53 protein-coding genes, 1 tRNA gene, 1 pseudogene and 2 riboswitches (2 of these 57 only partly in view) are annotated in these 55,528 nt (G+C 72.8%); of the genes and pseudogenes, 21 read left to right on the top strand and 34 right to left on the bottom strand.

The annotated features are described in order from the left end of the window. From KSED_RS01950 to KSED_RS01920, 7 genes are all read left to right on the top strand, one after another. A protein-coding gene (locus tag KSED_RS01950) for a response regulator (protein WP_012801896.1) crosses the window boundary here: on the top strand, positions 1 to 665 show its 3' portion. Its footprint begins 7 nt before the window's first position; 665 of the gene's 672 nt are visible here — the last part of the coding sequence; its start codon lies off the left edge, out of view; it ends in the stop codon at positions 663 to 665. 239 nt (positions 666 to 904) lie between these two features. Continuing rightward, the gene (locus KSED_RS01945) at positions 905 to 2,698 is read left to right on the top strand and encodes a BCCT family transporter (RefSeq protein ID WP_041291095.1); all 1,794 of its coding nucleotides are present in this window, start codon (positions 905 to 907) and stop codon (positions 2,696 to 2,698) included. 54 nt (positions 2,699 to 2,752) lie between these two features. After that, the gene (locus KSED_RS01940) at positions 2,753 to 4,399 is read left to right on the top strand and encodes an ABC transporter substrate-binding protein (RefSeq protein WP_012801894.1); all 1,647 of its coding nucleotides are present in this window, start codon (positions 2,753 to 2,755) and stop codon (positions 4,397 to 4,399) included. A 4-nt stretch (positions 4,400 to 4,403) separates the two neighbouring features. After that, positions 4,404 to 5,381, top strand: coding sequence for an ABC transporter permease (locus KSED_RS01935; protein WP_012801893.1), 978 nt, complete (start codon positions 4,404 to 4,406; stop codon positions 5,379 to 5,381). Continuing rightward, a complete protein-coding gene (locus KSED_RS15010) occupies positions 5,374 to 6,207 on the top strand; it encodes an ABC transporter permease (RefSeq protein ID WP_012801892.1) in 834 nt (277 codons plus the stop codon). The genes KSED_RS01935 and KSED_RS15010 overlap by 8 nt, the downstream gene beginning before the upstream one ends. Next, the gene (locus KSED_RS15005; protein ID WP_012801891.1) at positions 6,204 to 7,190 is read left to right on the top strand and encodes an ATP-binding cassette domain-containing protein; all 987 of its coding nucleotides are present in this window, start codon (positions 6,204 to 6,206) and stop codon (positions 7,188 to 7,190) included. The genes KSED_RS15010 and KSED_RS15005 overlap by 4 nt, the downstream gene beginning before the upstream one ends. Continuing rightward, complete coding sequence (locus KSED_RS01920) at positions 7,187 to 7,873, top strand: ABC transporter ATP-binding protein (protein WP_012801890.1); 687 nt, start codon at positions 7,187 to 7,189, stop codon at positions 7,871 to 7,873. Before KSED_RS15005 ends, KSED_RS01920 begins: the two co-directional genes overlap by 4 nt. Before the next feature lie 54 nt (positions 7,874 to 7,927). Here KSED_RS01920 and KSED_RS01915 read toward each other — a convergent pair. After that, positions 7,928 to 8,206, bottom strand: a pseudogene (locus KSED_RS01915) (FAD-dependent oxidoreductase); the annotation flags it as partial. Positions 8,207 to 8,228: 22 nt separating this feature from the next. After that, positions 8,229 to 9,473 carry an MFS transporter gene (locus KSED_RS01910; RefSeq protein ID WP_169307766.1) on the bottom strand — a complete coding sequence of 415 codons (1,245 nt, stop codon included), beginning with the start codon at positions 9,471 to 9,473 and terminating at the stop codon, positions 8,229 to 8,231. A gap of 46 nt (positions 9,474 to 9,519) precedes the next feature. On the opposite strand from KSED_RS01910, the gene KSED_RS01905 reads away from it, so the two are divergent. After that, a complete protein-coding gene (locus tag KSED_RS01905) occupies positions 9,520 to 9,816 on the top strand; it encodes an ArsR/SmtB family transcription factor (RefSeq protein ID WP_012801887.1) in 297 nt (98 codons plus the stop codon). A 4-nt stretch (positions 9,817 to 9,820) separates the two neighbouring features. Here KSED_RS01905 and KSED_RS01900 read toward each other — a convergent pair whose 3' ends face one another. From KSED_RS01900 to KSED_RS01890, 3 genes are read right to left on the bottom strand one after another with little or no spacing between them, the layout of a single operon-like run. After that, positions 9,821 to 11,221: a glucose-6-phosphate dehydrogenase gene (locus KSED_RS01900; RefSeq protein WP_012801886.1), complete on the bottom strand. Its 1,401-nt coding sequence runs from the start codon at positions 11,219 to 11,221 to the stop codon at positions 9,821 to 9,823. Positions 11,222 to 11,226: 5 nt separating this feature from the next. Then, positions 11,227 to 11,622 carry a thioredoxin family protein gene (locus KSED_RS01895; protein ID WP_143827325.1) on the bottom strand — a complete coding sequence of 132 codons (396 nt, stop codon included), beginning with the start codon at positions 11,620 to 11,622 and terminating at the stop codon, positions 11,227 to 11,229. Next, a complete protein-coding gene (locus KSED_RS01890) occupies positions 11,619 to 12,263 on the bottom strand; it encodes an MBL fold metallo-hydrolase (RefSeq protein WP_012801884.1) in 645 nt (214 codons plus the stop codon). The genes KSED_RS01895 and KSED_RS01890 overlap by 4 nt, the downstream gene beginning before the upstream one ends. Before the next feature lie 47 nt (positions 12,264 to 12,310). Between KSED_RS01890 and KSED_RS01885 the strand changes: the two genes are divergently transcribed. Together KSED_RS01885 and KSED_RS01880 are read left to right on the top strand one after the other, a co-directional pair. Continuing rightward, the gene (locus KSED_RS01885) at positions 12,311 to 12,958 is read left to right on the top strand and encodes an SDR family oxidoreductase (protein ID WP_012801883.1); all 648 of its coding nucleotides are present in this window, start codon (positions 12,311 to 12,313) and stop codon (positions 12,956 to 12,958) included. Next, the gene (locus KSED_RS01880) at positions 12,955 to 13,986 is read left to right on the top strand and encodes an LLM class flavin-dependent oxidoreductase (protein WP_012801882.1); all 1,032 of its coding nucleotides are present in this window, start codon (positions 12,955 to 12,957) and stop codon (positions 13,984 to 13,986) included. Before KSED_RS01885 ends, KSED_RS01880 begins: the two co-directional genes overlap by 4 nt. 95 nt (positions 13,987 to 14,081) lie before the next feature. Here KSED_RS01880 and KSED_RS01875 read toward each other — a convergent pair. The 4 genes from KSED_RS01875 to KSED_RS13360 form a co-directional block, all read right to left on the bottom strand. Beyond that, positions 14,082 to 14,157: transfer RNA gene (locus KSED_RS01875), tRNA-Thr, on the bottom strand. Between the two features lie 91 nt (positions 14,158 to 14,248). Continuing rightward, positions 14,249 to 15,073, bottom strand: coding sequence for a transglycosylase family protein (locus tag KSED_RS15615; protein ID WP_012801881.1), 825 nt, complete (start codon positions 15,071 to 15,073; stop codon positions 14,249 to 14,251). 6 nt (positions 15,074 to 15,079) lie between these two features. After that, positions 15,080 to 15,233: riboswitch (cyclic di-AMP (ydaO/yuaA leader) on the bottom strand. A 261-nt stretch (positions 15,234 to 15,494) separates the two neighbouring features. Further along, the gene (locus tag KSED_RS13365) at positions 15,495 to 16,421 is read right to left on the bottom strand and encodes a transglycosylase family protein (protein ID WP_012801880.1); all 927 of its coding nucleotides are present in this window, start codon (positions 16,419 to 16,421) and stop codon (positions 15,495 to 15,497) included. 6 nt (positions 16,422 to 16,427) lie between these two features. After that, positions 16,428 to 16,584: riboswitch (cyclic di-AMP (ydaO/yuaA leader) on the bottom strand. Between the two features lie 168 nt (positions 16,585 to 16,752). Next, positions 16,753 to 18,708 carry a serine/threonine-protein kinase gene (locus tag KSED_RS13360; protein ID WP_012801879.1) on the bottom strand — a complete coding sequence of 652 codons (1,956 nt, stop codon included), beginning with the start codon at positions 18,706 to 18,708 and terminating at the stop codon, positions 16,753 to 16,755. A 134-nt stretch (positions 18,709 to 18,842) separates the two neighbouring features. Here KSED_RS13360 and KSED_RS01855 point away from each other — a divergent pair, with 134 nt between their 5' ends. Both KSED_RS01855 and otsB read left to right on the top strand, forming a co-directional pair. Continuing rightward, on the top strand, positions 18,843 to 20,333 hold the full coding sequence (locus tag KSED_RS01855; protein ID WP_041290829.1) for an alpha,alpha-trehalose-phosphate synthase (UDP-forming): 1,491 nt from the start codon (positions 18,843 to 18,845) through the stop codon (positions 20,331 to 20,333). Then, on the top strand, positions 20,330 to 21,196 hold the full coding sequence (gene otsB, locus KSED_RS01850; RefSeq protein WP_012801877.1) for a trehalose-phosphatase: 867 nt from the start codon (positions 20,330 to 20,332) through the stop codon (positions 21,194 to 21,196). Before KSED_RS01855 ends, otsB begins: the two co-directional genes overlap by 4 nt. A gap of 4 nt (positions 21,197 to 21,200) precedes the next feature. Here otsB and KSED_RS01845 read toward each other — a convergent pair whose 3' ends face one another. The 4 genes from KSED_RS01845 to KSED_RS01830 form a co-directional block, all read right to left on the bottom strand. Further along, on the bottom strand, positions 21,201 to 22,202 hold the full coding sequence (locus tag KSED_RS01845) for a LacI family DNA-binding transcriptional regulator (protein ID WP_012801876.1): 1,002 nt from the start codon (positions 22,200 to 22,202) through the stop codon (positions 21,201 to 21,203). Next, positions 22,202 to 23,161, bottom strand: coding sequence for a sugar ABC transporter permease (locus KSED_RS01840; protein WP_012801875.1), 960 nt, complete (start codon positions 23,159 to 23,161; stop codon positions 22,202 to 22,204). Before KSED_RS01840 ends, KSED_RS01845 begins: the two co-directional genes overlap by 1 nt. Position 23,162: 1 nt before the next feature. Then, positions 23,163 to 24,740, bottom strand: a complete 1,578-nt coding sequence (locus KSED_RS01835; RefSeq protein WP_012801874.1) for an ABC transporter permease subunit — start codon at positions 24,738 to 24,740, stop codon at positions 23,163 to 23,165. A gap of 109 nt (positions 24,741 to 24,849) precedes the next feature. After that, entirely contained in the window at positions 24,850 to 26,253 is a 1,404-nt protein-coding gene (locus KSED_RS01830; protein ID WP_012801873.1) for a sugar ABC transporter substrate-binding protein, read from the bottom strand. 177 nt (positions 26,254 to 26,430) lie between these two features. Here KSED_RS01830 and KSED_RS01825 point away from each other — a divergent pair, with 177 nt between their 5' ends. Then, entirely contained in the window at positions 26,431 to 27,702 is a 1,272-nt protein-coding gene (locus KSED_RS01825) for a DUF4032 domain-containing protein (RefSeq protein ID WP_012801872.1), read from the top strand. Positions 27,703 to 27,882: 180 nt separating this feature from the next. Here KSED_RS01825 and rlmB read toward each other — a convergent pair whose 3' ends face one another. From rlmB to KSED_RS01795, 6 genes are all read right to left on the bottom strand, one after another. Then, on the bottom strand, positions 27,883 to 28,854 hold the full coding sequence (rlmB, locus tag KSED_RS01820; protein ID WP_012801871.1) for a 23S rRNA (guanosine(2251)-2'-O)-methyltransferase RlmB: 972 nt from the start codon (positions 28,852 to 28,854) through the stop codon (positions 27,883 to 27,885). Between the two features lies 1 nt (position 28,855). Next, a complete protein-coding gene (cysS, locus tag KSED_RS01815; protein ID WP_012801870.1) occupies positions 28,856 to 30,358 on the bottom strand; it encodes a cysteine--tRNA ligase in 1,503 nt (500 codons plus the stop codon). 79 nt (positions 30,359 to 30,437) lie between these two features. Beyond that, positions 30,438 to 31,124 (bottom strand): MBL fold metallo-hydrolase, encoded by a 687-nt coding sequence (locus KSED_RS01810; protein ID WP_012801869.1) that lies wholly within the window; start codon positions 31,122 to 31,124, stop codon positions 30,438 to 30,440. Beyond that, positions 31,121 to 32,212, bottom strand: a complete 1,092-nt coding sequence (locus tag KSED_RS01805; protein ID WP_012801868.1) for an S-(hydroxymethyl)mycothiol dehydrogenase — start codon at positions 32,210 to 32,212, stop codon at positions 31,121 to 31,123. Before KSED_RS01805 ends, KSED_RS01810 begins: the two co-directional genes overlap by 4 nt. Positions 32,213 to 32,297: 85 nt before the next feature. Beyond that, positions 32,298 to 33,563 carry a 2-C-methyl-D-erythritol 4-phosphate cytidylyltransferase gene (ispD, locus tag KSED_RS01800; RefSeq protein WP_012801867.1) on the bottom strand — a complete coding sequence of 422 codons (1,266 nt, stop codon included), beginning with the start codon at positions 33,561 to 33,563 and terminating at the stop codon, positions 32,298 to 32,300. Positions 33,564 to 33,585: 22 nt separating this feature from the next. Then, positions 33,586 to 34,068 (bottom strand): CarD family transcriptional regulator, encoded by a 483-nt coding sequence (locus tag KSED_RS01795; protein WP_012801866.1) that lies wholly within the window; start codon positions 34,066 to 34,068, stop codon positions 33,586 to 33,588. Positions 34,069 to 34,156: 88 nt separating this feature from the next. Here KSED_RS01795 and KSED_RS13355 point away from each other — a divergent pair, with 88 nt between their 5' ends. After that, positions 34,157 to 34,693, top strand: a complete 537-nt coding sequence (locus KSED_RS13355; RefSeq protein ID WP_012801865.1) for a hypothetical protein — start codon at positions 34,157 to 34,159, stop codon at positions 34,691 to 34,693. A gap of 48 nt (positions 34,694 to 34,741) precedes the next feature. Here the strand turns inward: KSED_RS13355 and KSED_RS01785 are convergent, their stop codons facing one another. Then, a complete protein-coding gene (locus KSED_RS01785; protein ID WP_012801864.1) occupies positions 34,742 to 35,422 on the bottom strand; it encodes a response regulator in 681 nt (226 codons plus the stop codon). A 29-nt stretch (positions 35,423 to 35,451) separates the two neighbouring features. Then, the gene (locus tag KSED_RS01780) at positions 35,452 to 36,663 is read right to left on the bottom strand and encodes a sensor histidine kinase (RefSeq protein ID WP_041291082.1); all 1,212 of its coding nucleotides are present in this window, start codon (positions 36,661 to 36,663) and stop codon (positions 35,452 to 35,454) included. Positions 36,664 to 36,799: 136 nt separating this feature from the next. Between KSED_RS01780 and phoU the strand changes: the two genes are divergently transcribed. Next, a complete protein-coding gene (phoU, locus tag KSED_RS01775) occupies positions 36,800 to 37,480 on the top strand; it encodes a phosphate signaling complex protein PhoU (protein WP_012801862.1) in 681 nt (226 codons plus the stop codon). Between the two features lie 61 nt (positions 37,481 to 37,541). On the opposite strand, the gene KSED_RS01770 is transcribed toward phoU, so the two are convergent. The 3 genes from KSED_RS01770 to KSED_RS01760 are packed head-to-tail and all read right to left on the bottom strand — an operon-like array spanning position 37,542 to position 40,116. Continuing rightward, positions 37,542 to 38,297 carry a phosphoglyceromutase gene (locus KSED_RS01770; RefSeq protein ID WP_012801861.1) on the bottom strand — a complete coding sequence of 252 codons (756 nt, stop codon included), beginning with the start codon at positions 38,295 to 38,297 and terminating at the stop codon, positions 37,542 to 37,544. A gap of 20 nt (positions 38,298 to 38,317) precedes the next feature. Continuing rightward, positions 38,318 to 38,923, bottom strand: coding sequence for a type III secretion system chaperone family protein (locus KSED_RS01765; RefSeq protein WP_012801860.1), 606 nt, complete (start codon positions 38,921 to 38,923; stop codon positions 38,318 to 38,320). Next, complete coding sequence (locus tag KSED_RS01760; RefSeq protein ID WP_143827324.1) at positions 38,920 to 40,116, bottom strand: glycosyltransferase; 1,197 nt, start codon at positions 40,114 to 40,116, stop codon at positions 38,920 to 38,922. Before KSED_RS01760 ends, KSED_RS01765 begins: the two co-directional genes overlap by 4 nt. A 95-nt stretch (positions 40,117 to 40,211) precedes the next feature. On the opposite strand from KSED_RS01760, the gene KSED_RS01755 reads away from it, so the two are divergent. Continuing rightward, positions 40,212 to 40,988, top strand: a complete 777-nt coding sequence (locus KSED_RS01755; protein WP_012801858.1) for a hypothetical protein — start codon at positions 40,212 to 40,214, stop codon at positions 40,986 to 40,988. Positions 40,989 to 41,054: 66 nt separating this feature from the next. Here the strand turns inward: KSED_RS01755 and KSED_RS01750 are convergent, their stop codons facing one another. From KSED_RS01750 to ygfZ, 5 genes are all read right to left on the bottom strand, one after another. After that, positions 41,055 to 41,909: an alpha/beta fold hydrolase gene (locus tag KSED_RS01750; RefSeq protein WP_012801857.1), complete on the bottom strand. Its 855-nt coding sequence runs from the start codon at positions 41,907 to 41,909 to the stop codon at positions 41,055 to 41,057. Next, entirely contained in the window at positions 41,906 to 42,274 is a 369-nt protein-coding gene (locus KSED_RS13350) for a DUF2516 family protein (protein WP_012801856.1), read from the bottom strand. Before KSED_RS13350 ends, KSED_RS01750 begins: the two co-directional genes overlap by 4 nt. Beyond that, positions 42,274 to 43,284 carry an asparaginase gene (locus tag KSED_RS01740; protein WP_012801855.1) on the bottom strand — a complete coding sequence of 337 codons (1,011 nt, stop codon included), beginning with the start codon at positions 43,282 to 43,284 and terminating at the stop codon, positions 42,274 to 42,276. The genes KSED_RS13350 and KSED_RS01740 overlap by 1 nt, the downstream gene beginning before the upstream one ends. A gap of 116 nt (positions 43,285 to 43,400) precedes the next feature. Continuing rightward, the gene (locus tag KSED_RS01735) at positions 43,401 to 44,543 is read right to left on the bottom strand and encodes a DUF2382 domain-containing protein (RefSeq protein ID WP_012801854.1); all 1,143 of its coding nucleotides are present in this window, start codon (positions 44,541 to 44,543) and stop codon (positions 43,401 to 43,403) included. Positions 44,544 to 44,672: 129 nt separating this feature from the next. Continuing rightward, positions 44,673 to 45,782, bottom strand: coding sequence for a CAF17-like 4Fe-4S cluster assembly/insertion protein YgfZ (gene ygfZ, locus KSED_RS01730; RefSeq protein ID WP_049758284.1), 1,110 nt, complete (start codon positions 45,780 to 45,782; stop codon positions 44,673 to 44,675). A 134-nt stretch (positions 45,783 to 45,916) separates the two neighbouring features. Here ygfZ and KSED_RS15610 point away from each other — a divergent pair, with 134 nt between their 5' ends. Further along, the gene (locus KSED_RS15610) at positions 45,917 to 47,254 is read left to right on the top strand and encodes an LCP family protein (RefSeq protein ID WP_143827323.1); all 1,338 of its coding nucleotides are present in this window, start codon (positions 45,917 to 45,919) and stop codon (positions 47,252 to 47,254) included. A 72-nt stretch (positions 47,255 to 47,326) separates the two neighbouring features. Here the strand turns inward: KSED_RS15610 and KSED_RS01720 are convergent, their stop codons facing one another. After that, positions 47,327 to 47,836 (bottom strand): heme-binding beta-barrel domain-containing protein, encoded by a 510-nt coding sequence (locus KSED_RS01720; protein WP_012801851.1) that lies wholly within the window; start codon positions 47,834 to 47,836, stop codon positions 47,327 to 47,329. Between the two features lie 34 nt (positions 47,837 to 47,870). After that, positions 47,871 to 48,689 carry a hypothetical protein gene (locus tag KSED_RS01715; RefSeq protein WP_012801850.1) on the bottom strand — a complete coding sequence of 273 codons (819 nt, stop codon included), beginning with the start codon at positions 48,687 to 48,689 and terminating at the stop codon, positions 47,871 to 47,873. Between the two features lie 66 nt (positions 48,690 to 48,755). On the opposite strand from KSED_RS01715, the gene KSED_RS15605 reads away from it, so the two are divergent. The 4 genes from KSED_RS15605 (at position 48,756) to KSED_RS01695 (ending at position 53,795) form a co-directional block, all read left to right on the top strand. After that, positions 48,756 to 49,541 (top strand): winged helix-turn-helix domain-containing protein, encoded by a 786-nt coding sequence (locus tag KSED_RS15605; RefSeq protein WP_012801849.1) that lies wholly within the window; start codon positions 48,756 to 48,758, stop codon positions 49,539 to 49,541. Between the two features lie 25 nt (positions 49,542 to 49,566). Beyond that, entirely contained in the window at positions 49,567 to 50,457 is an 891-nt protein-coding gene (mshD, locus tag KSED_RS01705; RefSeq protein WP_012801848.1) for a mycothiol synthase, read from the top strand. 102 nt (positions 50,458 to 50,559) lie between these two features. Then, positions 50,560 to 52,872, top strand: a complete 2,313-nt coding sequence (locus KSED_RS01700) for an RNA degradosome polyphosphate kinase (protein ID WP_012801847.1) — start codon at positions 50,560 to 50,562, stop codon at positions 52,870 to 52,872. Beyond that, positions 52,869 to 53,795 carry an NUDIX hydrolase gene (locus KSED_RS01695; protein WP_012801846.1) on the top strand — a complete coding sequence of 309 codons (927 nt, stop codon included), beginning with the start codon at positions 52,869 to 52,871 and terminating at the stop codon, positions 53,793 to 53,795. Before KSED_RS01700 ends, KSED_RS01695 begins: the two co-directional genes overlap by 4 nt. 8 nt (positions 53,796 to 53,803) lie before the next feature. On the opposite strand, the gene pth is transcribed toward KSED_RS01695, so the two are convergent. The 3 genes from pth to KSED_RS01680 all read right to left on the bottom strand — a co-directional run. Continuing rightward, complete coding sequence (gene pth / locus KSED_RS01690) at positions 53,804 to 54,412, bottom strand: aminoacyl-tRNA hydrolase (protein ID WP_012801845.1); 609 nt, start codon at positions 54,410 to 54,412, stop codon at positions 53,804 to 53,806. Positions 54,413 to 54,569: 157 nt separating this feature from the next. Then, positions 54,570 to 55,250, bottom strand: a complete 681-nt coding sequence (locus tag KSED_RS01685; protein WP_012801844.1) for a 50S ribosomal protein L25/general stress protein Ctc — start codon at positions 55,248 to 55,250, stop codon at positions 54,570 to 54,572. A gap of 248 nt (positions 55,251 to 55,498) precedes the next feature. Continuing rightward, a protein-coding gene (locus KSED_RS01680; protein WP_012801843.1) for a ribose-phosphate diphosphokinase crosses the window boundary here: on the bottom strand, positions 55,499 to 55,528 show its end. It continues 975 nt past the right edge of the window; the window shows 30 of its 1,005 coding nt (coding positions 976-1,005); its start codon lies off the right edge, out of view; the stop codon is at positions 55,499 to 55,501.

Below are 55,528 nucleotides of genomic sequence, written 5' to 3'. Positions count from 1 at the left end.
CCCGCGACGCCCCGCTGCAGGTGGTGCTCGTCGACGACCACCCGGTTGTGCGCGCCGGCTTGACGGCGGTGCTCAGCGCCACCGGGGACATCGAGGTCGCCGCCCAGGCCGGGTCCCACGGCGAGGCGCTCGCCCTGCTGACCGGGGCCGGGGGCCCGCTGGGCGGGGTCGCCGTGGACGTGGTGGTGGTGGACCTCCACCTCGGGTCCGGACCCGACGGGGCCGCCCTGATCCAGGACCTGCGCGGGCTGGGGGTGGCCACGCCGATGCTGGTGCTCACCGCCCACGACGACGGGGACGACGTCCTGCAGGCGGTGGAGGCGGGCGCCTCGGGCTACCTTCTGAAGGACGCCCCGCCGACGAGCCTCCGCGACGGGGTGGCCCGGGCCGCCGCGGGCGAGACGGTCCTGGCACCGGCGGCGGCAGCGCACCTGGTGACCGGCGCCCGTGCCACCACCGCCGAGGCGGCACCGCGCGTCACGGACCGGGAGCTCCAGGTGCTGCGTGGGGTGGCCCGGGGGCAGACCAACCGCCAGGTGGCACGCGAGCTGGGCATCGGCGAGGCCACGGTGAAGACCCACCTGGTGCACGTGTTCACCACGCTGGGGGTCACGAACCGCACAGCCGCGGTGGGGCGCGCACGGGAGCTCGGCCTGCTCGACTGACGCGCCGGGGAAGCGGGGTGCCCCGTCCGCGGGGTGCCGGTCAGGGTGAAGCTGGTGGGCGGGTCCACCACGCCGGCCGCTGCCCCCGGGGCCTCGTGTCCCTTGCCCCGGCCGACGACGGCGTTATGGTGAAACCGGACTGACGCGGCTGGGTGCCGACGGGCGAGTGTGTCGAGACCCGGCTCAGTCAGGAGCACGGCTGCGTGACCACACACACCGACCACGATCGAGGCACCCACATGTTGCAGAAACTGCACGACGCGATGGGTCTGCGGACCTCACCGACGATCTTCTTCGGCTCGTTCGCCGTCGCGATCGTCTTCATCGTCATCACGTTGTCCTTCCCCGGGACGATGGCCAACACCTTCGAGTCCGGGTCGGACTGGCTGCTGGGCAACCTCGGCTGGTTCTACATCCTCGGCGTGACCGTCTTCCTGATCTACCTGATCGTCACGGCCATGAGCCGTTTCGGACGCATCCGGCTCTCCCCCCACGACGAGGCGCCCGACCACTCCTTCCCGGCGTGGTTCGCCATGCTGTTCGCGGCGGGTATCGGCACCATCCTGATGTTCTGGGGTGTGGCCGAGCCGGTGAACCACTTCGCCAACCCGCCGATGGCGGACGTGGAGCCCGAGAGCGTGGACGCCGCCCGCGAGGCCATGAGCTTCACGCTCTACCACTTCGGGCTGCACACCTGGACGATCTTCGCCCTGCCGTCGCTGGCCTTCGCGTACTTCATCTACCAGCGCAACCTGCCCCCGCGCGTGTCCTCCCTCTTCCACCCGCTGCTGGGTGACAAGGGCATCCACGGCCCCATCGGCAAGACCATCGACATCGTCGCGATCGTCGGAACGCTGTTCGGTGTGGCCGTCTCCATCGCGCTGGGCACGCTGCAGATCAACGCCGGCCTGAGCGCCGTGCTGGGCATCGACCAGTCCACGCTCAGCATCCTGCTCATCGTCGGCGTGGTGACGGTCCTGGCCCTGTGCTCGGTGATCGCCGGCCTGGACAAGGGCATCAAGGTGCTGTCGAACGCCAACATCCTGGCCGCCGTGGGCCTGATGGTGTTCGTCCTGATCTCGGGCCCGACGCTGCACCTGCTGCGCGGCACCATCGAGGGCGTGGGCCTGTACGCCCAGAACCTGCCCTACCTGGCCTTCTGGAACGACTCGTTCGACGACAACCCCGGCTGGCAGGACGGCTGGACCATCTTCTACTGGGCCTGGACCATCACCTGGTCGCCCTTCGTCGGCATCTTCATCGCCCGCATCTCCCGCGGTCGCACCATCCGCCAGTTCATCGTCGGCGTGCTCGCCGCCCCGGTGAGCTTCTCCATCATCTGGTACGGCATCTTCGGCTTCGCCAGCTTCGACATCATCCGCAACCAGGAGGGTGGCGGCCAGCTGGTCGACTCCGTGCTCAACGACGGTGCCGAGGTGGCGCTGTTCGAGTTCCTGGAGCACTTCCCGTTCACCACGTTCATGTCGGTCTTCTCGATCGCCATCGTGGCCATCTTCTTCGTGACCTCGATGGACTCGGCCTCGCTGGTGATGGACTCCATGGCCCGCGGTCACGACGAGGACGAGCGGGTGCCGGTCCTCCAGCGGATCATCTGGGCCATCACCGTCGGTGCCATCGCGGCGGTGCTGCTGACCTTCTCGCCGGATGCCGGCATCTCGGCCCTGGAGGACGTCATCACGATCGTGGGCCTGCCCTTCTTCGTGATGGGGTACCTCATGATCTGGGCGCTGAACCGGGCCATGAAGGAGGACGCCGGTGAGCTCCTCCCGCTGGCCACGCGCCGGTACCGCAAGGTGCTGCCGCCCGAGGAGGTCGAGCGTCGCCGCGCCGAGGGCGACGAGGCGTGGTCCGACACGGCCCTCGAGCAGGACCCGCACTACATGGACAGCGAGGGACACGTCATCGCGGCCCCCGAGACCGCGGCCTACGAGCAGCACGAGCTGTACGAGGCCGGGGAGGACCGTCCCTCCGAGGAGGTGACCGGCTCCAGCCGGTTGAACGGCACCGCCTGAGGCGCCGCGTGGAGGCCATCCGCATCTGATTAGTTGATCAGATAACATGCGCGGGTGACTTCCACCCCGATCCCGCGCCGTCGCCTGATCGCCACCTCCTTGGCCATCACGGCCACCGCCCTCGCCGGGTGTGGACTCACCACACCGGGCGGGGGCGGCGGCACGTCCGCAGGCGAGGAGGGTGGCTCCGGGGAGGGGAACGAACACCCTGCCTTGGTGGTGGCCGGCACCGAGGAGCTCGGCGCCTTCAACCCCGTCTCCGGCTACGGCGAGCAGGGTGGCACCCCGGTGTACGAGGGGCTGCTGCGCCTGCGGAGCACCGACCCGGAGCAGCTCCCCGAGCTCGAGCCCGCCTTGGCCGCCGAGGCCCCGACGGCCTCGGAGGACCTCACCACCTGGCGCGTGCCCGTGCGCGACGGGGTGAGCTTCCACGACGGGTCCCAGCTCGGCCCCGAGGACGTGGTGGCCACCTACGAGGCGGTGCTGGACCCCGCATCGGCCAGCGAGGTCGCGTGGGCCTACGACATGGTCGAGTCGGTGGAGGCCGAGGGCGACGAGGTGGTCTTCCACCTGACGGATGCCTACGCCGACTTCCCCAGCCGGTTGCTGCTCGGCATCGCGCCTCAGGAGAAGCTGACCGGCGGGCCGGCGACGGAGTCGAGCCTCAACCGCGAGCCCGTGGGGACCGGCCCGATGCGGCTGACCTCCCTGGAGCCCACCGAGGCCACCTTCGAGCGCTTCGACGACTACTGGGGTGAGCCCGGCGCCGTGCCGAAGCTGACCATCACCCGCGTGCCCGATGAGGGGACCCGCGCCCAGCAGGCCCGCACCGGGGAGGTCGACGGCACCATCCTGCCGCCCAAGCTGGCCGAGTCCACCGCCGAGGCGTCCGAGCATCTGGAGCTCGTCACCGCCAGCACGGCGGACTGGCGCGGGGTGAGCTTCCCGGCCACCGCGGCCATCGCGCAGGACGCCGCCACCCGCATCGCCATGAACCACGCCGTGGACCGGCAGGCGATGATCGACACCGTGCTCGGCGGCCACGGCACCCCGGCCGCCACCCCGGTCTCGTCCATCTACGGCGAGGCGTACGCGGACCTCACGTTCGAGCACGACCCCGACCGGGCCGAGCAGATGCTGGACGAGGCCGGCTGGACGACGGGCGAGGACGGCATCCGCACCAAGGACGGCGAGCGCGCCGAGTTCACCGTGGCCTACGACCCGAAGGACTCCGTGCGCCGGGACCTGGCGACGGCCTTCGCCGAGGACCTCAAGGACGTCGGCATCGACGTCTCCACGCGGGCCATGACCTGGGACGAGATCGAGCCGCAGTACCAGGACCTCGCGATCCTGCTGGGCGGTGGCGACAAGCCGTACAGCATCGACAGCCAGGTGTTCAGCGCCGTGCACACCCCGCTGGAGGGGGCGGCCTTCTACTACAACCCCGGCGGCCAGGGCAGCGAGGAGCTCGACCGCCTGCTCGAGCAGACGCGCACCGAGACCGACCCCGCGGCGCGCAACGCGCTCTACCGCCAGGTGCAGGAGCAGGTCGTGCAGGACCCCAACGGGGTGTACCTGGCCTTCCTGGAACACACCTACGTGCACGACGCCCACGGGTACTCCACCGGCAACCTGGTGGTCGAGCCGCACGCGCACGGTGTGGCCTGGGGCCCGTGGTGGAACGTGGGGGCTTGGGAGTGACCGCGTGGAGCTGACCCGCATCGGCCGGATGACGGTGCGGCGCCTGGCGTGGGCGGTCCCGGTGACCCTGGTGGTCTCGCTGGCGGTCTTCGCGCTGGCGTCTGCCAGCCCGCTGGACCCCCTGGAGGCGATGCTGGGCGACCGCTACCAGCGCCTCACCCCCGAGCAGCGCGCGGTGATCGGCCGGGCCGCCGGCACGGACGCGCCCTGGTGGCAGGCATGGTGGTGGTGGCTGACCGACCTGCTGCGGGGCGACCTCGGCTTCTCCCGCGTGTTCCGCCAGCCCGTCGCCGAGGTGCTGCTCGAGCGCGTGGGGTGGACGGTACTGCTCACGCTGCCCGCGATGGCCCTGGCCCTGGTGCTGGGGCTGGCCGGCGGCGTGGCGGCCGGGCTGCGGCCCCGCTCCTGGTGGGGCCGGCTGGTCACCGGCACGGCGCTGGTGCTGCAGGCGCTGCCCCCCTACGTGCTGGCCATGGTGGCCATCCTGCTGTTCGCCGTGGCCTGGGGGCTGCTGCCCTCGGGCGGCCTGGGGCGCCCGGGTGAGGAGGTCACCGCATCGGGCCTGCTGCGCCACGCGACGCTGCCGGTCGTCGTGCTGGCCCTCTCCCAGCTGCCCTGGCTGGTGCTCGCCGCGCGCGAGTCGGTGGCTGAGACGATGACCTCCGATGCGGTGCGCGGCGCCCGGGCGCGTGGACTCTCGGCCCGCACCATCCGCCGCGGCCACGTGGTGCCGCCGGCCCTCGTGCCGGTGGCCACCCTGGTCGGGCTGCGCCTGCCCGAGCTGGTGGTGGGCGCGGTGATCGTGGAGGAGGTGTTCGCGTGGCCGGGGGTGGCCAGCGCGATGGTGGACGCCGCCCTGGAGCTGGACTTCCCGCTGCTCGCCGCGCTCACCACGCTGACCACCGTGCTGGTGCTGGTGGGTTCGTGGCTCGCGGACGTGGTGCACCTGGCCCTGGACCCGAGGGTGGAGATCGATGCGTGAGCTGACCCGCACCACCGCCGGGCGCCTCGCCGTGGGCACCCTGGCCGCCCTGGTGCTCTTCGCCGTGGCCGGGCCGTGGGTGATCGGCTCCGGGGTCGACCTCTCCCGCGCCCTGCAGGCCCCCTCGGGTGCGCACTGGGCCGGCACCGACCACGCCGGGCGCGACCTCCTCGTCCGGGTGGCTCAGGGCCTACGCGTCAGCCTGGCGATCGCGGTGCTCGCGGCACTGGGCAGCGTCCTCATCGGGGTGCTCGTGGGCGCGGCCGCAGCCTCCCTGGGCGGGTGGGCCGACGCCCTGTTGATGCGCTCGGGCGATGCGGTGGCCGCGCTGCCGCACCTCGTGCTGGGCCTGGTGGTGGTGGCCATGTACCCCGGTTCGGTGGTGGCGATCGTGGCCTCCATCGCACTGACGCACTGGCCCACCGTGGCCCGGCTGGTGCGCGCGGAGGCGCTGGCCGTGCGGCGCTCGCAGTACGTGGACGCCGCCCGCCTGGCCGGTGCCACGCGCTGGCAGGTGCTGCGGCGCCACCTGGTGCCGGCCGCCCTGCCGCAGGCCCTGGTCGCGGTGATGCTGCTGCTGCCGCACGCGGTGTTCCACGAGTCCACGCTGAGCTTCTTCGGGGTCGGCCTGCAGCCCACCGAGGCCTCCCTAGGCACGCTGCTGGCCCAGGCCCGCTCGGACGTGCTGCTGGGGGCCTGGTGGTCCCTGGTCGCCCCCGGTGCCGCGCTGGCCCTGACCACGCTGGCGGTCGGCGGGGTGGGCCGGGCGCTGACGGACGCGATGCGCTCGGTGGACGCCCCCGAGCGGGCGGAGGTGCCGGCATGAGCGCGGCCGCCCGCGTGGCCGGGCTCTCGGTCCGCCTGCCCGTCTCCGGGGGGCGGTCCTGGGTGCACGCGGCCCACGCCGTGGACCTGGAGCTCCACACGGGTCGGGTGCATGCCCTGGTGGGCGAGTCCGGGTGCGGCAAGTCCATCCTGGCCAGCGTCCTCATCGGCCTGCTGCCCGCCGGCACGCAGGTGGCCGGCGCCCTCGAGATCGCCGGCCACACCCTCGACCCCACGGACGAGGCCCCCTGGCAGCACCTGCGCGGCCACCACGTCGGCCTGGTGCCGCAGTCCGCGGCCACGCTGCTGACGCCGACCCGACGGGTGGGGCCGCAGGTGGCCGAGACGCTGCGCGCGCTCTCCCCCGAGGCCCACGGGCTGCGGGGCCGGTCGCTCGATGCGCTGGTGGCCCGCCACCTGAAGCGGGTGGGGCTCACGGCCCGGGTGGCGCGGTTGTACCCGCACCAGCTCTCCGGCGGCATGGCCGCCCGGGTGGCCTACGTGCTGGCCACGGCCGGCCGCCCGGCGGTGCTGCTGGCCGACGAGCCCACCGCCAGCCTGGACGCCGAGAGCCGCGAGGCCGTGCTCGACCTGCTGCGGTCGGCCGCGGACGGCGGCGCCGCCGTGCTGCTGATCACCCACGACCTCGCGTCGCTCGGCGCCCGGACCGGACGGGTGGACGAGGTCTCGGTGATGTACGCCGGGCAGGTGGTCGACCACGGCCCGGCCGAGAGGCTGCTGGCCCCGCCCGGTCCCCCGCAGGCGCCGGACGACACCACGGGCCCGGACCCGGTGGCGCGCCACGCCTACACCCGCGCCCTGGTGTCCGCCCTGCCCCGGTACGGACTGCACCCCCTCGGGGGCGCGCCGCCCTCCCTGCTCGATGCGGTGACTCCCCCCTCCGTCGACGACCGCCTCGCAGCGGGCATGGGCCCGCACCCCGGCACCACCGGCACGACGGACCGCCCAGGAGGTGCCCGATGATGCAGCCGATGGTGCGCCTGGACGGTGTGACCGCTGCCCCCGAACGTGGCGCACCCCCCGTGCTGCGCGACCTGTCCCTGGCCCTGGAGGCGGGGACGACCACGGCGGTGACCGGGCCCAACGGCGCCGGCAAGTCCACCCTGTGCCGGGTGGTCGCCGGCCTGGTGGCGCCGGCCCGGGGAACCGTCGAGGTGGCCGGTCGCCCGGTCGTGCCCGGTCACCCGGCGCACGGCGTGGCCATGCTGTTCCAGTCGCCGCGCCGCTCGGTGAGCCCGCGCATGACCCTGCGGCAGGCCATCGCGGAGCCGTTGGAGCTCCGTCGCCGGCCGGCGGCCCGCACCCGGCGAACGGTGGACGCGATGGCCGATGCGGTGGGCCTCACCCCGGACCTGCTGCGCCGGCGCCCGGCGGCGGTCTCCGACGGCCAGCTGCAGCGCGCTGCCCTGGGGCGCGCCCTCATCGGCGAGCCGCAGGTGCTGCTGGCCGACGAGGTGACGGCCATGCTCGACCCGGCGACCACCGCCTCGGTGGTCGCGCTGCTGCGGGAGCGCGTGGAGGAGGGGCTGACCGTGCTGACCATCAGCCACGATGCGGAGCTGCTCGCGCGCTGGTGCGACCGGCCGAGTGACCGGGTGCTGGCGCTCGCGGACCTGACCGGCGACGCCGGGGACGGGGCGGCGTGACCGGGGCCCACCCCATCGGGGCAGGTCGGGACGGACTCAGCCACCGGTGACCACCCCGGCGGTGCGCTGCCAGTCCGCCCAGGCGAGCTCCAGGGAGTCGCGCACCCGCAGCCGGCGCTGCTCGGGGCTGTCCACCAGGAACAGCCCGCCGAAGGACCACCAGGCCTGGCCACCGAGGTCCTGCGGGCCCTCCGCGTCGAGCAGGGTGACGTGACGGCCGGCGGCCAGCAGCTCGGCCGCCGTGACGAGGCCGGCCAGGCCGTGCCCGACCACGAGGACGTCGGCGGACTCGCCGGTGGGCGCGGGGCGGTGGTCGTCCGGTGCAGGGGTCACGCGGCCATCATGCCCCGGGAGGTCACCCCGCCGCGGTGCGTCGGGCGCGCGCCTCGGAGACCCCGAGGGCCAGCGCCACCGGCAGGGTCACCAGCGCCACCCCGCCCAGCACGCCGAACCCGCCGGCCAGCCCGGTGGCCCCCGCCATCGTCCCGACCACGATGGGGCCTAGGCCGGTGCCGGCGTCGTAGCCGACGTTCCACACGGTCGAGGCCGTGCCCAGGCGGGCGGCCCCGGCGCGCTCGATCATCAGCACGAAGGTGTCGTTCTGCAGGGCACCGAAGCCGATGCCGAAGAGCGCGGCCCCCAGCACGGCCGTCTGGTCGGCGGCCAGCACCTCGGGCAGCCACCCCGGCAGGTCGGCCGGCTCGGTCATGGCGGTGGCCATCGCGGCGATGCCGGCCGCGGACAGCGCGGTCATCGGCGCCAGCAGGGCACCCACCCCGCGGCGGTCGCTGAAGGCACCGGCCCACGCGCGGCCCACCATCTGGCCGGCCGAGACCACCAGCAGGGCCCAGAAGACGGCCGCCGCGTCCTGCAGGCCGATGCCCAGGAAGGTGCCCACGGCGCCGTAGGCCAGCGAGGTCGCCAGGAGCACCAACGCCGGGGTGGGCCACGGGCGGGAGCGGTCCGTCACCGGCGCGCCCGCGCCCTCGGCGGGTGCGCCGTCCGCATCGCCGGCTGCCTCGCGGATGCCGGCAGCCACCGGGGCGACCAGCACGGCCACCGCGCCGGCCAGGAGGAAGACCGAGGTCCAGCCGACGGAGTGCGTCAACGGGATGCCGGCCGGGAGCGCCGGGATCTGTGCGGCCGCGATGGCCACGCCGTACATGCCCACCGCGCGGCCACGCAGTCGCGGCGGGGCCAGGGAGGCCGCAAGCGCCGAGCCGGCCACCACCACGGCACCGAAACCGAGGCCGCGCACCGCCTGGATGGCGTAGACGGCCTCGAGTGCCGAGGCCCACGGCAGCAGCAGCGCCGGGGCGCCCATGAACACCAGGCCGGCAACGTAGGGCTTCACGAAGCCGAACCTCCGCAGCAGCCAGGGCATGCCCACCTGGCCCAGCACGCACGCCGCCATCATGACCGTGGTCGTGGCCCCGACGCCGGTCGAGGAGGCGCCGAGGCGCTCGGCCCAGGCCGGGACGACCGGCAGCAGCAGGGCAAAGTTGAGGAACGCGCCGACGATGCCCACCAGCATCAGGACGTAGGAACGGCTGAACAGTCCGGGGGCGCGGGGGCTCTGGCGGTCGGTGGAGTGGGGCACGCCGCGAGGGTACTTGGCTCGCGGGCCGGTGTGGGATTCTCGGGGCATGGCCACCGACCGTCACAACCAGTGGGCGCAGCGCTTCGACCTGCTCGGGGACACCACCCGGCTGCGCCTGCTGGACCGGATGCACCACCACCCCGGCTCGTCGGTGGCCGAGCTCGCCGAGGCCGCGGGCATCAGCCAGGCCACGGCCTCCCAGGCGCTGCGGACCCTGCGCTCGCAGGGCTGGGTGGAGGCGACCCGGGACGGACGCTCGATGCGCTACCGGCTGGTGGACGAGACGGCCCACCGGCTGCTGCACGTGATGGGCGCCGACCACGAGCCGGGTGACGCCGGCTGACCCCTCAGCGCCGGGCGGGGCCCTCCGGCCCCACGTCCCAGCCCGCGGGCCCGGCGGACCCGGCGGCGTACTCCTCCAGCGGCACCTCGTCGCACTCCCAGGCGCCGAGCACCTGCTCGATGATCCGCCAGGACTGCACCGCGTTGTCACCCCGCACGGTCAGCAGCGGGTCGCCGTCGAGGATGCCGGCCAGCACCTCGCCGTAGGGCAGCAGCTCGGGCTCCCCCACAGTGGTGGTCAGCACCTTCTGCTCGATGCGGGTGGGGTCGGTCGCGTTCATGGTCAGGTGCAGCTCGACCGGTCCAGGCTTGAGGCTCACCACCAGCTGGTCGGGGCCCTGCTGACCGGTCAGGCCCGCGGGGAGGTGGCGCACGTCGCGGAAGGTGATGCGCACCTCCTTGGCCTTCTCCCCCAGCGCCTTGCCGCTGCGCAGCACGAACGGCACCCCGGTCCAGCGGTTGGTCTGCACCTCGACGACGACCTGCGCCAGGGTCTCGGTCCCGCGCGAGGGGTCCACCCCCTCCTCGGCGGTGTAGTCCGGCACCTCGCGGTCGCCGATCACCCCGGCCGTGTACCGCGCCCGGCGGGAGGCCACCACCGGGTCGTCGCCCCACAGCCGGGTGGCGTTCAGCACGTGCGCCTTGAGGTCGCGCAGCTCGTCGGCGTCGATGCGGGCCGGCGGCTCCATCGCGACGATCGCGAGCACCTGCAGCAGGTGGCTCTGGAGCATGTCGCGCAGCGCCCCAGCGGTGTCGTAGTAACCCGCACGCCCCTCCAGGGCGAGGTCCTCGTCGTAGGTGATCTCCACCATCGCGATGTCCTCGGCGTTCCAGACCTTCTCCAGGATGCGGTTGGAGAAGCGCATGCCGATGAAGTTCAGCAGCGTCGCCACCCCCAGGAAGTGGTCCACCCGGAAGATCTGGTTCTCCGGGACCAGCTGCAGCAGCTGGGCGTTGAACTCCGCGGCGCTCTCGGCCCCCTCGGCGAAGGGCTTCTCCAGCGCCAGCCGCAGGTCGCTGGGCAGGTCGGCGCCGCGCAGCTGCTCGCACGCGGCCATGGTGACCGCCGGCGGCAGCGCGAAGTAGAGCACCACCGGCCCCTCGAGCCCCCCGACGAGATCCGCCAGCTGCGTGCCCTGGAGCAGGTCCACCTGCTCGAAGCGCAGGTCGGCCAGCACCCGCTCGACGGTGGCGGCGGGCACCTCCTGCTCCTCGAGGCGGGTGCGCACCAGCTCGGCCCACTCGGCACCCCGGTCCTCGCGGTCCACCCCGATGAGGGTGAGCCCTCGCTCCGGCTGGGTCGCCAGGAGCGTCCCGATGCCGGGCAGCAGCAGCCGCTGCGTCAGGTCACCGGAGGCCCCCAGGATCACGAGCGTGGGGTGGGCGGGCGAGGACGGAGCGCTCATGGGGCTCACTGTGCCACGGTCGGTCCCGCCCCGGCAGTGCCGCCGGCCGAGACCCGCCGCCGCAGCTCCCGCGCGGTCACCACCCCGTTGATCCGGTCGACCACCACCCCGTCCCGCAGCACCACCACGGTGGGCACTGTCTGGATGGCGTAGGCCGTCGCCAGGGCCGGCAGCTCCTGGGTGTCCACGAGCGCGAACGCCCGTTCCGGGTCGGCCAGCTCACCGGCCACGGCCTCGAAGGTCGGCTCGAACAGCGAGCAGCTGCCGCACCAGGACCCGCTGAAGCAGACCACCACGGTCCGGCCGCGCTCCCCCATCAGGCCCGAGAGGTCCTCCACCCGGCGCACCCGCGCCAGGGGTTCCGCGACACCGGGGGGATCCGCGGTGCCGCTGGTGCTCACCACCCGCGCTCGGCCCACTCGTCGAGCTGCGGGCGCTCCTGGCCCAGCGTGGTCGGGTCGCCGTGGCCGGGGTGCACGTGGGCCTCGTCGTCGAAGGCGTCGAACAACTGCGAGCGGACGTCCCCCAGGAGCTGCTCGAAGTCGGCCCGACCCGAGGTCTTGCCCACCCCGCCGGGGAAGAGCGAGTCGCCGGTGAACAGGTGCACCTCGCCGCCGTCGACGAGGGCGAGCGCCACCGACCCGGGCGTGTGCCCGCGCAGCGAGATCACCTGCAGCTCGATGTCCTCCACCTGCACGGCCTCGCCATGCTCGAGCGGGCGGACGCTCCCGGCCGCGAGCCCGGCCTCCTCCTCGATGGCGGCCGCGTCGGCCTCGCCGCCGAGGAGCTCCACCCCGTCCGTGGCCAGCTCCGCGAGGGCCCGCACGTGGTCCCAGTGGCGGTGGGTGGTGACGATGGCGCGCAGGTCCGGCTCGCCCACCGCGGCCTCGGCCAGCAGACCCTGCAGGGCGGGCGCGTCCGCGGCGGCGTCGACGAGGACCTGCGCCCCCGTGCCCCGGGAGGTGATGACGTAGCACCGGTTGTCCATCTCGGAGACGCTGGTGCGGTGGACGGTCACGGCTGACAGCTCGGCGATCAACATGCCCCCAGTGTGACAACCGGTCGGGGCCCTGCGAGAGAGTGGGGGACATGACTGACATCCTGATCATCGGAGGACACGGCAAGATCGCCCTGCAGGCCGCCCGGCTGCTGGCCGAGCGCGGGGACCGGGTGACGAGCGTCATCCGCAAGCCCGAGCAGCAGGACGACGTGGCCGCCACCGGTGCCACGCCACTGGTGCTCGACGTCGAGCACGCCCAGCACGCCGACCTGGTGCAGGCGATGCGGGGCAAGGACGCCGTGGTGTGGTCGGCTGGCGCCGGTGGCGGCGACCTGGCCCGCACCTACGGGGTCGACCAGAAGGCCGCCATCGCATCCATGAAGGCCGCCCGCGACGCCGGGGTCCCCCGCTACGTCATGGTCAGCTTCTTCGGTGCCCAGCTGGACCACCCGCTGCCCTTCGACATGGGCTTCTTCCACTACACCCAGGCCAAGGCCGTGGCCGACGCCTACCTGCGGGAGAGCTCCCTGGCGTGGACGATCCTCGCCCCCAGCAAGCTCACCGAGGACGCCGGCACCGGCCGCGTGGACACCACCGCCGCCGAGGCCACGGAGGTGCCGCGCGCCGACGTCGCCGCGGCGATCGCGCACGTGTTGGGCGAGGGTGCCCACGCGTCGCTGCGCCGCACCATCACCCTGAACACCGGTGGGACGCCGCTGGCCGAGGCGATCGCGTGACCGCCCCAGCCTCCCGCGTCCGGCTCTCGGTGCTGGACCTGGTGCCCCGGTCGGAGGGCATGACCCCGGCCGAAGCCATCGCCGCCTCCCGCACCTACGCCGAGCGGCTGGACGAGCTCGGTTACCACCGGCTGTGGATCGCCGAGCACCACAACACCGGCACCTTCATGTCCTCGGCGACCGCGCTCCTCATCGCGCACCTGGGGCACGACACCCGCCGGATCCGCCTCGGGTCCGGCGGGGTGATGCTGCCCAACCACTCCCCGCTGATGGTGGCCGAGTACTACGGCACCTTGGCCACGCTCTTCCCCGACCGCATCGACCTCGGTCTGGGTCGCGCGCCGGGCACCGACCCGATGACGGCCTCGGCCTTGGCTCGGCGCTCCGCCGAGCTGGACGACGTGGCCAGCGACGTCGCGATGCTGTCGCGCTGGCTCGGCGACGAGCCGGAGAATGCGGTGGGCTCGGTGCGCGCCGTCCCCGGCGGCGGCACCGGGGTGCCGCTATGGATGCTCGGGTCGTCCACGGGCGGGGCCGCCGTGGCCGCCGCGCTGGGTCTGCCCTTCAGCTTCGCCTCGCACTTCGCGCCGGCCCAGCTGCGTCAGGCCCTGGACCTCTACCGGCAGAACTTCACCGCCGACGCGCCGACCGCCCAGGTGGACGCCCCGTACGTGATGGCCGGGGTGAACGCCCTGGTGGCGCCCACCACCGAGGAAGCCGAGCACCTGTTCACGACCTCCCAGCAGATGGCTGCTGCCATCCGCTCCGGGCGGCCGCAGGCGCTGCAGCCCCCGGTCGAGGACATCACCCGGGTGGTGCCCGAGGAGTTGTTGCGCATGGCCGACGGGCACGGGGTGCGCATGGTCGGCGACCCCGCGCAGGTGACCGACCAGTTGCAGGCCTTCGTGGACGAGTACGCGCTCGACGAGGTGATCACGACGACCTACACCTTCGACCCGGCGATGCGGGTGCGTTCCGCCGAGCTGCTGGCCGACGCGTGGGGGCTCACCCCGGCCGCGGAGGGCTGACCGACCAGGACAGCCGACGCGCTCGGGGTGCGGCCCCGGGCCCGTGAGAGAACAAGAAGCCGGCCACCCCGTGTGGGGTGGCCGGCAGCTTGGTGTGGAGCCCCCGACAGGAGTCGAACCCGCGACCTGCTGTTTACAAGACAGCTGCTCTACCAACTGAGCTACAGGGGCGTGCGGTCAGACAGTGTAGGTGCCACCAGGCCCCCGCCGGGCAGGTGCCGGGCGGGGGCCTGGTGGTGAGCGGACCTGGTCCGCGGTGAGATCAGTTCGCGGTGCCGAAGGTGTGCCAGAAGTAGCCGCGGTCGGTCTTGACCCAGCCGCTGGAGAGCTTCTCACCGGCGACCGTGGCCCCGGCGGAGTACTGGCCCAGGATGGAGTAGGACATGCCCGGACCGGAGCGCACGTTCACGCCACGCTTGATGGTGTAGGTGCCCGGGTCGGGGGTGTCGACCGAGTCCGTGGTGCCGAAGCTGTGCCAGAAGTACTTGCCCTCGGTGGTCTTGACCCAGCCGCTGGCGAGCTTCGTGCCCTCGATGGTGGTGCCCGGCAGGAGCTTGCCAGTGACCGCGTGCGACATGCCCGGACCGGAGCGGTAGTTCACCCGGTCGGTGATGGTCCAGGTGTCGGTGTCCGGGGTGGGGTCCGGCGTCGGGGGGGTCGGCGGCTCCGGGGGCGTCGGGGGCGTGGGGTCGCCGGGCATGGCCCAGCGGTCGGCGCCACCGTTGTCGCGCGTCAGGCCGGCGTACTTGCTGCACATCGGCCAGGCGCCGGGGCCCTGCAGGGACAGCAGGCGGCGGGCCGCGGCGATCTGCTCGCTCTTGGTGGCCAGGTCGGCGCGCGGCGCGAAGTCGAGGCCGCCGACACCCTTCCAGGAAATCTGGTGGAACTGGAGACCGCCGTAGTAGCCGTTGCCGGTGTTGATCGACCAGTTGCCACGGGACTCGCAGTGGGCCACGCGGTCCCACACGGTCGCGTCGTAGGCAGCGCTGGCGGGGGCCGCGGTGGCGAAGCCAGCGACCACGAAGGCACCGGCCATACCGGCTGCGGCAGTACCGCGGGCCTTCACGGTGGAGGGGATCTGGGACATGGGTTTCCTTCCTGACGGCACCGCCGGTGGGGTGAGCTGTCGGGTTCGGGACGTCAGGTGTCCCGGCCTCTTGAACGACAGAGGCTTCACCCCGAGCCGGCACGATGCAGTCACCGGCGGGAACCTGGGTTCCCCACGTTCGCCATGGCCCGGGAGCTTCCCGGCAGAGGCGCGTCGGTGGCGAACTTGGGCGGCGGACGCGCGCATGAGGGGTATGTGTGATGGAGGTGGAACAGGCACTGCACATCCAACTGGAGGGGGATGCGGCTCCAAGGGTAGCGACGGGGGGCCAGCCGTCAAGTGCTGCGCGAGGAACCGCTGGATACGGAGTAGGAGAGCCCGTACACGCACCGCGCCCCCGCACCTGGAGGGTGCGGGGGCGCGGTGATCACTCGGCCGGGGGCCGGGTGGGAGGGCTGTCTCAGCCGTTGAAGGTACCGAAGGTGTGCCAGAAGTAGCCGCGGTCGGTCTTGACCCAGCCGTTGGCCAGCTTCTCGCCCTCGACGGTGGAACCCTTGAGGTACATGCCCAGCGGGCTGTTGTCCATGCCGACGGCCGGACGCACGTTCACACCGTGGTGGATGGTGTAGGTGCCGGACTCGACGACCTCGAGGTCACCGGTGGTGCCGAACGTGTGCCAGAAGTAGCCCTCGTCGGTCTTCACCCAGCCGCTGTCGAGCTTGACGCCCTCAACGGTGGTGCCGGCGGTCAGGACGTCCTTCGGGGTGTTGTCCATCCCGGCGGCCGGACGCAGGTTGACGCCGCGCTCGATCGTCCAGGTGGTGGCCTCGGGGGCCGGCTCAGCCTTGGGTGCCGGCTCGGGCTTGGGCTCCGGCTTCGGCTCGGGCTTGGGCTCCGGCTTCGGCTCCGGCTTCGGCTCGGGCTTGGGCTCGGGCTTCGGCTCGGGCTTGGGCTCCGGCTTCGGCTCGGGCTTCGGGGCCGGGGCGGAGTCGCCCGGCATCGCGTTGCGGTCAGCACCACCGTTGGCCGAGGTCAGACCGGCCTTGACGGAGCACAGCGGCCAGGCGCCGGGGCCCTGGATGGCCAGCAGGCGCTGCGCGGCAGCGATCTGCTCGGCCTTGGTCGCGAGGTCGGCACGGGGGGCGAACTCGAGGCCGCCCACGCCCTGCCAGGAAGTGTTGGAGAACTGCACGCCACCGTAGTAGCCGTTGCCGGTGTTGATCGACCAGTTACCGTTGGACTCACACTGGGCGACGCGGTCCCACACGGAGGCGTCGTAGGACGAGGCGTTGGCCGGGGAGGCGGCGGCGAAGCCGGCGACGATGAAGGCGCCGGAGACGCCAGCGGCGCCGAGGGTACGAGGGGTCTTGAGGGGAGAACGGGACATCGGGATCCTTCCTGACTGCACCGCCGGTGGAGTGAGCTGTCGGGTTCGGAACGTCAGGTGTCCCGGCCTCGCGCGTTGCGCAGGGCTTCACCCCGAGCGAAGGGATCCTCCGCGTACTGCTGTGGGTCCCCCACACCCGCCATGGTCCCGGGACGGTCCCGGTCAAGCGCACCCGTGGCGGGATTGGGCGGCAGGTGCGCGAATGCTGTTCTGAATGGGTGTTTCTGCTGTGCAGCGTGTCGGCCTTGGGCCAGACACAGGGCGCAACGATAGCGAGATGAGTGGTGAGGTCAAGTCCTGCTTGTGGACAGGCCCCCCTCGCGGAGGCCGTTCACCGCCACGGCGCAAGGGTTGTGGGCCACCCCTGTGAGAGCCCCCACAGCACGCAGGCGATGGCCGTCGCCCCCAGGACGAGGGCCACCACGACCTCCGCCGCCGTGGTCCGCAGGGCACCTCCCAGGGTGAGGCGCGTACCCCGCCGCAGGGACGCACTGTCGATGCCCCACCACAGGCAGACCACCGTCACGAACGCGCCGGCGCCCCAGGCCAGTGCGTTGTCCAGCCCGGTGGCCGTTCCGGCGCCGGAGGCGGTGAACGACCGCAGCGGGTCGTAGCCCAGCGCGAAGTTCACCGCGACCACCGTCGCACCGCCCAGCAACGCCGGGGCGATCAGCGATGCGGTGCCGCGCACCATGGCCGTCACCAGGTGCCAGGGCGCCCCGGTGACGATCCGCCAGGTGTCCCCGGTGCGGCGCCCGCGTGCGAACAGCCGCTTGAGGTGGGCCATCGCCACGTGGTCGGCCCACCGGGCGACCAGGATCCACGCCACGACCACGACCCCGGTCGCGACGGGCCAGAGCATCGTGGCTGTGACCGCCAGCACCGATCCCATGAGGACCACCCAGCTGTGCCGGGGCAGCCGGGTCCGGGGGTCGTAGGGGTGCAGCTGGGAACGGCGGGGCATGCGGACCGCCCCGGAGTCCTGGTGGCGCGGCGGCACCGGCTGCGGCTCGCCGGCTGCCGGCCCCCACCCTGCGGGGGGCCCCTCCGGCCGGTAGCCGGCGGACGGCGGGCCCGGCTGGTACCCGGCGGACGGCGGGCCGCCCTGGTACCCCGCAGCCGACGGCCCGGGCTGCTGACCCGCCACCGGGGGACCGGCCGCCCCCGGGGCACCCCAGGTGGGGGCCTCGGGCTCCCGCAACCGTCCGGCGGGCTGGTCACGGTGCTGGGCGGGCGGCTGCAGGAAGCCCTCCGTCGCGGGCGGCGGCACGGGCTGCGCACCCCGGGAGGCCGCCGCCCGCGGGAGGGGACGGGTGGCCGCGCGGTCCACCGGCTGCGTCGCGTCCGGGTCGGGCCCGCCGCCCTCGCCCGGCAGGCGGGAGGTCGCACGACCCACGGGCTGGGTGGCGCCCGTCGCGGTGCCCGCGACGGGCACGGTGGCCTCCCCCATCGGGCCCTGCACTCCCAGCGGCTGGGTGGCCTGACGCTCCGGAAGCGACCCCCCGCCCCGGGCGATCACCTCACGCACCTCGGCGACCGTCGGCCGGTCCCCCGGGTCGACCGCGAGGCAGGCCTCGGCCAGCGGACGCCACTGCGGGTCCATGGAGCGCAGGTCGTGCTCACCGCGGCGGATGCGGGCCAGGATCGCCTCGTTCGGCCCCCCTCCGTAGGGGTTCCGCCCAGTGGCCGCGAAGGCCAGGACCGCGCCGAGGCCCCACCAGTCCGTGGAGACGGTGGGCTGCCCGCCCTCGATGAGCTCCGGGGCCAGGTAGCCGGGCGTGCCCATGACCAGCCCGGTGGCGGTGAGCCGGCTCTCCTCCCCGATGTGGGCGATGCCGAAGTCGATGATGACGGGGTCACCCGAGCGGTCGACCATCACGTTGCCGGGCTTCAGGTCGCGGTGCACCACCCCGACCGCGTGGATGGCGCGCAGCGCCTCGTGCACACCGGCGACGAACCGGTGGAGCGCCTCACCGTCCAGCGGGCCGTCCACGGCGACGCGCTCGTCCAGGGGCATGCCGGGCACGAACTCGGTGACGATGTACGGGAACTGCCCGTCCACGTCCGCGTCCAGGAAGCTCGCGACGCGGGGGTGCCGGACCCGGGCGAGGGTGGAGACCTCCCGCTCCAGGCGGGTGCGCGATGACACGTCGAAGGCGATGTGCGGGTGCAGCACCTTCACGGCCACGGCCCGGCCAAACCGGTCCGTGGCACGGTGCACGGTGCCCATGCCGCCGTGCCCGAGCCGTTCCTCCAGCCGGTACGGCCCCACCTGCGTCATCTCCATGCCCTCGAGGGTAGGGGGACAGTGCCCGCGGGGGCCTGCGACCCGCGACGGATCAAGGAGGCCACCCGTCGTTTGCGAGCCCCACCGGCGTGTGGTGAGGTGGCCGTGAGGGGCCCCTGCGCCCCACCGGGAGGATGACCGTGACCCAGCCCAGCAGCTCCGACACCTTCGACTTCGTGGTGGTGGCGAACCGACTGCCGGTGGACCGCGTGGTGGACAGCGACGGCACCACGCAGTGGCGCACCTCCCCCGGCGGCCTGGTCACCGCGATGGAGGCCGTCATGCGCGTCACCGACGGCGCGTGGGTGGGGTGGGCCGGGGAGGCCGGCGAGGCCCCCGACCCCTTCGACGACGACGACATCCACCTGCACCCGGTGCCGCTGACCGCCGAGGAGGTCCGGGACTACTACGAGGGCTTCTGCAACGACACCATCTGGCCCATCTACCACGACGTGATCGTCTCGGCGGGCTTCCACCGTGAGTGGTGGGCCAGCTACCGCCGCGTCAACGAGCGCTTCGCCCGGGCTGCCGCCGAGGTGGCCGCCGAGGGCGCGACGGTGTGGGTGCAGGACTACCAGCTGCAGCTGGTCCCGCAGATGCTGCGCGACCTGCGCCCCGACCTGCGGATCGGGTGGTTCAACCACATCCCCTTCCCCCCGATGGAGCTCTTCGCCCAGCTCCCGTGGCGCCGGGAGATCCTCCGCGGCCTGATGGGGGCCGACTTCCTCGGCTTCCAGCGGGACGACGACGCCGGCAACTTCCGCCGGTCCGCGGCCCGCCTGACCGGCGTGACCCAGGAGGGCGAGGTCCTCACCCTGACGGCCGACGACGGTCGCCGGGTCCGCGCCGCCGCGGTGCCGATCAGCGTGGACTCGCGACAGCTGGACGAGATGGCCCGCACGACCTCCGTGCAGGAACGCGCCGTCGAGCTGCGTCACTCCCTTGGTGACCCCGAGTGTCTCATCCTAGGCATCGACCGCCTCGACTACACCAAGGGCATTCGCCACCGCCTCAAGGCCTACGGCGAGCTGCTCGATGAGGGGAAGGTCGCCCCGCCGCAGACCACCTTCGTCCAGATCGCCACCCCCAGCCGCGAGCGCGTGGAGGCCTACCGCAACCTCCGCGAGCAGGTGGAGGGGACGGTGGGCCACCTCAACGGCGACCACTCCCCCATCGGGGCCACGGCGATCCACTACATCCACCGCTCCCACCCCCGGCAGGACATGGCGGCCCTCTTCCTGGCCGCGGACGTCATGCTGGTCACCCCCCTTCGCGACGGCATGAATTTGGTGGCCAAGGAGTACGTGGCCTGCCAGGTGGACGGCGGTGGCGCACTGGTGCTCAGCGAGTTCACCGGCGCGGCGGAGGAGCTCCACGACGCCTACCTGTGCAATCCCCACGACATCGAGGGACTGAAGCAGACCATCCTGCGGGCGATGACCGACGACGAGGCCGAGAAGCGGCGGCGCATGGAGTCCCTCCGGCAGGTGGTGCTGGACTCCGACGTCCACACCTGGAGCCGCACCTTCCTGCTGGCCCTCGAGCACGCCCCCGCCGAGCCGCCGCGGGACGAGCACGAGCCGGCGGTCATCACCGACGCCGAGGACACCCAGGAGGGCCGATGACGGACACCACCCGCACCCCCGAACCGGCCGCGAGCGCCGGGGCGCCGCTCCCGCCCCCGGACCAGGCGCACCTGGCGCGGACCCCGTGGCTGGTGGTCGCGACCGACTTCGACGGCACCCTGGCCCCCTTCCAGGACGACCCGATGGCCGTCGTCCCCCACCCCGACTCCATCGCCGCCCTGCGTCGGCTGGCCGCCCTGCCGACCACCCAGGTGGTCCTGGTGAGCGGCCGTGACGTCACCACCCTTCACCAGCTCAGCGGGCTGGGCCCGCAGGACGGTGTCTCCCTGCTCGGGTCCCACGGCGGCGAGCAGTGGCGGGTGGGCCAGGACGCCCCCACCGGCCTGGACGAGGACGAGGTGGCCCAGCGGGACATGCTGATCGCCGGCGCCCGCGGACTGGTGGCCGAGCACCCCGGGACCACGCTGGAGGTGAAGGCCGCCGGCGTGGTGGTGCACACCCGGCGAGCGACCCCGGAGGTGGCCCTCGCGGCACGCGGTGCCGTGCGACGGCTGGGCCGCCGCTGCGGCGTGGAACCCCTGCTGGGCAAGGACGTGCTCGAGCTGAGCGTGCTGCGCACCACCAAGGGCGAGGCTCTCGCGGAGCTCGTGCACCGCCTGGGGCAGGACCGCTGGAACCGGCGCAGCCACCGCGAGCGCACTCCCGGGTACACCCTGTGGTTCGCCGGCGACGACGTCACCGACGAGACGGTGTTCCGGGCGTTCGCCGACGAGGCCGGCGCGGTGCTGGTCAAGGTGGGGCCGGAGCCCACCTGTGCGAGCTCCCGCGTGGACGGCATCGACGACGTCGCCCGGTTGCTGACCGAGCTCGCCGACGCCCGGGAGGCCGCCGCAGCAGGCTGATCCCTCAGCCGACGGCGGCCGTGGTCCCGCGCACCACCAGCTCGGGGGCGAAGAGCACCTCGCCGTGGCGCGGGGGCTCCTGCCCCTGGAGCTGCCACTGCAGCCGGTCGACCGTGGCCCGCGCGAGGGCCTCCACCGGCTGGCGCACGGTGGTCAGCGGGGGGTTCGTGAACTGCATCAGGATGGAGTCGTCGAACCCGACCACCGACAGCTCCCCCGGGACCTGGACCCCGCGGGCCACGGCCTCGCGGATGGCCCCCAGAGCCATCAGGTCGCTGGCCGCCACGACCGCGGTGGCGCCCCGGTCCAGCAGGGCCGTGCCGGCCGCCGCGCCGCCCTCGACGGTGTAGAAGGTGTGCTCCACGTCCACCTGCACCCCCAGCCGCTCCCCGACGGCACGCAGTGCGCGGACCTTGCGGCGCACCGGCACGAAGTGGCGCGGCCCCACCGCCAGGCCGATCCGGCGGTGCCCCAGGCTCACCAGGTGCTCCAGGGCCATCTCCACGCCGAGGGCGTCGTCGCAGGCCAGGCAGTGGTCGGCCACCTCATCGCGCGTGCCGTTGATGAGCACCAGCGGCAGCCCGCGGTCGATGAGGCGCTGGTAGCGCTCGGTGCTGTTGCGCGTGTCGGCGTGCGTCCCGGAGGCCACCACCAGCGCCGCGACGTCGCGCTGGAGCAGCAGCTCGACGTAGTCCTCCTCGCTCACGCCCCCGACGGCCTGGGTGCACAGCACCGCCGTGTACCCGCTGGGCGCCAGCCGGGTCTCGATGGCCTGGGCCAGCGCGGGGAAGATCGGGTTGGACAGCTCCGGGGTGATCAGCCCCACCAGGCCGCCGCGCCGCGGCTGCAGGTGCGCCGGGCGGTCCAGGCCCAGCGCGTCCAGGGCGCGCACCACCGCATCGGAGGAGGCGGGGCGGACGCTGTGCCCGTTGAGCACCCGGCTGACGGTCGCCTGGGAGACACCGGCGCGCGCGGCAAGGTCCTGCAGGCGCGTCGGCCGCAACATCACTTCACCGAGCCGGAGGTGAGACCGCTGACGAGCTGGCGCTGGAAGACCAGGTACAGCACGACGACCGGGATGGACGCCAGCAGCGCGCCGGCCGCGAACTCGCCGAACTGGGCGTTCTTCTCGTTGCCCTGCTGCATCTGCCACAGGCCGACGCCCAGGGTCTGCGCATCGGCGTCCTTGAGGAAGATGCTCGCGAGCATGAACTCGCCCCAGAACTGCACGAACGCGAGCATCGCGACCGTGACCAGGATGGGGGCCACCAGACGCAGCGTCATGGTGAAGAAGATGCGGGCGTGGGAGGCGCCGTCGATGGTCGCGGCCTCGTCCAGCTCACGGGGCACGGTGTCGAAGTAGCCCTTCAGCAACCAGATGTTCGCCCCCATCGCGCCACCGAGGTACACGAGGATCAGGCCGAGGGAGGTGTTCAGGCCAATGGCCGGGATGATCTCCCCCACGCGCACCATCGTGAAGTACAGCGCCACGAAGGTCAGCAAGGCGGGGAACATCTGCACCAGCAGCAGGGCGAACAGGCCCGGCCGGCGACCGGTGAAGCGCAGACGGGAGAAGGCGTACGCCGCACAGGCACCGATGAACACGGCCCCGGCGGTGGCGACCAGCGAGATGACCAGCGCGTTGCGGTACCAGGTCCAGTACGGGCGGGTCTCGAACAGCTCCCGCCAGTTCTCGAGAGAGAACCCGCTGGGGATGAGGCTCGAGGTGGCCAGCGTTCCGGCCGGGTTCAGCGCGGCCGACAGGATGAACACGATGGGGAACAGCGACCAGGCGATAGCGACCCACACCAGCAGGTGCCTCCACCAGGTACCGGTCCCCCGGCGCTGGCCGACCATGCGGGTCCTGCTGGCCGGCGGGGGCGAGGACTCCTCATCGGTCACCCCGGCGACGGGGGCACCGTCCTGGGGCCCCACCGCATCGGATGGGTTGATGGCAGTGCTCATGTCAGTTGACCTCCTCGAGGGCCTTGGTGCGCGAGAAGCCGATCGCACCGAAGGCCGCGACGATGAAGAAGATGTAGACCGCCACCGCGGAGGCCAGGCCGAAGTTCGGCGTGGCGCCCTCAAAGGCCAGGCGGTAGGCGTAGGTGATCAGCAGGTCGGTGGACCCGATGTCGGTGTTGCCCTGGACGAACGGTCCGCCCTCGGTGAGCAGGTAGATGAGTCCGAAATTGTTGAAGTTGAACGCGAACGAGGCGATCAGCAGCGGGCCCACGGCCACCAGCAGCAGCGGCATGATCACCGAGCGCACCGTGCGCCACCAGCCGGCGCCGTCCATGGCGGCAGCCTCCTTGACGTCCGCGGGGATGGCCTGCAGGGCGCCGGTGCAGATGATGAACATGTACGGGAAACCGAGCCACAGGTTGGTGATGAGGATCGCCGCCCGGGCCGCCCACGGGTTGCCCAGCCAGTCGACGTCCAAACCCGACAGGTCGTTGATGAGGCCGAAGTCCTGGTTGAACATCGAGGACCACACGAGCGCCGAGACGTAGACCGGGATGGCGTAGGGCAGGATCAACAGCGAGCGGTAGACCGCCTTGCCCTTCAGGCGCTCGTCGTTGAACAACAGCGCCAGCAGCATGCCCAGGACGAAAGTGGTCACCACGCTGAGGGCCGCGAAGCCCAGGTTCCACGCGAAGATGGACAGGAAGCCGCCGCGGAGGGTGTCGTCCTGCAGGACCTTGAGGTAGTTGTCGAAGCCGACGTTCTGCTTCCAGCCCTGGGGCAGCGGGTTGCCGTCCCCGTCCTGAGGTACCCAGCGCGCGTCCTCACTGGGCACGTACACCGTGCCCGTGCGCTGGTCGGTGAGGGTGTCGGCCGACTCGTCGTAGGTGATCTGGGCCTCGCCCACGAAGGCCTGGCTCAGACCGAGGGCCTTGATGCCACCGTCGTCCACCGGCACCGCGAACTCGTTGAGTTCCTTGGAGCGCTCGTTGACCTGCTTGGAGTCCAGCAGCTGGTAGCCCTCCGCGGCGGTGATTTTTCCTGCGGAGGTGGTCTCGACGCCGTCGCCGATCTCCTCCAGCCCGTCCAGGGACCCGGCGAAGTGGGCGCCCTCGTTGTCCGTCAGCAGGTACACCAGGTCGCCGGTGGTGGGGTCGGCTCCCTCCGGGACCGCCACGGACAGCGCGTACCGCTCCGAGCCCTCGACCTGCTGCACCGAGCTGGCCTGGATGATCTCGACGGTCTCGTCCTTGGTCAGCTGGTGGCCGGCGCCGGTGTTCGTGAACGACAACGCCACCGTGTAGACCAAGGGCCACACCTGCAGCGCCAGCAGCAGCACCAACCCCGGCCACAGGTACTTCATGGGCACGAAGCGCCGGGTGGCGTAGACGACCAGCGTCATCATGGCCAGGAAGGCCGCCAGCACGACCCCGATCCAGGCCCCGGCCTCGAGGGACCGCTGGACGGCAAAGGCGCCCAGGGCCAGCACGGCCAGGATCAGCAGCCACTTCAGGACGGTCCCGCCCGGGTTGCCGGTTCGCCCACCGGCGGGGGCCCCGAGGCCCACGTTCGCGCTCATGCACCACTCCAGCTCGTCACGGTGCGGCCGCTCGGCCGCCCGGCGCCCTCCGGGTGGAGGGCGCCGGCATCGGTCACAGGGGTGGGATCACCCGCGTGATCGCTCGGCCTCAGAGGGCCTTCTTGATCTCCTCGGCTGCGGCCTTCATGCGCTCGGCGGCGGGCTTGCCACCCACGATGTCGGCGGTGGCCTGGCCCAGCGGGGCCCAGACGGCGTTCATGGCGGGGATGTTCGGCATCGGGTCGCCGCCCTCGGCCGCGGCCTTCCACGCCGCCACCGTCTCGTCGGACTCGGCGGCCTTCTCGTAGGCCGAGTTCAGGGCCGGGGGACGCTGGCCGGCCTCGAACATGGCCAGCTGCACCTCGTCGGTGGCCGCGAAGTTGCTCACGAACTCCTGGGCCAGCACGCCGTTCTCCGCCTTGGCGGAGACGTAGAACATCTGGACGCCCAGCAGGGAGATGGGCTGGCCACCGTCCTCGAAGGGCGGGATGGCGGTCACCTCGTAGGAGATGCCGGCCTCCTCGGCCTGCTCCAGCGCCCACGGCCCGGAGATGACGTAGGGGGCGTCACCCTCCGCGAACAGCGACAGCGCGTTCGAGGAGTCGATGTTGGTGTTCAGCGCCTTCTGCTCGGCCAGCCAGGCCCACTTCTGGGCGCCCTTGACCATCTCCTCGGAGCCCACGGTGAGCTCGGTGCTGTAGCCGCCGCCGTCCTGCTTCGCGAACAGCGAGCCGCCGTAGGCCGCCAGGAAGGGGTAGGCGTGGTAGGCGTCGCCCTGCTTGCCGACCTGCAGCGACATGACGTTCTTGGTCTTGCCCTCCTTGACCAGGGACTGGCCGGTCTTGACCAGCTCCTCCATGGTTTTGGGGGCCTCGGGAGCCAGCTCGGTGTTGCGGATGAGGCCCAGGCTCTCGACGGCGTAGGGGGTGCCGTAGGTCTGGCCGTCGTACTTGGTGGCCTCGGCGGCCTCCGGGGAGAAGCTGTTGAGCGTCTCCTCGGAGAGCTGGACGGGGGTGATCACGCCGTCCTGCACGAACTCGCCGGCCCAGTCGTGGGGGGCCACGATGATGTCCGGGCCCTCGCCGGCCTGCGTGGCGTCCTTGAACTGCTGGCGCAGCTGCTCGTTGGCGACCGTCTGAACGGCCACGGTGATGCCCTGCTCCTCCTCGAAGGAGTTCTTCACCTCGTTGAGGGCCTCGGTGCGCAGGTCGTCGGCCCAGATCACCAGGTCGGCGTTCTCGTCGCGCTTCGGCGCCGCGGCCGGGGCCGAGGACTCACCAGCGGCGGGCTCGTCCTCTGCGGGGGCGCTCGACTCGTCGCCGGAGCCGGACTCGTCCTCTGCAGGGTCGCTCGACTCGTCGCCGGAACCGGACTCGACGGGGCTCTCCTGGCTGGTGGCGCCGTTCCCGGAGCTGGTCTCGGAGTCGGAGCTCTCGGAGTCCCCGCCACACGCACTCAGCGTGAGGGCCGCGATGCTGACGCTCGCCGCGAGGGACAGGGTGTTGCGCTTCATGGGGTTCTCCTTGTCAGGACCGGACACCGCCGGTGGGTTTCCCCCCGGCGGACGGCCGGGGGAGCGATGCCACATCGACAGTCTGCACCATCTTGCAGAAAACTGAAAGTGCACAGCACTCTGCTGAATGAATGTGTACCGAATCGTGACCTGACGCGGGGGTGGCAGACTCGACCCATGGCGTACGACATCACCGCTGCGCGGATGAAGCCCGGCCTGTTCGCCCTCCCGTGGGACACCCCCCTCGACCAGTGGCCCACCGAGCTCATCTCGGCCCTGCCCCGTGGCATCAGCCGCCACGTGGTGCGGTTCGTGGAGGTCGACGGGGAGATCTTGGCGGTCAAGGAGATCACCGAGCACCTGGCCCGCAAGGAGTACCGCCTGCTGCACGTGCTGGACCGCATGGGCCAACCGGCCGTCGACCCGGTGGCCGTGGTGGCCGGCCGCACCGACGCCGCCGGCGAGCCGCTGGACGCCTGCTTGGTGACCAAGCACCTGCCGTACTCGCTGCCCTACCGCTCGCTGTTCAGCCAGACGCTGCGCCGGGCCACGGCCGTGAAGCTCATCGACGCCCTGGCCGTGCTGCTCACGCGCGTTCACATGGCCGGCATGTTCTGGGGCGACGTCTCGCTCTCCAACACCCTCTTCCGGCGCGATGCGGGAGAGTTCGCCGCATACGTCGTGGACGTCGAGACCGCCGAGCTGCACGAGCGCCTCACCGACGGGCAGCGACAGCACGACCTGTTCCTCGCGCACGGCAACGTCGCCGGGGAGCTGATGGACCTCATCGGCGGCGGCTTCCTGCCCGAGGAGACCGACCCCCTGGCGATCGCCGACCGCCTGCAGGAGCGCTACGACCTGCTCTGGGCGGAGCTGACCGAGACCGAGGAGATCCCGGCCGACCAGCACTGGCGGGTGGCCGAGCGCATCAGCGTGCTCAACGAGCTGGGCTTCGACGTGGGCGAGATCGAGGTGACCACCGACATCGGGGGCTCGCACCTGCGGATCCAGCCCAAGATCGTCGATGCGGGGCACCACACCCGCCGCCTGATGCGGCTCACCGGGCTGGACGTGGAGGAGAACCAGGCCCGCCGCCTGCTCAACGACCTGGACTCGTTCACCGCCTCCCAGGGGCGCCAGAACGACGACGAGTCGCTGGTGGCCCACGAGTGGCTCACCCGCATCTACGAGCCGATCACTCGCCGGGTGCCCGCCGAGCTGCGGGGGCGGCTGGAGCCGGCGGAGCTCTTCCACGAGGTGCTGGAGCACCGGTGGTACCTCTCCGAGCGGGAGCAGCGCGCGGTCCCCATCGAGGAGGCGATCGTGCACTACGTGGAGAGCATCCTGCCCACCAAGCGCCCGGAGGAGGTGCTCCTCGCCCCCCGCGACGCGACCTCCCCGGAGACGGTCGACCGACCGGCCACCGGGGAGGCGTCCCCCTCACCCTGAGGTGAGGGCGCGGACCTCAGTTGTTGTAAGTGGAGGCGGCACCGTTGGCGATCTTCACGCCCATGGAGGCGGTCCACCCGACAGGGAAAACCTTGAAGGCCACGTCGAGGTCGGTGGAGCACCGGTAGTCGCGGTCGGCCGCGGCGACGGCCAGTGCGGTGGTGATGTCCTTCTGGCGGATCAGCCCTCGTACTGGGCGCGCTCCCGGGCGATCTCGTACAGCGTGACCGCCGCGGCGGTGCCCGCGTTCAGCGACTCGTTGCCGGCCGTCATCGGGATGCTGACGATCTGGTCGCAGTGCTCGCGCGTCAGGCGGGAGATGCCCTTGCCCTCGGAGCCGACGACCACCACGAGCGGGTCCGGCGCCAGGGGCAGGCCGGGCAGCTCGACGTCGCCGTCCGCATCGAGACCGATGACGAAGATCCCCTGGCTCCGCAGCTCCTGCAGCGCGCGGTTCAGGTTGGTCACCCGCGCGACGGGCAGCCGCGCGGCAGCGCCCGCTGAGGTGCGCCAGGCAGCCGCCGTGACCCCGGCCGAGCGGCGCTCGGTGATGATGATGCCGTGCGCCCCGAAGGCCGCGGCCGAGCGGATGATGGCGCCGAGGTTGCGGGGGTCGGTGATGCCGTCGAGGGCCACGAAGAGCGGCGTCACGTCGGCGGTGGCGTCGAGCAGGGTGTCGAGGTCCCCGTAGGTGTAGGGCGGCACCTGCAGGACCAGGCCCTGGTGGACCTCCCCGTTGGAGAGCCGGTCCAGCTCGGGACGGCCGGCCTCGAGGAGCGGCACCCCCTGCTCGGAGGCCAGACGCAGGGCCTCCTTCACCCGGTCGTCAGACTCGATGGTGGAGGCCACGTACAGGTGCGTCGCCGGCACCTGGGTGCGCAGCGCCTCGAGCACCGCGTTGCGTCCCAGCACCATCTCGGTGGAGTCCTTGCCGCTGCGCGCCTTGCTGCCCCGCACCGGGCGCTGGCCACCGGCCGACTTCTCCGCCCGGCGGGCGCGCTTGGCCGCGGGGTGGTACTCGCGCTCCTCGGCCTTGGGGGTAGGGCCCTTGCCCTGCAGGCCCTTGCGGCGGTGGCCGCCACTGCCCACCTGCATGCCCTTCTTGCTGCTGCCCTTGCGCACCGCTCCGCGGCGGGACGAGTTGCCTCGCATGTCAGTCCTCCTGGGTGGTCGTCGGACCGGTCGAGTCGTCGGTCGGGCGGTCGCCCGCCGGGGTGGGGGTGGCCAGTTCCCAGGTGACGCCGGCGGGGCCGTCGGCCACGGTGATGCCGAGCGCCGCCAGGGCGTCCCGGATGGCGTCCGCCGTGGCGAAGTCCTTCTCCTTCTTGGCCGCTGCCCGGGCCGCGAGCCGCTCGGAGACCAACCCGTCCAGCGCCTGCAGGGCGGCCGCGTCCCCCTCGGCTCCACCGTCCCACTGGGGCGCGAGCGGGTCCAGGCCCAGCACGTCGAGCATGCCGGCCACGGCCACGGCGGTCTGGCGCACGCCCTCGTGGTCCGCCCCGGAGGCCAGGGCGGCGTTGCCCCGGCGCACGTGCTCGAAGACCACGGCGAGCGCGGCCGAGACGTTCACGTCATCGTCCATCGCCTCGCTGAAGGCCGGCGGGAGGGCCACGTCGGCGGCCTCGGCGCGCAGCGCGTCGGGGGTGGTGGCCGCGGCCTCCAGCGCACGGCGCAGGAAGCCCTCCACGCGCTCCACCTGGGCGGTGGCCTCGTCCAACGAGGTCGGCGTGTACTCCAGCGCCGAGCGATAGTGCACCGTGGCCAGCAGCCAGCGCACCGCGAGCGGGCGGTAGATCTTCGTGAGCTCCTGGACGGTGAGCGTGTTGCCGATGGACTTGCTCATCTTCTCGCCGCCGGTGGTGAGCATGCCGTTGTGCAGCCAGAAGTTCGTGAACCCGAACCCCGCAGCGCGGGACTGCGCCTGCTCGTTCTCGTGGTGCGGGAAGCGCAGGTCGTTGCCGCCACCGTGGATGTCGAACTCCTCGCCCAGCCAGCGCCACGCCATCGCCGAGCACTCCAGGTGCCAGCCCGGGCGACCACGACCCCACGGGGTGGGCCAGGTGGCGGTGTGGGGCTCGTCGGCCTTCGCGCCCTTCCACAGGGCGAAGTCGCGCGGGTCGCGCTTGCCCCGCGGGTCGGCGTCGGTGGCCGGCGTCATGTCGTCGATCGACTGACGGGTCAGCTCGCCGTAGGCGGGCCAGGAGCGCACGTCGAAGTACACGTCGCCGGAGCCGTCGTCGGCCGGGTAGGCGTGGCCGCGCTCGATGAGACGCTCCATCAGCTCGATCATGTCCGGCACGTGGCCGGTGGCGCGGGGTTCGTAGGAGGGCGGGCGCACGCCGATCGTCTCCAGCGCCGCGCTGGTCTCGCGCTCGTAGCGCTGGCTCCACTCGTTCCAGGCCACCGAGTGCTCGGCGGACTTGGCCAGGATCTTGTCGTCGATGTCGGTCACGTTGCGCACGAGCGTGACCTCCAGCCCGTGGCCCCGCTCCATCCAGCGGCGCAACACGTCGAAGGCCACGGCGAAGCGCAGGTGGCCGATGTGGGGGCTCGTCTGCGTGGTGAGCCCACAGATGTAGATGCTCGCCCTGCCGGGGACGCGCGGGACGAAGTCCCGGACCTCGCGGGTGGCCGAGTCGTGCAGTCTGAGAGTCACGCCGCAGAGTCTACGAGGCGCACGTCCACCCCCGGTCGCTGCCGGCTGGGGGTGGACGCTGAACGCATCGACGACGGGCTCAGTGACCGCGGTCGATCCACTCCTGCCGGTGCGGGGCCTCCGCACCGATGGTGGTGGCGTCACCGTGGCCGGTGAGCACCTTGGTGTCCTGCGGCAACACGAGCAGCTGGTCGGTGATCGACTGGATGATCTGCCCGAAGTCCGAGAAGGACCGCCCGGTGGCCCCGGGGCCACCGGCGAAGAGGGTGTCGCCGCTGAAGAGGATGCCCAGGGCCGGGACGTAGAAGCACACCGCTCCGGGGCTGTGGCCCGGCGTGTGCAGGACCTCCATCTCGACCCCGGCGATGGTGATGCGCTGCCCGTGGTCGAGGTCGTGGTCAGGGGCGACCGGGTAGACGGCGTCCCAGAGCATCCGGTCGGCCGGGTGCAGGTGGGTGGGGGACCACTTGTCGCCGGTCACCTCGCCGGTGGCGTTGATGTGGTCGTTGTGGGCGTGCGTGTGCAGCACGGCCCGCAGGGAGCGCTTGCCCACGGCCTCGAGGATCGGGGCGCCCTCGTGGCCCGGGTCGATGACGACACACTCTGAGTCGTTGCCCAGGACCCAGACGTTGTTGTCGACCTCCCAGGACCCGCCGTCGAGCTCGAAGCTGCCGGAGGTCACCACGCGCTCGACGCGCACGCCCTCGATCTGGAAGGGGGTCGCCACCCGCTGGGCCGACCCGGTCGACTTGTGCTGCTCGCTCATGCCTTCACCTCCACCACGGACCGCAGGACGTCGCCGCGGTGCATCTTGTCGAAGGCCTGCTCGATGTCCTGCATGCCGATCCGCTCGGAGACGAAGGCGTCCAGGTCGAGCCGGCCCTGCTTGTACAGGTCCACCAGCACCGGGAAGTCGCGGCTGGGCAGGCAGTCGCCGTACCAGCTGGACTTCAGGGCACCCCCGCGGCCGAAGACCTCCAGCAGCGGCAGCGTGATCTCCATGTCGGGGGTGGGCACGCCCACCAGCACGACCGTGCCGGCCAGGTCGCGGGCGTAGAAGGCCTGCTCGTAGGTCTCGGGGCGGCCCACGGCGTCCACCACCACATCGGCGCCGAACCCGCCGGTGAGCTCGCGGACGGCCTCGACGACGTCGCCGTCGGAGGGGTTGACGGTGCGCGTGGCGCCGAGCTCCTTCGCCTTCTCCAGCTTGCGGGGGTCGAGGTCCACGGCGATCACCGTGGTCGCCCCGGCCACCACCGCGCCGGCGATGGCGGCCATGCCCACGCCACCGCAACCGATCACGGCGACGGAGTCACCGCGCTTCACCCCACCGGTGTTCACGGCCGCACCGAAGCCGGCCATCACGCCGCAGCCCAGCAGGCCGGTGGCAGCGGCGTCCGCCTCGGGGTCCACCTTGGTGCACTGCCCGGCGGCCACCAGCGTCTTCTCGGCGAAGGCGCCGATGCCGAGTGCGGGCTCGAGCTCGGTGCCGTCGGTGAGCGTCATCTTCTGGCTGGCGTTGTGGGTGTTGAAGCAGTACCAGGCCTCGCCGCGGGCACACGCGCGGCAGGTTCCGCAGACTGCGCGCCAGTTGAGCACCACGGTGTCACCGGGCTCCAGGTCGGCCACGCCCTCCCCGACGGCCTCGACCACCCCGTTGGCCTCGTGACCCAGCAGGAAGGGGTAGTCGTCGGAGATGCCGCCCTGCTTGTAGTGCAGGTCGGTGTGGCACACCCCGCAGGTGGAGATCTTCACCACGGCCTCACCGGGCCCCGGGTCGGGCACGACGATGTCCACCACCTCGACGGGGGCGTTCTTGCTGCGGGCGATGACGCCTTTGACCGTGCTGGGCATGCTGTCTCCTGGGATGACGCGGTTCCGAGAGGGCCGGGACGTGGCCCCGTGTTCACCACCACGGTATCCGTCGACACCGACGACCTCAGCCGCGCGGGGCGACCAGGGCCGTCGCCAGACCGACGAGACCCTCTCCGCGGCCGATGAAGCCCAGCCCGTCGGTGGTGGCCGCGCTCACCGAGACCACCGCACCCCCGAGCGCCGCGGACATCGCAGCCTCCATCTCCGCCCGCCGCGGCCCGATCTTCGGGCGCGGGGCCACCACCTGCACGGCCACGTTGCCGATCGCGAACCCGGCCCCCTCCAGCATGCCGGCCACGTGCGCCAGCATCTGCGCACCGCTGGCACCAGCCATCTCCGGGCGGCCGGTTCCGAAGACGCTCCCCAGGTCACCGAGCCCCGCCGCGGAGAGGAGGGCGTTGCAGGCCGCGTGTGCCGCCACGTCACCGTCGCTGTGCCCGGCCACACCGCGCTCCCCGGGGAACTCCACGCAGCCGAGCCACAGCGGACGGTCGTCCCCCTCGGGCGCCCAGGCGTGCACGTCGGTGCCGATTCCGGTGCGCGGCAGCGCTGTTGCCGGCCCGTCGGTCCGCGCCCCCGGGGCGGCCGCGTGGCTGGGTGGTGTGGGCTCCTGCACGGCGTCCCTCCTCTGCCAGTCCGCCAGGTCGGCGGGGGTGGTGATCTTGGCCGACCGGGGGTCCCCGGCGACGGCCACCACCGGCTCCCCCAGCTGCTCCACGAGCAGGGCGTCGTCAGTGGCCGCGGCGCCGGCCCCCACGGCAGCGGCGTGGGCCCGGGCGAGCACCTCCCGACGGAAGCCCTGCGGCGTCTGCACCGCTCGCAGGGACGCCCGCGCCGGGGTGCCGGTGACGCGGTCCTCGTCGTCGACCACCTTGATGGTGTCCACCACCGGGAGCGCCGGGACGGCGCCCGCGGCCCCAGCGCGCACCGCATCAACCACCCGGCCGAAGACCTCGGGCGGGGTGAAGCATCGGGCTGCGTCGTGCACCAGGACGAGGTCCACCGCATCGGACAGGGCGGCCAGGCCCGCGGCGACGGAGTCGGAGCGTTCGGCCCCGCCGGTCACCACGGCGGTCCGGTGCGGGCACGGGCAGCTCGCCGCCCGCCCGAGCAGCTCCGCCGCGAGGTCCTCCCAGCCGGCCGGCGCCACCACGACCACCTCACCCACCCGCTCGCTCGCGAGCAGGCCGTCGAGGGCGTGCTCGAGCAAGGTGGCCCCGTCGACCTCGACGAACGCCTTGGGCAGACCCGCCCCCAGCCGCGTCCCGGAACCCGCCGCGACGACGACGACCCCGACACCGGGGACGGCGTCGGGGTCGTGCGTGGTCACGGAGTGGTCCAGAGCGGGGCGCTCAGCTCGCGAGGACCTCGTCGAGGGTCGCCTCGGCGCGCTCCTCGTCGGTCTTCTCGGCCAGGGCGAGCTCGGAGACCAGGATCTGGCGGGCTTTGGCGAGCATGCGCTTCTCACCCGCCGACAGGCCCCGGTCCTGCTCACGGCGCCACAGGTCGCGGACGACCTCGGCCACCTTGATCACGTCACCGGAGGCCAGCTTCTCGAGGTTGGCCTTGTAGCGACGGGACCAGTTGGTCGGCTCCTCGCAGTTCTCGGCACGCAACACCCCGAAGACCTTCTCGAGGCCCTCGGCGTCGACGACGTCGCGGACGCCGACCAGATCACAGTTCTCCGCAGGTACCTCGATGGTGAGGTCCCCCTGCGCCACCTTGAGCTTCAGGTAGGTCATCTCCTTGCCCTTCACCTTGCGCTGCTTCACCTCTTCGATGAGCGCTGCGCCGTGGTGCGGGTAGACGACCGTTTCGCCGACTTCAAACGTCATGTAGTGCCCCTTTCGCACCCCAATTCTAGCACCGCGCCGCCCGGCGAGGCCCCGGTGGACCGGCGCGAGCGTTGGGTATCATGCGGGGGTGATCACCACCGCCCGCTCCGCTGTCCCGGCCCGCACCGGCCGCCGCCTCGCCGCCCTCTGCTTGGTCGGCATGATCGGCCTCACCGGCTGCCAGGCCCTCTCGCCCCTCGAGACCACGCGTGACTACGCCCCCGCCAACGGCGAGTTGGTCCGCTCCGGGGACGTGAGCGTGATGGACCTCCACGTGCTGGCCACCGAGCCCCAGAGCGAGGGCCGCCTGCTGGGCACCGTCGTGAACTCCGGCACCGAGCCGCAGGAGGTCATGCTCGCGGTGGAGGGCAGCGAGGTGTGGGCGTCCACCGTCGAGCCCTCGCAGCGCGTGAACCTCGCCGAGGAGGAGATCACCCTCGCCGAGGCCGCGGCCCCCGGCGCCTTCCAGCTCCTCACCGTCTCGGCCGCCGGCCAGGACACCGAGCAGCGCGTGCCGGTCATGCTCCCCACCGGCCAGTACGAGCAGTACGCCCCCGAGGGCTGGGAGGCCCTCGAGCGCCCCACCCGCGAGGACCTCGAGTCCGAGGGCGGCGGCGGCCACTGAGCACCCGTCACCGGCCCCGGCCGGTGACCTGACCGGCGGCGCGGCCGGTCAGCCCTCGAACTTGTACCCGAGCCCGCGGATGGTGGTGATCATCCGCGGGCTCGACGGGTTCTCCTCCACCTTGCCGCGGACCCGCTTGATGTGGACGTCCAGCGTCTTGGTGTCCCCCACGTAGTCGGCGCCCCACACGCGGTCGATCAGCTGGGCCCGCGTGAGCACCCTCCCGTGGTTGCGCATGAGCATCTCCAGCAGCTCGAACTCCTTGAGCGGCATGGAGACCGGCTCGCCACGTACGACCACCACGTGGGAGTCCGCGTCGAGTTCCACGTCCCCCACGCGCACGATGTGGTCCTCCTGGGCCGGCGGGGCGATGCGGCGCCGCAGCACCGCGTTGATGCGGGCCAGCAGCTCCCGCGCGCTGTAGGGCTTGGTGACGTAGTCGTCGGCCCCGATCTCCAGGCCCACCACCTTGTCGACCTCGGAGTCCTTCGCCGTCAGCATGATGATGGGGACGCTGGACTCGCGGCGCAGCTCGCGGCAGACCTCCACGCCGGACATCCCGGGGAGCATCACGTCCAGCAGCACCAGGTCCGCGGGGTTCCGGGTGAACTCCTCCAGCCCGGACCGACCGTCCTCCCGCACGACGACCTCGTGGCCCTCGCGCTCGAGGAGCCAGCTCAGCGGGTCGGAGAAGGAGGCTTCGTCCTCCACGATCAGGATGCGGGTCACAGGTCGTCCTCCCAGACGTCGGTCGGGCCTCAGCGTACCGAGGCGGTGGGGGCACCGGACGCGCCGTCCGGGCCTCCGTTCGGGGACTCGGTCAGTTCGACCACCGGCAGCTCGATGGTGAACGTGGAGCCGGTGCCGGGGCGGGACCACACCGAGATCGCCCCACCGTGGTTGGCGACGATGTGCTTGACGATCGCCAGCCCCAGACCCGTGCCGCCGGTGTGCCGCGACCGGGCGGAGTCCACCCGGTAGAAGCGCTCGAAGATGCGCTCGAGGTCGCCGGTGGGGATGCCGATCCCCTGGTCGGTGACCACGATACGGACGGTCCCCTCGGACTCTCCCGGCTGGGCGGCCACGATCACCTTGGTGCCGCGGTCGGAGTAGTTGACCGCGTTGACGATGAGGTTGCGCACCGCCGTGGTGAGCAGCTCGGCATCGCCGAACACCTGGTGGGGAAGGCCGTGGGCGATGCCCGCCTGGCGCACCGCCACCCCCCGGCCCTCCGCGTGGACGCGCACGTGGTCCACCGCCGCGGAGATCACCTCCACGACGTTCACCGGCTGGGGGTCCTCGATGGTCTCCCCGGCCTGCAACCTAGAGAACTCCACGATCTCCTGCACCAGGTGGCTCAGACGGTCGGCCTCGACCACCATGCGCCGGGCGAACCGCTCCACGGCCTCCGGTTCGTCCCGGGCGTCCTGCACGGCCTCGGCCAGCAGGGCGATGCCGCCGACCGGCGTCTTCAGCTCGTGGCTGACGTTGGCGACGAAGTCGCGCCGCACCTGCTCCACCCGCCGTGCCCGGGAGCGGTCCTCCAGCAGGATCACCACCCGGTCCTGGCCCAGCGGGAACACGCGGCAGCCCACGCTGACGCGCCCTCCCGCCAGCACGCTGCGGGTAACCTCGACCTCGTCGTCCTGCACCTCGCGGGTGGAGCGCATCTCCTCCACCAGGTCACGGATGGCGGGGTGCGGCACCACCCCGTCCCGGACGTACCCCTGGTCGGCTGCGTGGTGCGTGGAGTGCACGACGCGGTTGGCCGCATCGAGGACGATCACGGTGGAGGTCAGCGAATCCAGCACCTGGCGCACACCGTCCGGGAAGGAGTCGCCCCCCGCGGCCTGTGCACCACGGCGCTCCCTCGGCTGTTTGCGTCCCACCCACCAGCCCACCAGGAGCCCGATGACCAGGAAGGAGCCGACGGCAGCCCACACCAGCGGGTCCACGGTGTCCGTCCTCATGGACGCACTGTAGGCCGCCGCGGGACCGGCCCCCGCAGCCCCCACGCGCCGCGACGTCCACCGGCCTCACACGCGCCGGCCACGCACAGTTCACCCGGGGGTGAAACACTGCACCCTGTACCGAGGAGGTCAGCGCATGCGCACGAACTTCACCCGCGCCCTGGAGGCGATGTCCGCACAGATGGTCGAGATGAACCGTCTGGTGGCCGGGGCCGTCGACGGCGCCAACCGCGCCCTCGGCACCGCCGACGGCTCCTTGGCCGAACGGGTCATCTCCGGCGACGACCGCATCGACGCGTTCTACGCCGAGATCGAGGAGAACGCCATCGAGCTGCTGGCCCGCGAGAGCCCGGTGGCCCGCGACCTGCGCCTGGTGGTGACCTCCCTGCAGCTCTCGGCCTCCCTGGAGCGCACCGGCGACCTCGCGCGCCACGTGGCCGAGCTGGTGCGCATGCGCTACCCCGAGCTGACCGTCCCCGCCCCGGCGCGCCCCACCATCGCGGAGATGGGGCGGCTGGCCCACAGCCTGGTGCAGGAGGCCGGTGACGCGCTGGCCACCCACCGGGCCGATGCGGCCGACCGGCTGGAGACCCTCGACGACAGCCTGGACGCACTGCACCTGAAGGTGTTCGACATCGTCCGCGAGCACATCACCGACACCCAGGAGGCCGTGGACCTCACCCTGCTCAGCCGGTACTACGAGCGCATGGGCGACCACTCGGTCTCCGTGGGGCGCCGGGTGGACTACCTCGTGACCGGCGAACTCGACCGCCCCGGCGACGAGGCACACGTGGTCACCCTGCCGCGCACCTCCTGAGCCACCGGCAGACCCCCTACCCCCCCACCCGGGGACGGCACCCGCCGCCCCCGGGGACGCCTCACTTGCTGCCCTGGTTCGCGACCTCCTGGATGGCGCCGGCGGCGGCCTCGGGGTCGAGATAGCGCCCGCCGGGGGTCAGGGGGCGAAAGTTCCCGTCGAGCTCGTACACCAGCGGGATGCCGGTGGGGATGTTCAGCTCGGCGATGTCGGCGTCGCTGATGCCGTCGAGCTCCTTGACCAGGGCGCGCAGGCTGTTGCCGTGGGCGGTGACCAGCACCGTCCTGCCGGCCTGCAGGTCGGGCACGATCTCCTCGGCCCAGTAGGGACGCAGCCGCTCCACGACGTCCTTGAGGCACTCGGTGGCCGGCACCTCGGCGCCCAGGTCGGCGTAGCGAGGATCACCCGCCTGCGAGTACTCGTCGTCGGCCTCGATGGGGGGCGGCGGGGTGTCGTAGCCGCGGCGCCAGGCCATGAACTGCTCCTCGCCGTACTTGTCCTTGACCTGTGCCTTGTCCTTGCCCTGCAGTGCGCCGTAGTGGCGCTCGTTGAGGCGCCAGGAGCGCTTCACGTCGATCCAGTGGCGGTCGGCGGCATCGAGGGCCAGGTTGGCCGTCGTGATCGCGCGCCGCAGGCGGGAGGTGTGCAGCACGTCCGGCAGGTAGCCCTCGGCCACCAGCAGCTCACCACCGCGGCGGGCCTCGGCGCGCCCCTTCTCGGTGAGGTCGACGTCGACCCACCCGGTGAAGAGGTTCTTCTCGTTCCACAGGCTCTGGCCGTGGCGCAGCAGGACAAGGGTGTGAGCAGCGTTGGTCATGCCCCAGAGCCTAGCGGGGCTCAGTCGGCCAGCAGGTGGCGGAAGGCCTCGAGGTTGCGGGTGGACTCCCCCCGGCTGGTGCGCCAGTCCCACTCGGTCTGCATGGCGGTGAGGAAGCCCTTGGCCAGGACCTCGTTGAAGATGCCGTCGCTGGCCTGCAGCACCGCCCCCATCGCCTCGTCGAACCAGGTGTCCGTCACTCCCCGGACCGGAGTGCGGCCGGTGAGGTAGACGTCGCCGGAGTCGTCGATCGCGTAGGCCAGGCCAGGCAGGTCCAGGGTGCGGCGCAGCAGCATCCGGTAGACCGCCGCGTGGTTCTCGTCGGGGTTGCGCACGACGAAGGCGATGAGGCCCAGCGACTTCTCCCCCACCCGCACCGAGACGACCGTCTTGAGCTTCCGCTCGCCGGGCAGCGTGATGACCCAGGCGCCGGTGGGGCGCCCGTCGTCGTCCGCGAGCCGTTCGGCCTCGACGCCCTCGACGTGCTCCGGCGAGGCGGGGTCGGCGTGCAGGGCGACCCACCGGTCCACCACGTCCAGGGCCGCCTGCTGTCCCGGGCTGCCGGCGGGGCGGCCGCCGGGCCCGTCGTCGTCCCCGCGCGCAGCGGCGTTCTCGGCGGCGGTCATGGTGCCTCCTGGCGTCGGGCGGTGCGGTAGGCCTCGAGGTGGGCGCGGGCGGTGTCCCGCCAGGACATGGTCGCAGCCCGTCGCCGGCCCGCCTCGCCGAGAGCCGCACGGGCCGCCGGGTCGGCCAGCAGCCCGGCCAGGGCCTCGGCCCAGTCCCGCGGGTCGTGGCCGTCGACGAGCGCGGCGGCGTCGCCCACCGCATCGGGCAGTCCCCCCACCCGGGCCGCGACGACGGGGGTGCCGCAGGCCATCGCCTCCACGGCCACCAGACCGAAGGACTCGGTGCGGCTGGGCACCACCACCAGGTCCGCCGCGTGCAGCAGGCGGGCGAGCTCCGCCGGCGGCACCGCACCCCGCGGCAGCAGGCCGTCGCGGGCGGGTGACTGCTCGATGCGGCGGGGCAGTTCGCCCGCGTCCCCGGCGCCGCTGGGCCCCCCGACGAAGACGGCGTGCGCCCGGATGCCGGCTTCCCAGAGGTGCTCCACGGCCTCCAGCAGGACCACCTGGCCCTTCGCGGGCTGCCACCTCCCGGCCTGCACCAGCAGCAGGGCGTCGGCGGGCAGGCCGAGCTCCTGGCGCACCGCGTGGCGCACGGCGTCCCGGGCGGCGGGCTCGAGCGGGTGGAAGGTCCTCGCATCGACCCCCGGGGGGATCACGACGCAGCGCTCGGCGGGCGCACCCTGCGCGCGCAGCTGTCCGCACTCCGGGCAGGTGCTGGCCACGGCGAGGTCGACGGACTCCAGGATGCGGCGCTCCCCCTCCAGGCGGGCCGCCGGCTCCCGGTCATCGGTGCCGGCGAGCTCGGCGTTCTTGGTGGCGCCCAGGGTGTGCATGGTGTGGGCCCAGGTGGCGGTCAGGCCGGGCAGCGCGAGGGCGACCATCCCGGAGAGCCAGTAGTGGGAGTGCACCACGTCGGGGGCGAGCTCGCGGGCGGCCAGGTGCTGCGCGACGGCGCGGGCGAAGTCCGGCACCAGGGCGGGGAGGTCCTCCTTCGCCGCATCCGGGGGGCCGACCGGGAGGCCGGCGACCGCGACCCCCTCGTCGCGCGCCTCCCAGGCCTCACCGGTGTCCGAGCGGGTCACCACGTGCACGGCCGCCCCCTCGCCCACCATCGCGCGACTGAGCTGGCGGACGTAGACGTTCATGCCCCCGGCATCGCCCTCTCCGGGGTCCGAGAGGGGCGAGGTGTGCATGCTCAGCACGACCACCGAGCCAGCGCTTGCACAGGTGTAGGACACCCGCCCGATTCTGCCACCACGAGGGCGCGGGGCCACTACGCTCTGCGGTCATGCGGCCGGTCGGGGACATTACGCGCGGGACGACCGCCGCCAACCGCCTGCGTCGCGTGGACCGGTGGATGGTCCGGCGCCTGGGGGCCACCTTGCGCGCCACCCCGGAACCGCTCGTGGTGGACCTGGGCTTCGGCGCCCTGCCGCTGACCACCGCGGAGACCTTCCACCGGGTGCGCCGCGTGGCACCGACCGCCCGGGTCGTCGGGCTGGAGATCGATGCCGCCCGCGTGGCCGCCGCTGCCCCGTGGGCCCGCGCGGGGCTGGAGTTCCGCCGCGGGGGCTTCGAGCTGGCGGGCCTCACCGGACGGGCCACGGCGATCCGTGCGTTCAACGTGCTGCGCCAGTACCCCGAGGAGGCCGTCCCGGGCGCCTGGGAGCTGCTGCGGGCCGGTCTCGCGCCCGGTGGCCTGGTGCTGGAGGGCACCTCGAACGAGGTGGGGCGCCGCGCGGCGTGGGTGACCCTGGACCGCAGCGGCCCGCTGACGCTGACCTTCGCCTGGGCGATGGCCGAGGTGGACCCGCCGAGCGCCATCGCCGAGCGCCTGCCGAAGGTGCTGATCCACCACAACGTGCCCGGCCAGCCGGTGCACACCCTGCTGGAGGACCTGGACGCCGCGTGGCACACCCACGCCCACCTGGCCACCTGGGGGCGGCGGCAGCGCTTCGTCGCCGCCGTACACACCCTGGCCGCCCGTTGGCCCGTGGTCAGTGCCCGCACCGAGGCCCGCCGCGGGGAGCTGACCGTGCCGTGGGAGGCCGTGGCGCCGCTCTGACGCCCGAGCTCGTCACTGCGAGGCGCCGGGTGCCGGGTGCCGCGGAGGTGTGCGCTCCGCCCGTGCTCAGGCGTTGAGGAAGTCCGCCACCAGCGAGCGCACCCGGGTGCGGTGCGACCACATCAGCCCACCGGGCGGGAGGATCTCCACCGTCGCGTTGCCCAGCGCCTCGCCGAGCTCCGCGGCGACGTGGGCCGGGTGCGCGTCGTCCTCGACCTGGCCGATGAGGAGCACCGGCGCCTCCACGGCCGCCAGCACCGAACGGTCCTCGATGGGGTACTCGTGCGGGAGCGCGCGCAGGGCGGTCCCCACGGGTGTGCCGACCAGCTGCCGGGCCTGCTGGGCGCACCACACCTGCACGTGCCGGTCGCCCTGCACCTGCGGGGGCTGCTCGGCCAAGAGCGAGGCCGCCAGCGCCTCGACATCCCCGGACTCCACGAGCTGCGCCATCGCAGCCATGCGGTCCAGCGCCCGGTCCTCGCGGACGGCGTCGATGACCGCGGGGATCACGAGCACCACCCGTTCGAACCGGTCAGGCTCCTCGGACAGGATGCGGGTGAGCGCGCCCGCGCCCATGCTCACCCCGAGCGCGCGGGTGGCCCCGGTCGCGTCGGCCACCCGGCGCAGGTCCGCTGCCAGGGAGCCGTAGCCCCACCCGGTCGCGTGCGCGGCCGGCGCCCCGTCCGCCGGGGTGGACGTGTGGGCCGCGGGCACCGGCGCCACCGAGCGCCCGTGGCCCCGGAAGTGCAGGAACACCTTGCTGCCCCGCACGCCGGTGGCGAACGGGCGGGTGGTGTCGATGGTGCCCGCCAGCCCGTGGCCGAACACCGTCGTCGGCTCGCCGCTGCCCGTCTGGAGGACCTCCAGCGGACCGTCCGGGCCGTCCAAGAGGTGCGTGCGGGGCGCCTGCCCGGCGGTCACCAGAGCTTGCCGGGCGACTGCGCGTTGGCGAGCACGCCCTCGATGCGGGGCCGCGTGCCGGCCAGGTACACGCCGGCGACGGTCACCGCGATGACACCGATGATCGTCAGCGGCGGGAAGCTCGCGATGGCGCCGCTGACCAGCGCCCAGCCCATGATCCAGACGTACCAGGTGCCCAGCAGCGTGCAGAGGGCCAGCACGATGGCCCAGAAGGGCTTGGTGCGGGCGTCGGCCGCCGGGAAGGCGTCCACGCGGGTGGTGAGCACGTGCAGCAGGGCCTTGGCCTCCACCACCAGACCGGCGACCGCCAGCGCGGCCAGCACCCAGGTCTCGATCGACATGATCGTGTACGCGATGCTGCCCATCAGGCGCCCTCCCCCTGCGCGCCGGCGCCCACCGCATCGGTCACGACGACGGACCCGACCTGCCGGCCGTGCCCCATGACCCTGACCTCGGCCAGCCGGTCCAGTGCCTCGTTCTCGATGCCGGCGGTGCGCAGCAGCTCGACGGCCACCGCGTAGCAGGCACGCTCGTTGCCGTCGGTGACCTTGACGGCAAGGCCCCGCCCGTCCGGCAGCCCCATGGCCAGCACGGCCTCGGCGCCGTCCTTGGCGATCGAGCCGGGCACGGCCCGCATCAGCTGCGTGACCTCGCGCCGGGTGCCGCCGACGTACTGCGGGTGCTCCCGCATCGCGTCCCCGACCGTCTTCTCCGGGCCCTCGCCGGCGGCGGCGATGCGCCCGAAGGAGCGCGCGAGACCCGCCAGGGAGATGGACATCACCGGGGCGCCACAGCCATCCACCGCGACGTGCTCGACGGTGTCGCCACTGAGGTCCTCGACGGCCTCGCGGATGGCCTGCTGCAGCGGGTGCTCCGGGGACAGGTAGGTCTGCGTGTCCCAGCCCGCCGCGACGCAGGCGGCGAGCATGCCGGAGTGCTTGCCGGAGCAGTTCTGCGCCAGGGACGAGGCGCCGTTCCCGGCCGCGACGTAGGCGGCCTTGGCCTGCTCGTCGATGGGGAAGCTCGGGGTGTTCTGCAGATAGGCGGTGGTCAGCCCCGCAGCCTGCAGGTTCTCCTGCACCGCGTCGAGGTGGAACGGCTCGCCGGAGTGGCTGGCGCACACCAGGGCCAGGTGCCGCCCCGTGAGCTCGGCGCCCGAGCGGAGCATGCCCACGGCCTGCATCGGCTTGTTGGAGGACCGCGGGAACATCGCCGCCCGGACGTCGCCGACGGCGACCTCCACCTCGCCGGCGGCGGAGGTGAGCACGCCCAGCCCGTGGTGGACGGACTCGACGAGCTCGCCCCGCACCACGTGGGCGATGACGGGGGCCTGGGCGAGGGGGGTGGAACCGGCGGCAGGAGTGGGAGAGGTCACGCAGTGGAGCCTAGTTGCTCGCCCGCCCGCACGCGATGAGGCCCCACCCCCGCTGAACCGGGAATCAGTTCAGCGGGGGTGGGGCCTCGCCCAGCGGGTCACCGCCGGGGGACGACTCAGATGCGGTCGTTCTGGCGGCCGCCGAAGAGGCCGCCGTTGTCCCGGCCGGTCTGGGCGTTGTCGTCCAGGCCCTCGATGTCCACGCGCTCGCGGCGGACACGCTCGGTCACCTGACGGTTCTCGGTGACGACCTTCTTGTTCAGGCCGATCTCCTCGACCGCGTACACCTCCTTGGAGATGACGGGGTGCTCCTCGATGAGGGTGATCTCCAGCTCGTCGTCGCCGAAGTCCCAGTCACCGATGGCCTGGCCGTCGGTGATGTCGCGGCGCTCGACCTCGATGGACTCGCGCTCCAGCGGCACGGAGATCGTCTCGTCCTCCTCGACCACGTACTTCTTGAGGCGGACGGCGCCGGTCTCGCGACGCTCCTTGCCGACATTGAGGCGCTCCTCGTGACGGGTCACGGAGGTGCGCTCGCCGTCGACGGCCTGCGCGCGGTCACGGTCGTAGTCGGCCGTGCGGTCACGGTCGTAGTCCGTCCCGGCGGCCGCGGTCGGCACGGCGGTGGTGGCGTCGGCGTCACGGTCGCCGCCGAAGAAGCCGGCGCGCTGGTCGGTGTCGGCGGCCGCGGCGCGGTCACGCTCCACGTCCAGCGCGGTGTCGTCGCCGTACTGGCGGTCGTAGTCCGCCCGGGCGTCGGTGTCGGTGTCGTGCCCGGCGTAGCCGGCGGCACCGGCAACGCCTGCGGTCCCGGCGCCGGCAGCAGCGGCGTCGCCGCTGTCCCAGCGACCGAACTCACCGCGGTCCTGGCCCTCGACCGGGGCGCCGTCCACGCGGCCGTCCTGACGGTCCAGCGTGTCGGTGGTGTCGGTGCCGGCGTTGTCACCGTCGAACTGCACGCCGTAGTAGCGGTACAGCTCCACCTCGTGCTCGGCGTCCAGGTGCTGGCCGGCCTCGATCTGCGGCGCGTCCTTCACCTTGTCCTTGGTGTAGGGAACGGCAAGGCCACCGTCGGCGATGGTGGCGTCGTCCAGCGGCACGAAGCTGTCGCCGCTGAACATGCCCACGTTCACCGTGGCCCATGCCGGCTGGCCGGTCTGGTCGTCCAGGTAGATGTCGCTGATGGACCCGATCTTCTCGTTGTCGGTCCCGAACAGGTCACCGCCACGCAGGTCCTGCAGCTGCTCCTTGCTGATCATTGCTGTTCTCCTTCGGGCCCGGCATGCGAGCCATGTCGGTCACAGGTCTCCCGCCCGGAGGAACCGGGGGGTTCACGCCCACATTATTTGCGAAAGGTCCCCCAGCCAACCGCATTCGTGTGACCTATGTCACACACGACGCCGTGCGGGGCGCCCACCGGCCGCCACCACGACCTCCTGGGCCGCGGCCGTGGCCCCGATCGTGAGCGTCTCCTCGGCCGGCGCGGAGCGCTTCACCACCGCCAGCCCGATCGGCCCGAGCTCGTGGTGCCGGCCCACGCTCGTCAGCCGCCCCACCACCTTCCCGGACGCCGGGTCGCCGGCCACGGCGCCGCTGTGCACCTCGGACCCGACCGCGGGCAGCTCGTGGCCGGAGCCGTCCAGGTGGAGGAAGACCAGACGACGCGGCGGCTGGCCCAGGTTCTGCACCCGCGCCACCGTCTCCTGACCGCGGTAGCAACCCTTCTGCAGGTGCACGGCGGTGCGCAGCCAGTCCAGTTCGTGGGGGATGGAGCGGTCGTCCACCTCTTGGGCGGACGGGCGCCAAGCCGCGATGCGCAGGGCCTCGAGGGCCCACCACCCCGCCAGCGGCCGGTCGGCCACCCACTCCTCCACCGCCTCGGCCGGCAGCACCACCTCGCGCCAGGCCCATCCCTCGCCGGGGTGGACCTCGAGGTCGTCGGCCGTGCGCACCGCCGTCGCCCCCACCGGGCCGGGCCACGGGTCCACCCAGACGGGCGGCTCCCCGGGGAGCCCGGGCGCGGAGTGGGGCTCACCGACAACCCGCAGGTCCGCGCTGCGGTCTGCCACCTCGACGCGGAGCATGAAGCGCATGGACTCCAGGAAGGAGCTCAGGGGCGCGGCATGGCCGGGGTCCGTGGTGATCCAGGTGGTCGCCCCGTCGTCCACCAGGTGCAGGACGTGCTCGATCCGCCCCTGGGGGGTCAGCACCATCGCCTCGGCGGACTGCCCCGGCGCGAGGTCACCGACCTGCTGGGTGAGCAGGCTGTGCAGCCAGCTCAGGCGGTCGGGCCCGGAAACGGTCACCACGCCGCGGTCGCCCAGATCGACGACCGCGAGCCCCTCCTCGAGCAGGCGCTGCTCGCGCAGCGGGTCGCCGTGGTGCAGGGCGATGCGGGAGTGCATGCGTACCGCACCGGGTCGCCCGGACAGCGGTGAGGCCGCGGCCTCCTGGGGCGCGTCGTGGTCCTGCGGGGTACCGGTCGGGGCGTCAGTCACCCCCGGGGAACACGGCGTGGCACCCCCCGCATTCCACCCCCACCGAACCACCCGCCCGCCCCGCTCCGATGGGGTGACGAGCACCTCACCGAACTCCCAGCCGGCTCCCACCGGAGGGTCGTAGTGTGGCCGACATGAGCGAGCGCCCGCACGACCCCCACCTCGACCCCACCGGCCCCGGGGGCGGGGACGGCCCGCGCGCCACGGGTTCCAGCCCGGCCGGCACGACCCCGCGGCGCCGCGGACTGCGCGGACCGTGGCGCTGGGGCTGCGGTCTGCTGGCGGTCCTGGTCGCGATCCCCCTGGTGATCGCCGCGGTCTGGTTCTTCAACCTCAACAGCACCCTGAAGGACAACATCGTCCACGAGGCGCTGCTGCCCGACGAGGTGGACGACGACCACACCCCGGACGTGCCACGCGACGTGGACACCGACGGGGACGGCAAGGGCGACATCAACATCGACACCGACGGGGACGGCAAGCCGGACCTCAACCTCGACACCGACCGGGACGGCAAGGCGGACTACCGCGTGGACTCCGACGGCGACGGCACGGTCGACGCGACGCGTGGCAGCAAGGACAAGGGGGGCGACGACGAGGACGGGGACGGCCGTGCCGACGGCGACACCAACCTGGACGGCGTGGTCGACGAGAAGGACGGCGACGGGGAGGACTCCAAGGCGGTGCCGTCCCCCGACGAGGACGGGTCGGCCGACGACCCGGCGCCGGGAGCCGACGGCGCGCGCAACATCCTGCTCATCGGTGAGGACGGCGTCGGTGCGCCCTACCGCTCCGACGTGATGATCCTGGCCCACCTGAACGCCTCCGGCGACGAGGTCACGCTGGTCCACTTCCCGCGCGACCTGTACGTGCCGATCCCCGGGTACGGGCACAACAAGCTGAACGCGGCCTACGCCATCGGGGGCCCGCAGCTGCTGACCCGCACCTTCCAGGGCATGCTCGACGTGAAGATCGACGACGTCGCGATCACCGACTTCGAGAACTTCAAGGCCGTGACCAACGAGTTGGGCGGCGTGACCGTCGACAACCCGCAGGCCTCCCCCGAGTTCCCGGAGGGCGCGGTGCGGCTGGAGACGGGCGAGGAGGCGCTGCGCTTCGTCCGCGAGCGCAAGACCCTGGGCCTGGGCGACATCGGCCGCGGCGAGCGCCAGATGTCCTTCCTGCAGGGCCTGGTCGACAAGGCCATGAGCCCCTCGGTGGCGAGCAACCCCAACAAGCTCTCCGGCATGGTCGATGCGGGGACGCAGGGCGTGCGCGTCAGCGGCGGCCTCAGCGTGGGTGAGATCCGCTCCCTGGCCTTCGACTTCGTGCGCGGCGGCAAGGGGGGGCTGAACTACCGCACCGCGCCCTGGCTGAACGTGGGCTGGAGCCCGGGCGGCGCCAGCATCGTGGTGGTCGACTGGCCGGGCATGCGCGACCTGGGCGAGACGATCCGCAACGACGCCTTCTGAGCCGGCCCCTCCGGCCGAGCACGTGACGGGGCCCCGGGAGATCCTCCCGGGGCCCCGTCACGTGCTGCTGGCTCAGCCCTCCACGCGCTTGAGCTGCGCCGACATGTGGCTGGTCATGGGGTGGCCCTTGTAGGCCATGTCCATCACCCACATCAGGTCGCCGTCCACCAGGCCGTACAGGCGCTTGGCCGCGGTGTACTCCTCGGCCCCCGCGGTGCGCAGGATGCCGTCGGTGGCCATCTCGATGCTGGGGCGCTCGGGGTGCCGGGCGCCGAAGTACTGCTCGACGTAGCCGGTGGGGTGGGCGAGCAGCAGGACGAACTCGCCGTCCTCCCCCTCCGGCCGCCAGAAGCCGCTCTCGACGGCGTACGGCTCACCCGGCCGTCCGTCCTCGTCCAGCATCCACGTGCGGCTGGTCCAGGTGATGAACTCCCGCCCGTCGTGGGTGGCGATCAGCTCCTGGCCGAAGTGGCCGGACTCGCGGTCGGGGTAGCCCACCACACCGGCGCCCTCCCAGCGGCCGAGCATCCAGGCCAGCGGGGCGAGGCGGGGGGACATGTCGGCGTCGATGTGGAAGACCATGGGACTCCTGTGATCGGGAGGGGTACGGGGGTGGTCAGCCGATGAGGGGACTCACCATCGCGAACAGGCCGGTCACGATACCGGCCAGCGAGGCACTCACGACCCCCACCACGACGCCGCCGGTCACGCCGCTGCGCACCGCGGGCAGGCGCAACAGCACCAACCGGGTGGCCTGCGAGATGGTGGGTGCCAGCACGGCGACGGACCCGAGCGTCAGGCTGCGGGCGGTGGAGACGTCGTCCCGCACCGCCCACCAGGTGGCGGCGACCGCCAGCCCCACGACGACCCCGACCGCCCAGGCCACGAAGCGCTGCCGGGGGGCCACCGAGTCGACCAGGGCCGTCGCGGCGAGTCCGGCTGCCGCAGCGAGTGCGGCCGCGGGCGTGGCCCAGCTCCACAGGAAGCCCGCGACGATCACCAGGACGGCGAACACCTCGGCCGTCAGCAGGTCGACCACGCGGGGGCGGCCGTCGCTGCGCCACACCTGGTGGGCGAGTGAGGCCCACACACCACCGGCCACCGGCAGGGCCCACCAGACCGAGAGGGCGAAGGACGCGTCGTCGAGGTGCCCGATCACGGCCGCCAGGACGGCGAGCGCCACCACTGCCCCCAGCACCACCCGGGTGCCCCGCGCCGAGGGGAGGTCCAGGACGCGGCCCCAGCCCACGGCCACGATGGCCCCGGCCACCGTGGCCACGGCAGCGGCCGCCAGCGGCCCGGCGCCCCATCCGGCCAGGGCCAGCACGATGGCGCACAGGGCGGCGGACCGGGCTGCCGCGCGTTGGCCCCGGAAGGACGAGGGAGCGGCGGACCCGCGGCGGGGGTCCGCCGACGAGGGACCGGGGCTCGGCATGCACTACCTCCTGTGGCCGCGCTGCTCACGGCCGGGACGTGGGGTCGATGCCAGTAAACTACGGCAATGCCGCGCGTCGTCCTGCTCCACCGAGGACCGGCGCCCGCGCTGGACTCCCCGGCCCTCGAGGCGATGGCGCTGCTCGACTGGACGGTGGAGCCGATGGGGGTCGGTCCCGGCCCCGCGCAGCCGCCCCGCTCCCCCGGCGAGCCTCCCCCCGTGTTGGTGGTTGACGCGCGCGACCAGCTGGCGGCCCACCGCGACCTCGCCCGCGAGCTCGCCTCCACCCACCCCGACTGCGCGCGCCTGGTGGTGCTGCGCCCGGAGGACCTCGCGGCGTGGACCAGCCGGTGGGAGGCCGACGACCTGCTGCTCTCCACTGCGGGCCCCGGCGAGGTGACCGCCCGGGTGCGGGTGGCCGGCCAGCGGGCCGCCGCCCGGCGCGGGGCGGCCGCCGGGCAGCGCGCAGGCGAGGGCCTCACGTCCGGCAGCGGAGAGGGCCGCAGCGATGCGGGGGCCGCCGGCCCGGGTGCGGCACCCCCCGGGGAGGGTGACAGCATCGACCTCGGTGGGCTGGTGATCCACCGGGACAGCTGGTCGGCCCGCCTCCGGGGGCGCACGCTGGACCTGACCTTCCGCGAGTTCGAGCTGCTGGCGCACCTCGCGACCCACCCGGGCCGGGTCTTCACCCGCGAGGAGCTCCTCGAGGACCTGTGGGAGGGCACCCGGTTGAGCGGCACGCGGACGGTGGACGTCCACGTGCGGCGCCTGCGCTCGAAGCTGGGCCCCGAGCACGAGGGGCTGATCGTCACCGTGCGCAACGTGGGCTACCGGATGGAGGCGCGTGCCTGAGGCGGGGCCGTGGTGGAATGTGCAGATGTCCCCGGACCTGACGCACCGCTCCCCCGAGGAGCTGACCCCTGAGGACTCCCAGGCGATCGGCGACCTGGCGCGCCGCGCGGCGCGGGCGGACGGGGTCGACCCACTCAACGAGGAGTCGCTGCTGGCGCTGCGCCACCGGACCCCCGGCCGGGTGCACGTGCTGGCCCACGACCAGGACCGCCTGGTGGGCTACGGCACCCTGGCCCACGGGTCCGCCGAGGTGGTGACCGACCCCGACGCACGCAAGGCCGGCCTCGGGGGGCGCCTCCTGGACGCACTCCTCGAGCACGACCCCGAGCTGCTGCTGTGGGCCCACGGTGACATGGACGGCGGGCGCCGGCTCGCCGCATCGCGCGGGATGGTGCCCCGCCGCCCGCTGTGGCGGATGGAGCGCCCGGTGGCCGGGGAGTTCTCCGAGCTGCCGCCGGTGGAGCTGCCCGAGGGCATCTCGGTGCGGCCCTTCGTCGCCGGCCAGGACGACGAGGCATGGCTGCGGGTGAACTCCCGCGCCTTCGCCGACCACGCCGAACAGGGGCGGATGACCGCCGAGGACCTGACCGCCCGCACCCAGGAGGACTGGTTCGACGCCTCCGGCTTCCTGCTGCTCGTGGACGACACGCGGGACGGGGAGGTCGTCGGCTTCCACTGGACCAAGGTCGACCAGCTGCCGGTGGGTGAGGTGTACGTCGTCGGCGTCGACCCCGAGCGACAGGGCGAGGGGCTGGGGCGGGTGGCCACCCTCGTCGGCCTGCACCACCTGGCCGACCGCGGGGTGGAGACCGTCGAGCTCTACGTCGACGGGGACAACCGCGCCGCCGTAACCACCTACGGCCGGCTCGGTTTCGAGCGCGCCGCGGTGGACGTGCAGTACGGCCCCCCGGTCTGACGCCCCCCGGCCCGGGGCGCTCCCCGGGTGCCCCCACACCGCACGTCCCCGCCGGCCCCACCGCAGGTGACCACCACCCCGTGGCGTCGCTAGGCTGGTGGCATGGCGGATTCCTCGGCGACCACGACAGCGAAGCACGGGGACCCCTCCCCCACATCCGACGGCACCGGGAACGGCACGCCCCGCCCCGCCGCACACATCATCCAGCCGCCGCAGCCGCGGCGTCCGCGCGATGCGGGGGGACGGTTCGTCAGCTCGGCCGACCCGGCCCCCGACGGCGAGCTGCCCGCCGACCGCTTCCTGGAGCGCGAGACCAGCTGGCTGCAGTTCAACGAGCGGGTGCTGGAGCTCGCTGCCGACCCCGCCGTCCCGCTGCTGGAGCGCGCCCGCTTCCTGGCCATCTTCGCCAGCAACCTGGACGAGTTCTTCATGGTCCGCGTGGCCGGGCTCAAGCGCCGGATCGCCACCGGCCTGGCCGTGCGCTCCGCATCGGGCCAGGAGCCGCAGGAGGTGCTGAGCATGGTGGGCCGCAGCGCCCACGCGCTGATGACCGAGCAGTCGCGCCTCTACAGCGACGAGATCATGCCGGCGCTGGCCGCCGAGGGCATCCACGTGGTGCGGTGGAAGGACCTGCAGGACGCCGAGCGCGACGCGTTCGAAGAGTTCTTCGTCCGCGACGTCTACCCGGTGCTCACGCCGCTGGCCGTCGACCCGGCCCACCCCTTCCCGTACATTTCCGGGCTCTCGCTCAACCTGGCCGTGACGCTGGCCGACCCCCGCACCTTCCAGGAGCACTTCGCCCGCGTGAAGGTCCCGCCGGCCCTGCCGCGGCTGCTGCGTGTCTCGCACGTGCTCGGCACCGACGAGAGCGACGAGCAGATCCAGGAGTCCGAGCACGGGATCCGGTTCCTCCCCATCGAGGACGTGATCGCCGCCCACCTCTCGCTGCTGTTCCCCGGCATGGAGATCAAGCAGACCTACACCTTCCGCGTCACCCGCAACGAGGACCTGGAGGTGGAGGAGGATGAGGCGGAGAACCTGCTGACCGCACTGGAGCGCGAGCTCACCCGCCGCCGCTTCGGGCCCGCCGTGCGCCTCGAGGTCGAGGAGGACATGACCCCCGAGGTGCGGGCCATCCTCCAGCGCGAGCTCGACGTCACCACCCACGAGGTGTACGTGCTGCCGGCTCCGCTGGACCTGCGCAGCATGAACACGGTGGCCGATCTGCGCATCTCCGACCTGCGGTGGCCCGCCTTCCGCACCCACACCCACCCGGCCCTCGCACCGGTGGAGCGTTCGGCCGAGGCCGACGTGCTGGGGACGATGCGGGAGCGCGACGTGCTGCTGCACCACCCCTACGACTCGTTCAGCACCTCGGTGCAGCGCTTCCTGGAGCAGGCCGCCGCCGACCCGCACGTGCTGGCCATCAAGCAGACGCTCTACCGCACCAGCGGTGACTCGCCGATCATCCGGGCCCTCATCGAGGCCGCGGAGTCCGGCAAGCAGGTGCTGGCCGTGGTGGAGATCAAGGCCCGGTTCGACGAGGAGAACAACATCACCTGGGCCCGCCAGCTCGAACGCGCGGGCGTCCACGTGGTCTACGGGCAGGTCGGGCTGAAGACCCACGCCAAGCTGTGCCTGGTGGTCCGCCAGGAGGCCGATGGGCTGCAGCGCTACGTGCACATCGGCACCGGCAACTACAACCCGAAGACGGCGCGCCTCTACGAGGACCTCGGGCTGCTCTCCACCGACCCGCAGGTGACCGAGGACGTCACCCGGCTGTTCAACCAGCTCTCCGGCATGGCGCCCCGCAGCACCTTCCAGCGGCTGCTCGTGGCACCCCGCTCGGTGCGCAGCGGACTGGTGCAGCTGATGGACGAGCAAGCGGCGCGGGCGCGCAAGGGGCACCCGGCACGCGTGCGGGTGAAGGCCAACAGCATCGTGGACGAGGCCTTCATCGACGCCTGCTACCGGGCGTCGCAGGCCGGGGTGCAGGTGGACGTGTGGGTGCGGGGGATCTGCGCCCTGCGGCCGGGGGTGCCGGGACTGAGCGAGAACATCCGCGTGCGCTCGGTGCTCGGCCGCTTCCTGGAGCACAGCCGGGTGGTCGTGGCGGGTATCCCGGGCGACCCGGCCAACCCGCTGCGCGCCCTCATCGGGTCGGCCGACATGATGCACCGCAACCTGGACCGCCGGGTGGAGGCCATGGTGGAGCTGCGCGACCCCGCGCACGTGTGCCACCTCGACGAGCTGTTCGAGCTGGCCTTCTCCCCGGACGTCGCCACCTGGCACCTGGACGCCGAGGGGGTGTGGACGCGGCACCACCTCGACGAGGCTGGTGAACCGCTCAAGGACATCCAGTTCGAGATCGAGAAGGACTACGCCCAGCGCCGCCGGAAGGGACGTCGTCGATGAGCACCGAGCACGTGGTCGAGGCCGCCGGAGCGGTCCCGTGGCGACGCCGCAAGGGACGGCTGCAGGTGGCGCTGGTGCACCGTGCCCACTACGACGACTGGAGCTGGCCCAAGGGGAAGGTGGACCCCGGCGAGCTGCTGCCGCAGACCGCGGCCCGTGAGGTGGCCGAGGAGGCCTCCCTGGCCGTCCGGCTGGGCATGCCCCTGCCCACCTCCGAGTACCGCATGCCCAACGGCAACCTCAAGCGCGTGCACTACTGGGCGGCCCACGTCGTGGAGTCGCTGGGGGCACTGGAGCACGAGGTCGACGAGGTGGCCTGGCTCTCGCCCCCACAGGCCCGCAAGCGGCTCAGCTACCCCCACGACCGGGAGCAGCTGGACCGCCTGGTGGAGCTCGACGACCAGGGGATGCTGGACACCCGGGTGCTGGTGGTGCTGCGCCACGCGCTGGCCGTGCGCCGGGAGGACTGGGACGGTGTGGACGCCGAGCGCCCCCTGGTGCCCGCCGGCTTCGACCGGGCCAAGGCGCTGGCTCCCACGCTGCAGGCCTTCGGCGTGGACCGCATCGTCTCCTCCCCCGCCGCACGCTGCAGCGACAGCGTGGCGCCCTTCGCCGCCGTCGCCGCCCTGAAGCCCCGGCTGAAGGCCGGACTCTCCGAGGAGGGGCACCGCGCCGCGCCGCACAAGGCGGCCAAGCACGTGGCCAAGGCGCTGGGCACCGGGCGCAGCACGGTCCTGTGCTCCCACGGGCCGGTCCTGCCGTCCATGCTGGAGGCCGTGGCCGAGCGCACCCTGCCGGGGTCGCGGGCCGAGCGGACCGTGCTGCAGCTGGCGCGCGAGGGCATGACCAAGGGTGGATTCGTCGTCCTACACCTCACCGGGCAGGGCGAGTCGAGCAAGGTGCTGGCCAGCGAGACCTGGTGAGCCGCGCCTCAGCGCGGTGAGTGGTGGAACTGCTGCGCAGCCTCCAGGCCGTGGTGCAGCAGGCGCTCCACCGCATCGGCCCCGTCGCCGAGCAGGAAGGGCAGCTCCGCGCGCTCGGTGGGGGAGAAGTCCCGCAGCACGAAGTCGGCCACGTCCATGCGCCCCGGCGGCCGGCCGATGCCCAACCGGATGCGGTGGTAGTCCTTCGTGCCCAGGGACTGGGTGATGGAGCGCAGTCCGTTGTGGCCGCCCTCGCCGCCGCCCTTCTTGAGCCGCACCGCGCCGAAGTCGATGTCGAGCTCGTCGTGGAGCACCACCAGGTGGTCGACGTCGATGCCGTGGTACTTCATCAGCCCGCTGACCGGGCCGCCGCTGAGGTTCATGAAGTCCAGGGGGGTGGCCAGCACGACCCGCCGGCCGGGGCGCCCACCGGGCAGGGTGCCCAGCCGGGTCTCAGCGCTCACCGCGCGGGCCTGGCGGGCGGCCGACAGCTTCACGCCCGCGCCGGCAGCCATCTCCGCGACCACCATCGCGCCCACGTTGTGCCGGTTCCCGGCGTAGCGCGGGCCGGGGTTCCCCAGGCCGGCGACCAGCCACGGGTCGTCGTCGATCTCCATCGGTCCACTCCTTGACTCGGGTCGGTCGGCGACGTCCACCGACTGCGGGCGCGGGTGCGCGCAGATCACGTCCCCGCGCGCACGGGCGCGGGGCCCCACCATGCTGGCAGGGCCCCGCGCCGGGTGCAGTGCGCCGCGGTGCTGCGGCGCGCTGGGATCACTCGGACTTCTCGTCCTCGCCCTCGGCGTCGTCGCCACCCTCGGCAGCCTCGGCGGCCTCCTCGTCGGACTCGTCCTGCTCGATACCGGCCTCGGCCTCGGCCTCGGCGAGCTCGGCCTCCAGGGCCTCCTCGGAGATGGCCTCGGAGACGTTGATGATGGTCTCCTCGGCGTCGGTGACGAGCTCGACGCCCTCCGGCAGCTCCAGGTCGCCGGCGTGGATGAGGGTGCCGGCCTCGGCGCCCTCCACGGACACGGTGATGGACTCGGGGATGTCCAGCACCGGGGCCTTCACGGTGACGGTCGAGGTGGGCACCGAGACGACGGTCTCCGGGCCGGCCTCACCGTCGAGGTGGATGGCGATGTCCACGTCGACCTTCTCGTTGCGGTCCACGATCACGAAGTCGACGTGCTCGATGATCGGCTTGATCGGGTCGCGCTGCACGTCCTTGGCCAGCACCAGGCGGTCCTCGCCGGAGCCCCAGGTGAGGGTCATCAGGGCGTTGGTGTGACGCAGTGCAATGAAGGCCTCGTGGCCCGGCAGGATCACGTGGAAGGGGCCCTCGCCGTGCCCGTAGACGACGGCGGGGATGCCGCCCTCGCGGCGGGCCTGGCGGGCAGCGCCCTTGCCGAACGTGGTGCGCTCGGTGCAGGTCAGCTTGATGGTCTTGTTGGCCATGGTGTCTCCTCGGGTTCTTCTCGGGATGCTCGGTCTGGCGAGTGCCGCGAAGAAGACCCGCCTCCTGGGCACCTCCGGACCCCTCGGGACCCGTCCGTGCTCCTGTCTGGAGAGCGCTTCCTTTTCGCCGCGTCGATCACGGGCGGGCCGGCCGCGTGAGCAGCCTGACCGCCCCTCGCCGAAGCTCAGGTGGGCAGCAGTCTAGACGCCGCGCCGGGCGGCGCGAAATCCGCAGCCGGTAGCGGGCCTCAGGCGCGGCCGTCGAACATGCTCGTGAC

This window comes from Kytococcus sedentarius DSM 20547, assembly GCF_000023925.1.
Classification (GTDB): domain Bacteria; phylum Actinomycetota; class Actinomycetes; order Actinomycetales; family Dermatophilaceae; genus Kytococcus; species Kytococcus sedentarius.
The sequence above is the reverse complement of the archived record's forward strand: the minus strand, read 5'-3'. Positions and strand labels throughout refer to the sequence as shown.

Bases quoted from the DNA above. Each gene is read 5' to 3' on its own strand.
- KSED_RS01945 (WP_041291095.1), top strand. From the start codon at position 905: ATGTTGCAGAAACTGCACGACGCGATGGGTCTGCGGACCTCACCGACG.
- KSED_RS15010 (WP_012801892.1), top strand. From the start codon at position 5,374: ATGCGTGAGCTGACCCGCACCACCGCCGGGCGCCTCGCCGTGGGCACC.
- KSED_RS15005 (WP_012801891.1), top strand. From the start codon at position 6,204: ATGAGCGCGGCCGCCCGCGTGGCCGGGCTCTCGGTCCGCCTGCCCGTC.
- KSED_RS01920 (WP_012801890.1), top strand. From the start codon at position 7,187: ATGATGCAGCCGATGGTGCGCCTGGACGGTGTGACCGCTGCCCCCGAA.
- KSED_RS01905 (WP_012801887.1), top strand. From the start codon at position 9,520: ATGGCCACCGACCGTCACAACCAGTGGGCGCAGCGCTTCGACCTGCTC.
- KSED_RS01900 (WP_012801886.1), bottom strand. From the start codon at position 11,221: ATGAGCGCTCCGTCCTCGCCCGCCCACCCCACGCTCGTGATCCTGGGG.
- KSED_RS01890 (WP_012801884.1), bottom strand. From the start codon at position 12,263: ATGTTGATCGCCGAGCTGTCAGCCGTGACCGTCCACCGCACCAGCGTC.
- KSED_RS01885 (WP_012801883.1), top strand. From the start codon at position 12,311: ATGACTGACATCCTGATCATCGGAGGACACGGCAAGATCGCCCTGCAG.
- KSED_RS15615 (WP_012801881.1), bottom strand. From the start codon at position 15,073: ATGTCCCAGATCCCCTCCACCGTGAAGGCCCGCGGTACTGCCGCAGCC.
- KSED_RS13365 (WP_012801880.1), bottom strand. From the start codon at position 16,421: ATGTCCCGTTCTCCCCTCAAGACCCCTCGTACCCTCGGCGCCGCTGGC.
- KSED_RS13360 (WP_012801879.1), bottom strand. From the start codon at position 18,708: ATGGAGATGACGCAGGTGGGGCCGTACCGGCTGGAGGAACGGCTCGGG.
- KSED_RS01855 (WP_041290829.1), top strand. From the start codon at position 18,843: ATGACCGTGACCCAGCCCAGCAGCTCCGACACCTTCGACTTCGTGGTG.
- otsB (WP_012801877.1), top strand. From the start codon at position 20,330: ATGACGGACACCACCCGCACCCCCGAACCGGCCGCGAGCGCCGGGGCG.
- KSED_RS01845 (WP_012801876.1), bottom strand. From the start codon at position 22,202: ATGTTGCGGCCGACGCGCCTGCAGGACCTTGCCGCGCGCGCCGGTGTC.
- KSED_RS01840 (WP_012801875.1), bottom strand. From the start codon at position 23,161: ATGAGCACTGCCATCAACCCATCCGATGCGGTGGGGCCCCAGGACGGT.
- KSED_RS01835 (WP_012801874.1), bottom strand. From the start codon at position 24,740: ATGAGCGCGAACGTGGGCCTCGGGGCCCCCGCCGGTGGGCGAACCGGC.
- KSED_RS01830 (WP_012801873.1), bottom strand. From the start codon at position 26,253: ATGAAGCGCAACACCCTGTCCCTCGCGGCGAGCGTCAGCATCGCGGCC.
- KSED_RS01825 (WP_012801872.1), top strand. From the start codon at position 26,431: ATGGCGTACGACATCACCGCTGCGCGGATGAAGCCCGGCCTGTTCGCC.
- rlmB (WP_012801871.1), bottom strand. From the start codon at position 28,854: ATGCGAGGCAACTCGTCCCGCCGCGGAGCGGTGCGCAAGGGCAGCAGC.
- KSED_RS01810 (WP_012801869.1), bottom strand. From the start codon at position 31,124: ATGAGCGAGCAGCACAAGTCGACCGGGTCGGCCCAGCGGGTGGCGACC.
- KSED_RS01805 (WP_012801868.1), bottom strand. From the start codon at position 32,212: ATGCCCAGCACGGTCAAAGGCGTCATCGCCCGCAGCAAGAACGCCCCC.
- KSED_RS01795 (WP_012801866.1), bottom strand. From the start codon at position 34,068: ATGACGTTTGAAGTCGGCGAAACGGTCGTCTACCCGCACCACGGCGCA.
- KSED_RS01780 (WP_041291082.1), bottom strand. From the start codon at position 36,663: ATGAGGACGGACACCGTGGACCCGCTGGTGTGGGCTGCCGTCGGCTCC.
- phoU (WP_012801862.1), top strand. From the start codon at position 36,800: ATGCGCACGAACTTCACCCGCGCCCTGGAGGCGATGTCCGCACAGATG.
- KSED_RS01770 (WP_012801861.1), bottom strand. From the start codon at position 38,297: ATGACCAACGCTGCTCACACCCTTGTCCTGCTGCGCCACGGCCAGAGC.
- KSED_RS01765 (WP_012801860.1), bottom strand. From the start codon at position 38,923: ATGACCGCCGCCGAGAACGCCGCTGCGCGCGGGGACGACGACGGGCCC.
- KSED_RS01760 (WP_143827324.1), bottom strand. From the start codon at position 40,116: ATGCACACCTCGCCCCTCTCGGACCCCGGAGAGGGCGATGCCGGGGGC.
- KSED_RS01755 (WP_012801858.1), top strand. From the start codon at position 40,212: ATGCGGCCGGTCGGGGACATTACGCGCGGGACGACCGCCGCCAACCGC.
- KSED_RS13350 (WP_012801856.1), bottom strand. From the start codon at position 42,274: ATGGGCAGCATCGCGTACACGATCATGTCGATCGAGACCTGGGTGCTG.
- KSED_RS01735 (WP_012801854.1), bottom strand. From the start codon at position 44,543: ATGATCAGCAAGGAGCAGCTGCAGGACCTGCGTGGCGGTGACCTGTTC.
- KSED_RS15610 (WP_143827323.1), top strand. From the start codon at position 45,917: ATGAGCGAGCGCCCGCACGACCCCCACCTCGACCCCACCGGCCCCGGG.
- KSED_RS01720 (WP_012801851.1), bottom strand. From the start codon at position 47,836: ATGGTCTTCCACATCGACGCCGACATGTCCCCCCGCCTCGCCCCGCTG.
- KSED_RS01715 (WP_012801850.1), bottom strand. From the start codon at position 48,689: ATGCCGAGCCCCGGTCCCTCGTCGGCGGACCCCCGCCGCGGGTCCGCC.
- KSED_RS15605 (WP_012801849.1), top strand. From the start codon at position 48,756: ATGCCGCGCGTCGTCCTGCTCCACCGAGGACCGGCGCCCGCGCTGGAC.
- mshD (WP_012801848.1), top strand. From the start codon at position 49,567: ATGTCCCCGGACCTGACGCACCGCTCCCCCGAGGAGCTGACCCCTGAG.
- KSED_RS01700 (WP_012801847.1), top strand. From the start codon at position 50,560: ATGGCGGATTCCTCGGCGACCACGACAGCGAAGCACGGGGACCCCTCC.
- KSED_RS01695 (WP_012801846.1), top strand. From the start codon at position 52,869: ATGAGCACCGAGCACGTGGTCGAGGCCGCCGGAGCGGTCCCGTGGCGA.
- pth (WP_012801845.1), bottom strand. From the start codon at position 54,412: ATGGAGATCGACGACGACCCGTGGCTGGTCGCCGGCCTGGGGAACCCC.
- KSED_RS01685 (WP_012801844.1), bottom strand. From the start codon at position 55,250: ATGGCCAACAAGACCATCAAGCTGACCTGCACCGAGCGCACCACGTTC.